This is a genomic window from Pseudoalteromonas sp. S408, assembly GCF_005886645.1.
Taxonomy (GTDB): domain Bacteria; phylum Pseudomonadota; class Gammaproteobacteria; order Enterobacterales; family Alteromonadaceae; genus Pseudoalteromonas.
Window position 1 is genome coordinate 173,015 of sequence record NZ_PNDY01000013.1, and the last position, 57,671, is coordinate 230,685.

Annotated in this window: 52 protein-coding genes (2 of these 52 running past the window's edge); 23 read left to right on the plus strand and 29 right to left on the minus strand. The window is 39.7% G+C overall.

Translation table 11 applies throughout. The features are described 5' to 3' along the window. The 5 genes from ettA to CWB62_RS12105 form a co-directional block, all read left to right on the plus strand. On the plus strand, positions 1-1,264 hold the 3' portion of the coding sequence (ettA, locus tag CWB62_RS12085; protein WP_006791482.1) for an energy-dependent translational throttle protein EttA. 410 nt of this gene lie to the left of the window's left edge; 1,264 of the gene's 1,674 nt are visible here — the last part of the coding sequence; the start codon falls outside the window, past its left edge; its stop codon occupies positions 1,262-1,264. 136 nt (positions 1,265-1,400) lie between these two features. Further along, on the plus strand, positions 1,401-1,766 hold the full coding sequence (locus CWB62_RS12090; protein ID WP_058552192.1) for a PilZ domain-containing protein: 366 nt from the start codon (positions 1,401-1,403) through the stop codon (positions 1,764-1,766). 53 nt (positions 1,767-1,819) lie between these two features. After that, complete coding sequence (locus CWB62_RS12095; protein ID WP_058405002.1) at positions 1,820-2,728, plus strand: histone deacetylase family protein; 909 nt, start codon at positions 1,820-1,822, stop codon at positions 2,726-2,728. A gap of 61 nt (positions 2,729-2,789) precedes the next feature. Next, the gene (locus tag CWB62_RS12100; protein WP_058405001.1) at positions 2,790-3,287 is read left to right on the plus strand and encodes a TlpA disulfide reductase family protein; all 498 of its coding nucleotides are present in this window, start codon (positions 2,790-2,792) and stop codon (positions 3,285-3,287) included. A gap of 91 nt (positions 3,288-3,378) precedes the next feature. Beyond that, the gene (locus CWB62_RS12105) at positions 3,379-4,044 is read left to right on the plus strand and encodes a hypothetical protein (RefSeq protein WP_058405000.1); all 666 of its coding nucleotides are present in this window, start codon (positions 3,379-3,381) and stop codon (positions 4,042-4,044) included. Here CWB62_RS12105 and pdxR read toward each other — a convergent pair. After that, on the minus strand, positions 4,037-5,506 hold the full coding sequence (pdxR, locus tag CWB62_RS12110; protein WP_058404999.1) for a MocR-like pyridoxine biosynthesis transcription factor PdxR: 1,470 nt from the start codon (positions 5,504-5,506) through the stop codon (positions 4,037-4,039). The two genes, CWB62_RS12105 and pdxR, sit on opposite strands and share 8 nt — an antisense overlap. Positions 5,507-5,610: 104 nt before the next feature. Here pdxR and CWB62_RS12115 point away from each other — a divergent pair, with 104 nt between their 5' ends. Together CWB62_RS12115 and CWB62_RS12120 are read left to right on the plus strand one after the other, a co-directional pair. Next, positions 5,611-6,186: a GNAT family N-acetyltransferase gene (locus CWB62_RS12115; RefSeq protein WP_058405101.1), complete on the plus strand. Its 576-nt coding sequence runs from the start codon at positions 5,611-5,613 to the stop codon at positions 6,184-6,186. Beyond that, positions 6,186-6,773 carry an FMN-binding negative transcriptional regulator gene (locus tag CWB62_RS12120; RefSeq protein WP_058404998.1) on the plus strand — a complete coding sequence of 196 codons (588 nt, stop codon included), beginning with the start codon at positions 6,186-6,188 and terminating at the stop codon, positions 6,771-6,773. Before CWB62_RS12115 ends, CWB62_RS12120 begins: the two co-directional genes overlap by 1 nt. Positions 6,774-7,696: 923 nt before the next feature. Here CWB62_RS12120 and nqrM read toward each other — a convergent pair. The 11 genes from nqrM to CWB62_RS12175 form a co-directional block, all read right to left on the minus strand. Beyond that, a complete protein-coding gene (gene nqrM, locus CWB62_RS12125) occupies positions 7,697-7,909 on the minus strand; it encodes a (Na+)-NQR maturation NqrM (RefSeq protein WP_058404997.1) in 213 nt (70 codons plus the stop codon). A 101-nt stretch (positions 7,910-8,010) separates the two neighbouring features. After that, a complete protein-coding gene (locus tag CWB62_RS12130; RefSeq protein WP_138527567.1) occupies positions 8,011-9,039 on the minus strand; it encodes an FAD:protein FMN transferase in 1,029 nt (342 codons plus the stop codon). 113 nt (positions 9,040-9,152) lie between these two features. Beyond that, a complete protein-coding gene (gene nqrF, locus CWB62_RS12135; protein ID WP_058552184.1) occupies positions 9,153-10,376 on the minus strand; it encodes an NADH:ubiquinone reductase (Na(+)-transporting) subunit F in 1,224 nt (407 codons plus the stop codon). Between the two features lie 17 nt (positions 10,377-10,393). Then, entirely contained in the window at positions 10,394-11,002 is a 609-nt protein-coding gene (gene nqrE, locus CWB62_RS12140) for an NADH:ubiquinone reductase (Na(+)-transporting) subunit E (protein ID WP_006791490.1), read from the minus strand. 10 nt (positions 11,003-11,012) lie between these two features. Next, positions 11,013-11,645: an NADH:ubiquinone reductase (Na(+)-transporting) subunit D gene (locus CWB62_RS12145; RefSeq protein WP_006791491.1), complete on the minus strand. Its 633-nt coding sequence runs from the start codon at positions 11,643-11,645 to the stop codon at positions 11,013-11,015. Further along, positions 11,645-12,394 carry a Na(+)-translocating NADH-quinone reductase subunit C gene (locus CWB62_RS12150; protein ID WP_010556997.1) on the minus strand — a complete coding sequence of 250 codons (750 nt, stop codon included), beginning with the start codon at positions 12,392-12,394 and terminating at the stop codon, positions 11,645-11,647. Before CWB62_RS12150 ends, CWB62_RS12145 begins: the two co-directional genes overlap by 1 nt. Next, positions 12,387-13,601: an NADH:ubiquinone reductase (Na(+)-transporting) subunit B gene (locus CWB62_RS12155; protein ID WP_006791493.1), complete on the minus strand. Its 1,215-nt coding sequence runs from the start codon at positions 13,599-13,601 to the stop codon at positions 12,387-12,389. The genes CWB62_RS12150 and CWB62_RS12155 overlap by 8 nt, the downstream gene beginning before the upstream one ends. Position 13,602: 1 nt before the next feature. Continuing rightward, the gene (locus CWB62_RS12160) at positions 13,603-14,946 is read right to left on the minus strand and encodes a Na(+)-translocating NADH-quinone reductase subunit A (RefSeq protein WP_058404995.1); all 1,344 of its coding nucleotides are present in this window, start codon (positions 14,944-14,946) and stop codon (positions 13,603-13,605) included. A gap of 509 nt (positions 14,947-15,455) precedes the next feature. Beyond that, a complete protein-coding gene (gene fabV / locus CWB62_RS12165; RefSeq protein ID WP_138527566.1) occupies positions 15,456-16,649 on the minus strand; it encodes an enoyl-ACP reductase FabV in 1,194 nt (397 codons plus the stop codon). A gap of 111 nt (positions 16,650-16,760) precedes the next feature. Continuing rightward, positions 16,761-17,072, minus strand: a complete 312-nt coding sequence (locus tag CWB62_RS12170) for a BolA family protein (RefSeq protein WP_058552181.1) — start codon at positions 17,070-17,072, stop codon at positions 16,761-16,763. A 78-nt stretch (positions 17,073-17,150) separates the two neighbouring features. Further along, on the minus strand, positions 17,151-17,744 hold the full coding sequence (locus CWB62_RS12175; protein ID WP_138527565.1) for an alpha-ketoglutarate-dependent dioxygenase AlkB family protein: 594 nt from the start codon (positions 17,742-17,744) through the stop codon (positions 17,151-17,153). 41 nt (positions 17,745-17,785) lie between these two features. On the opposite strand from CWB62_RS12175, the gene CWB62_RS12180 reads away from it, so the two are divergent. The 4 genes from CWB62_RS12180 to CWB62_RS12195 are packed head-to-tail and all read left to right on the plus strand — an operon-like array spanning position 17,786 to position 21,546. Next, entirely contained in the window at positions 17,786-18,928 is a 1,143-nt protein-coding gene (locus CWB62_RS12180) for a methyltransferase (protein ID WP_138527564.1), read from the plus strand. A 2-nt stretch (positions 18,929-18,930) separates the two neighbouring features. Next, positions 18,931-19,491: a YajG family lipoprotein gene (locus CWB62_RS12185; protein WP_138527563.1), complete on the plus strand. Its 561-nt coding sequence runs from the start codon at positions 18,931-18,933 to the stop codon at positions 19,489-19,491. Between the two features lie 2 nt (positions 19,492-19,493). Continuing rightward, entirely contained in the window at positions 19,494-20,114 is a 621-nt protein-coding gene (locus CWB62_RS12190; RefSeq protein WP_138527562.1) for a peptidylprolyl isomerase, read from the plus strand. Positions 20,115-20,160: 46 nt separating this feature from the next. Beyond that, the gene (locus CWB62_RS12195; RefSeq protein ID WP_138527561.1) at positions 20,161-21,546 is read left to right on the plus strand and encodes an AmpG family muropeptide MFS transporter; all 1,386 of its coding nucleotides are present in this window, start codon (positions 20,161-20,163) and stop codon (positions 21,544-21,546) included. A gap of 68 nt (positions 21,547-21,614) precedes the next feature. On the opposite strand, the gene CWB62_RS12200 is transcribed toward CWB62_RS12195, so the two are convergent. After that, entirely contained in the window at positions 21,615-21,854 is a 240-nt protein-coding gene (locus CWB62_RS12200; protein ID WP_006791502.1) for a helix-turn-helix domain-containing protein, read from the minus strand. Between the two features lie 450 nt (positions 21,855-22,304). Between CWB62_RS12200 and CWB62_RS18870 the strand changes: the two genes are divergently transcribed. Beyond that, positions 22,305-22,493: a hypothetical protein gene (locus tag CWB62_RS18870; RefSeq protein WP_058404988.1), complete on the plus strand. Its 189-nt coding sequence runs from the start codon at positions 22,305-22,307 to the stop codon at positions 22,491-22,493. Positions 22,494-22,539: 46 nt separating this feature from the next. Here the strand turns inward: CWB62_RS18870 and erpA are convergent, their stop codons facing one another. Continuing rightward, the gene (gene erpA / locus CWB62_RS12210; RefSeq protein WP_006791504.1) at positions 22,540-22,878 is read right to left on the minus strand and encodes an iron-sulfur cluster insertion protein ErpA; all 339 of its coding nucleotides are present in this window, start codon (positions 22,876-22,878) and stop codon (positions 22,540-22,542) included. 322 nt (positions 22,879-23,200) lie between these two features. Between erpA and CWB62_RS12215 the strand changes: the two genes are divergently transcribed. From CWB62_RS12215 to CWB62_RS12235, 5 genes are all read left to right on the plus strand, one after another. Next, on the plus strand, positions 23,201-24,883 hold the full coding sequence (locus CWB62_RS12215; protein ID WP_058404987.1) for a chloride channel protein: 1,683 nt from the start codon (positions 23,201-23,203) through the stop codon (positions 24,881-24,883). A gap of 15 nt (positions 24,884-24,898) precedes the next feature. Continuing rightward, positions 24,899-25,333, plus strand: coding sequence for a CopD family protein (locus CWB62_RS12220; RefSeq protein ID WP_058404986.1), 435 nt, complete (start codon positions 24,899-24,901; stop codon positions 25,331-25,333). A 117-nt stretch (positions 25,334-25,450) separates the two neighbouring features. Then, a complete protein-coding gene (locus CWB62_RS12225; RefSeq protein ID WP_006791507.1) occupies positions 25,451-26,467 on the plus strand; it encodes an aspartate carbamoyltransferase in 1,017 nt (338 codons plus the stop codon). A 33-nt stretch (positions 26,468-26,500) separates the two neighbouring features. Next, complete coding sequence (gene hemL, locus CWB62_RS12230) at positions 26,501-27,781, plus strand: glutamate-1-semialdehyde 2,1-aminomutase (protein ID WP_058404985.1); 1,281 nt, start codon at positions 26,501-26,503, stop codon at positions 27,779-27,781. Positions 27,782-27,960: 179 nt separating this feature from the next. Then, a complete protein-coding gene (locus CWB62_RS12235; RefSeq protein WP_138527560.1) occupies positions 27,961-29,802 on the plus strand; it encodes a methyl-accepting chemotaxis protein in 1,842 nt (613 codons plus the stop codon). Between the two features lie 56 nt (positions 29,803-29,858). On the opposite strand, the gene mrcB is transcribed toward CWB62_RS12235, so the two are convergent. From mrcB to CWB62_RS12255, 4 genes are all read right to left on the minus strand, one after another. Continuing rightward, a complete protein-coding gene (mrcB, locus tag CWB62_RS12240; protein ID WP_138527559.1) occupies positions 29,859-32,201 on the minus strand; it encodes a penicillin-binding protein 1B in 2,343 nt (780 codons plus the stop codon). Positions 32,202-32,344: 143 nt separating this feature from the next. Beyond that, positions 32,345-33,574: an ammonium transporter AmtB gene (locus tag CWB62_RS12245; RefSeq protein ID WP_138527558.1), complete on the minus strand. Its 1,230-nt coding sequence runs from the start codon at positions 33,572-33,574 to the stop codon at positions 32,345-32,347. Positions 33,575-33,583: 9 nt separating this feature from the next. Next, positions 33,584-33,922, minus strand: a complete 339-nt coding sequence (locus tag CWB62_RS12250; protein ID WP_004587162.1) for a P-II family nitrogen regulator — start codon at positions 33,920-33,922, stop codon at positions 33,584-33,586. A gap of 203 nt (positions 33,923-34,125) precedes the next feature. After that, positions 34,126-35,349, minus strand: coding sequence for a GGDEF domain-containing response regulator (locus CWB62_RS12255; RefSeq protein WP_138527557.1), 1,224 nt, complete (start codon positions 35,347-35,349; stop codon positions 34,126-34,128). Positions 35,350-35,747: 398 nt separating this feature from the next. Between CWB62_RS12255 and CWB62_RS12260 the strand changes: the two genes are divergently transcribed. After that, on the plus strand, positions 35,748-37,259 hold the full coding sequence (locus CWB62_RS12260; protein WP_138527556.1) for a S10 family peptidase: 1,512 nt from the start codon (positions 35,748-35,750) through the stop codon (positions 37,257-37,259). 74 nt (positions 37,260-37,333) lie between these two features. Here the strand turns inward: CWB62_RS12260 and CWB62_RS12265 are convergent, their stop codons facing one another. Next, entirely contained in the window at positions 37,334-38,026 is a 693-nt protein-coding gene (locus tag CWB62_RS12265; RefSeq protein WP_138527571.1) for an START domain-containing protein, read from the minus strand. After that, a complete protein-coding gene (locus CWB62_RS12270) occupies positions 38,026-39,549 on the minus strand; it encodes a CYTH and CHAD domain-containing protein (RefSeq protein ID WP_138527555.1) in 1,524 nt (507 codons plus the stop codon). The genes CWB62_RS12265 and CWB62_RS12270 overlap by 1 nt, the downstream gene beginning before the upstream one ends. A gap of 214 nt (positions 39,550-39,763) precedes the next feature. Between CWB62_RS12270 and CWB62_RS12275 the strand changes: the two genes are divergently transcribed. Further along, positions 39,764-40,372 (plus strand): TIGR04211 family SH3 domain-containing protein, encoded by a 609-nt coding sequence (locus tag CWB62_RS12275; RefSeq protein WP_058404978.1) that lies wholly within the window; start codon positions 39,764-39,766, stop codon positions 40,370-40,372. 120 nt (positions 40,373-40,492) lie between these two features. On the opposite strand, the gene CWB62_RS12280 is transcribed toward CWB62_RS12275, so the two are convergent. From CWB62_RS12280 to CWB62_RS12290, 3 genes are all read right to left on the minus strand, one after another. Beyond that, a complete protein-coding gene (locus CWB62_RS12280; protein WP_058404977.1) occupies positions 40,493-41,557 on the minus strand; it encodes a DUF21 domain-containing protein in 1,065 nt (354 codons plus the stop codon). A gap of 21 nt (positions 41,558-41,578) precedes the next feature. Then, on the minus strand, positions 41,579-42,931 hold the full coding sequence (locus CWB62_RS12285) for a magnesium transporter (protein ID WP_138527554.1): 1,353 nt from the start codon (positions 42,929-42,931) through the stop codon (positions 41,579-41,581). A gap of 258 nt (positions 42,932-43,189) precedes the next feature. Next, entirely contained in the window at positions 43,190-43,672 is a 483-nt protein-coding gene (locus CWB62_RS12290; RefSeq protein ID WP_058404975.1) for a winged helix-turn-helix transcriptional regulator, read from the minus strand. 168 nt (positions 43,673-43,840) lie between these two features. Here CWB62_RS12290 and putA point away from each other — a divergent pair, with 168 nt between their 5' ends. After that, a complete protein-coding gene (putA, locus tag CWB62_RS12295; RefSeq protein ID WP_138527553.1) occupies positions 43,841-47,644 on the plus strand; it encodes a bifunctional proline dehydrogenase/L-glutamate gamma-semialdehyde dehydrogenase PutA in 3,804 nt (1,267 codons plus the stop codon). A 118-nt stretch (positions 47,645-47,762) separates the two neighbouring features. Beyond that, entirely contained in the window at positions 47,763-48,956 is a 1,194-nt protein-coding gene (locus tag CWB62_RS12300; RefSeq protein ID WP_058404973.1) for a cyclic di-GMP phosphodiesterase, read from the plus strand. Positions 48,957-49,003: 47 nt separating this feature from the next. Here CWB62_RS12300 and CWB62_RS12305 read toward each other — a convergent pair whose 3' ends face one another. From CWB62_RS12305 to CWB62_RS12330, 6 genes are all read right to left on the minus strand, one after another. Continuing rightward, positions 49,004-50,026, minus strand: a complete 1,023-nt coding sequence (locus CWB62_RS12305) for a general secretion pathway protein GspB (protein ID WP_138527552.1) — start codon at positions 50,024-50,026, stop codon at positions 49,004-49,006. Between the two features lie 11 nt (positions 50,027-50,037). Then, positions 50,038-50,955 (minus strand): ExeA family protein, encoded by a 918-nt coding sequence (locus tag CWB62_RS12310; RefSeq protein ID WP_058404971.1) that lies wholly within the window; start codon positions 50,953-50,955, stop codon positions 50,038-50,040. 174 nt (positions 50,956-51,129) lie between these two features. Continuing rightward, positions 51,130-51,645 (minus strand): Lcl C-terminal domain-containing protein, encoded by a 516-nt coding sequence (locus CWB62_RS12315; protein ID WP_138527551.1) that lies wholly within the window; start codon positions 51,643-51,645, stop codon positions 51,130-51,132. A 9-nt stretch (positions 51,646-51,654) separates the two neighbouring features. Then, the gene (locus CWB62_RS12320) at positions 51,655-53,310 is read right to left on the minus strand and encodes an Lcl C-terminal domain-containing protein (RefSeq protein WP_138527550.1); all 1,656 of its coding nucleotides are present in this window, start codon (positions 53,308-53,310) and stop codon (positions 51,655-51,657) included. 65 nt (positions 53,311-53,375) lie between these two features. After that, positions 53,376-53,708 carry a hypothetical protein gene (locus tag CWB62_RS12325; protein WP_010556974.1) on the minus strand — a complete coding sequence of 111 codons (333 nt, stop codon included), beginning with the start codon at positions 53,706-53,708 and terminating at the stop codon, positions 53,376-53,378. A 22-nt stretch (positions 53,709-53,730) separates the two neighbouring features. Next, positions 53,731-54,438 carry a DUF2982 domain-containing protein gene (locus CWB62_RS12330; RefSeq protein ID WP_138527549.1) on the minus strand — a complete coding sequence of 236 codons (708 nt, stop codon included), beginning with the start codon at positions 54,436-54,438 and terminating at the stop codon, positions 53,731-53,733. A gap of 247 nt (positions 54,439-54,685) precedes the next feature. Here CWB62_RS12330 and CWB62_RS12335 point away from each other — a divergent pair, with 247 nt between their 5' ends. Together CWB62_RS12335 and CWB62_RS12340 are read left to right on the plus strand one after the other, a co-directional pair. Then, positions 54,686-55,738: an efflux RND transporter periplasmic adaptor subunit gene (locus CWB62_RS12335; RefSeq protein ID WP_058404968.1), complete on the plus strand. Its 1,053-nt coding sequence runs from the start codon at positions 54,686-54,688 to the stop codon at positions 55,736-55,738. 3 nt (positions 55,739-55,741) lie between these two features. Further along, a protein-coding gene (locus CWB62_RS12340; protein WP_138527548.1) for an efflux RND transporter permease subunit crosses the window boundary here: on the plus strand, positions 55,742-57,671 show its 5' portion. 1,169 nt of this gene lie beyond the right edge of the window; the window shows 1,930 of its 3,099 coding nt (coding positions 1-1,930); the start codon lies at positions 55,742-55,744; the stop codon falls past the right edge of the window.

Below are 57,671 nucleotides of genomic sequence, written 5' to 3' on the forward strand. Positions count from 1 at the left end.
TCATGATGGCCATAATATCGATAACGTACTAGAGCGCGCTGCTGATGCACTTCGTTTACCTGAGTGGGATGCTAAAATTGAGCACCTGTCAGGTGGTGAACGCCGCCGTGTTGCTATTTGTCGTTTGTTACTAGAAAAGCCAGACATGCTTATTCTTGATGAGCCAACTAACCACTTAGATGCTGAGTCGGTTGCATGGCTAGAGCGCTTCTTACATGACTACGAAGGCACTGTAGTGGCAGTAACGCATGACCGTTACTTCCTTGATAATGTTGCTGGCTGGATATTAGAGCTTGACCGTGGTGAAGGTATTCCGTGGGAAGGTAACTACTCTTCTTGGCTTGAACAAAAAGACGCGCGCTTACAGCAAGAACAAAAATCTGAAAAAGCACGTCAAAAATCAATTGCTCAAGAACTTGAATGGGTGCGTTCAAATCCTAAAGGCCGCCAAGCTAAGTCAAAAGCACGTATGGCACAGTTTAGCGAACTACAGCAATCTGATTACCAAAAACGTAACGAAACAAACGAGCTATTTATTCCACCTGGTCCACGTTTAGGTGACCAAGTATTAGAAGTGACTAACTTACGTAAAAGCTTTGGCGACCGCGTATTAATAGACGACTTAAGCTTTACCATGCCAAAAGGCGCTATTGTGGGCATTATTGGCGCCAACGGTGCAGGTAAATCGACACTATTTAAAATGTTAAGTGGCGAAGAGCAGCCAGATAGCGGTAGTGTTAACGTTGGTGAAACAGTACAACTAGCAACGGTTGATCAGTTCCGCGACGATATGGACGAAAGCAAAACAGTATTCCAAGAAATATCTGACGGACAAGACGTACTAAAAATTGGTAACTTTGAATTCCCAAGCCGTGCATACGTTAGCCGTTTTAACTTTAAAGGTAACGATCAGCAAAAGTTTGTAAAAGACTTATCGGGCGGTGAGCGTAACCGTTTACACCTTGCTAAGCTGTTAAAAGCGGGTGGCAACGTAGTGCTACTGGATGAGCCAACCAATGATTTAGACGTTGAAACATTACGTGCACTTGAGAATGCTATTTTAGAATTCCCAGGCTGTGTAATGTGTATATCGCATGACCGTTGGTTCCTTGACCGTATTGCTACGCACATTTTAGATTACCGCGACGAAGGGCAAATTAACTTTTTCGATGGTAACTATACTGAATACGAAGAGTGGCTTAAAAAAACCTATGGTGCAGAAGCAGCTCAACCAAAACGTATTAAATACAAAAAGATTGGTTAATCGCTAAATTAACTAAAATACTCTTAAAACCCTGCTTTTGCGCAGGGTTTTTTATAACTGAAAAACATCCGTTAATTTCGTGCTAGCATCTATTTAATTACAGGCTATGATTAATAAAAAACAATAAGGCAAAGTCATGCAAGAACGTCGTCAATTTTCTCGTATTTTATTTTCAACCGATGCACACATAATTTTTCAAGAAAATGAGTACCCATGTACCCTGCTTGATATTTCATTGCACGGCGCATTGATCAGCAAATGTGATGTGTTAAATGATCAAACAGAGAACGATGCAATACTGCGTTTTATTTTACCCGACAGCGAAATTGAAATAAAAATGGAGACAACTATTTGCCATATAGAAGCCAATCACATTGGTTTAAAGTGTAAGCATATTGATATTGATAGTATTTCCTACCTAAAACGACTGATAGAGCTAAACTTAGCGGACGATGAGTTACTTCATCGTGAATTAGAGATGCTTATTCACGACTCACAATAGACTCTTTAAAGTGAGTTGATTACCATAAGGCAAACTTTATAGCCTATGTGAACATGAACTTAAATCCTCATTTACCGTTAGTGTACCATCCAAACTACTCGTTTAGTTTTGATCCTAAGCATCGTTTTGCAATGAGTAAGTTTGCAAATTTATACGCACACGTTAAAAAACTAGGCTTAATTGGCAATAACCTCACACAGCCTATTTTAGGCTCTCCCGAGCCTTTAGAGCGAGTACATTGCGACAACTATATTCACGATTTATGGAACAACCGCTTAGACGATAAAGCCATGCGCCGCATAGGATTACCTTGGTCCCCCCAGTTAATGGCGCGCACTTTTACTGCACCGCAAGGTACATTACAAACCGCACGTTTAGCGCTAAAACACGGCATAGCCTGTCACCTAGCAGGGGGCACGCATCATGCGCACTTTGATTTTGGCTCTGGGTATTGCATGGTGAACGATCTTGCCTTTACCACCCAAACCTTGATTGATAGCGGTGAAGTAACTAATGTGCTTATTTTTGATTTAGACGTACATCAAGGTGATGGCACAGCCGCTATGCTTGCACATCAGCCCTATGCCTATACCTGTTCAATACACTGTGAAAAAAACTTCCCGTTTAGGAAGTCGGCCAGCGATTTGGATATTGGCTTAGCAAATCATATGCAAGATGCAGAATACTTAGCTATTGTTGACGATACCTTAAGCTACCTACTTAAAGAACTAAACCCAAGCTTAGTGCTGTACGATGCCGGTGTAGATATTTGGCAAAACGATGGCTTAGGTAAATTAGACATAAGCTGGGATGGGATTGCTAAACGTGATCATCTGGTTTTAAAACGCTGCCTTCAGCACAACATACCTGTGGCAACTGTTATTGGTGGCGGTTACGATAAAGACCACCTTCGCCTTGCGCAGCGCCATGGCATAGTGATTGAACAAGCAGCACGTTTTTAAAATGAAATAAAAACCCAATATTGTCGTTCTTATTGGCTAACAAAATAAAAGCGACACGTTTATGAAACACATTTTTGCAGCTATAACACTTATCCTTTTAAGTTTAGCAGTCTTTGCGGAGCAGCCTGCTCTCGACTCAAACCACTCTAAACTACCACCTTTAACATTAAACATGGCCGATGGTACAAATATAAAAACTCAGGAATTATTAGGCCAACCTTATGTTTTACATTTTTGGGCTACATGGTGTCCTTATTGTAAAAAGTTACAACCAGCCCTTCAAAAAATACACAACATGGGCTTAAACGTATTAGCTGTAAGTTTTAAAGAAGATGATAACGCCTTCCCCGCCAAAGCATTAACCAATAGGGGCTATACATTTAAAACCGCAATACAAGCCGATGAAATTGCGACACAACTAGGAATACGCGGCACACCAACTACATTGTTTATAAATGAAAATGGCCATGTTGTTTGGGTTACTCATTCTTCAAACCCCGATAATACAAACCTATATTTAAATGCTCGCACTTTAATAAACTCAATCAACTCAAAATAGGTGAATAATTTGGCCGGTATAATGCCTATTAAAATATGAGTTATATAAACTTTATACTACAATTTAAGCCTATAAATTAATTGGGGTTATTATGCGTTTAATATTTACTTTATTGTTGCTTGTGTTCAGTGCAACAGCGTTTGCTGAAGAAGAAAAGGTAGAACTTCCACCGCTAGACCCTAGCTACAATGCAGTTCACCCCATGGCCCTAGTTAATAGAGGGTCTTCCATCTTTGCTATTAATCTTCCATCTTATAGATCACCACACGACCTGCAAGTTGTTTACGAAGTAAAAAACTCAAATGTTGCTTTTTTAAGCTTTGTGAAAAATGCCGATATGATCACTATAAAACCGCAAAAGTTTAATATTCAACATTTAATGCGCGGGGACGAAATAACAATTACAGCCGACGTATACGAAGGTGATTATCGTCAAGGCGGTAGTTTAATTTATGAAGCCAAGCAGCTTGAGCTTGATAAGCAACTGTACGCCAGAGAACTCGATGAGCTAAGCGAATCTTCACAATGGCACGAGTACGATATGATTGAGTTAAACGGTACAGAGCGTATTTATGTACATAAAATTCAAAAAGCTCCAAGCTTTAACCACTTAATATTTGTGGACTTAGTTAATGCTTGTATGCAAAAGGTTCGCACATCAAAACGTGTTCCTCCTGAAAACGAACTCACCTACAAATTTATAAACTGTGGAACCTTAAAGCCTCTTTTTTATGATGGTGAAAGTTTACTTAAATAAGTTCGTAAACATGTTTAGCAATTAACTCAAGCCCTTCTCGCGCGGCATGAGTTGATTGCCCTGCAAATCCCAACCGTATATAACTTTGCTGTTTTGGAATTAGGCTACGCGCGGCTTCTTGATAATAAAATTCAGGCTCTGCTTGTATATAAACTCCCTGCATTTGCAAAGCGCTTTTTAAGCCATACACTGGTTTGTTTAAATTAACCCACATAGCCATACCACCATCAGGTTTTACATATTCGATTGGTAAGCCCTTTGATTGCATAAGACTTAACTCACTGTCCATTGCCTCGGCTCTTTGCTTGTAGAGCTTGGTCATTCGCTTTAAGTGCGTCTCAAAACTCCCTTCCTTCATAAAGTGCGCTACAGCTAATTGCATAACCACATCGTTTTTATGATTCATTAATTGTTTCCAGGCACTTAGCTGCGCAATAACTTCTGGCGGTGCACATATGTAGCCTATGCGGGCTGCCGAAAACATAATTTTAGAAAACGTAGAAAGGTAAATAACAATACCGGCTGGGTCATCTGCCGCCATAGGCTGTAGTGGCTGACATTTATAGTGAAACTCATGATCGTAGTCATCTTCTATGATCATCACGCCATATTTATAACACAGCTGATAAATTTGCATACGCCGTGTAGGCGATAAAGTTACGGTTGTCGGGTATTGATGTAGTGGAGTTAAGTACAGCATTTTAATTGAGTAGCGACTAAGTTGTGCTTTTAAATCGTCAACACAAAGACCATGCTCATCTTGTTTTATATCTACTAATTGTGCACCGCATGCCGCAAAAGCCTTACGAGCAGGCGGATAACCTAACGTCTCAACCGCAACAAAGTCATCTTGATTTATAAAAGCTTTTGAAATTAAAAACAACGCCTCCTGAGAGCCATTACATATAAGTAAATCAGTTACTTGAAGGTTACGTGCTTTGTGTAAATAGCTGCTTACTTGCTGCTTTAACTCACTTACTCCGCTTATATCACCATAGTGAAACTTACTGGTATCTACATGATTAAAGACATAACTTAAAGAGCGTTTAAATTGTTTATATGGGAAGCAATTAAGATCAGGAAGCCCCCCTGCAAAGTTATATTTGAAATCATTGAGGTTCATAGCAGGCGCAGGCACTGCTAACTCCTTGGCAAATTTATAGGGGTTAGGCGTTACAACAGGTACTTGCTTAGTATTAGCACTGCTTTGAATTGGTAGGGTTTGAGTCACCTTATATCCTGAGCGCTCATGAGACTCAACCCAGCCTTCAGCTACTAATAGTTGTAAAGCATTCATTATTGTATGACGGTTTAACTGGTAAGTTTGCGCCATTTCTCTGGCTGAACTGAGCTTAGTGCCTACCGCAATATCGCCTTTTATAATTGCGTTACGAAGTGCTTGCGCTAGCTGCAAATACTTTGCTTTGCGCTGCTCATTAAACTCAATATTAATCGGCTGCATACGCCCCCTTAATCTGGTATAGGTAAAAGTTACATTCTGGTTGTTTTTACCAACCCAAATAAGCGTACATTTGTTGCTCACAAATAGCAAAAATGGAGCCATTAATGTTTAATCTGCAAACACATAAAACAAACAAGGTCATTTTAGAGCCATTAAACCATAAGCACCTAAATGGATTATATAAGGCGGGCCAGCACCCTAATGTATGGCAATGGGTATTAAGCAATTACACTAAAAGCCCTGAAATACTAAAGGAATGGTTTTTAACTCAGGCGCAATTTAATAAAAACGAGCAAGTTGTTTTTGCCATTATTGATAAAAATACACAGCAAGTAGTGGGCACAACACGGTTATTTAAGTTAGATACACATAATTTAAGCGCTGAAATTGGTCATACATTTATTAGTAATGATTGGCAGCGTACTTACATAAATTCACATGCTAAATACTTATTACTTAATTACGCATTTGAAAAGCTAGGTTTAGTGCGTATTTCATTTAATACTCACGAGAATAATAAAAAATCACGTAATGCAATAACGCGTCTAGGCGCTCGTTTTGAGGGTGTGGCCCATAAAGATAGATTACTAAGTGATGGTAGCTTTAGAAGCACAGCAAAATTTAGCATAGTCGATGAGCAGTGGCCGGATATAAAATCACAACTAGAGGGGAGACTTTAATGTACCCAACGATGCATTTTCAAGAGCATAATAGTGAACGTTTGCAGGCTTTAGTTGAGCAATTTCCTCTAGCGAGTATTTTAACGTCCTGCTTGCACAGTGACTTAAATAATATATGCCAAGTACCTGTATTATATGAGCCATCACGTAATGTATTTATTGCGCACGTAGCAAAAAATAATCCGTTAACGCAATGTGATAAACGCTCTGTAAAATTACACTTTAATGGTGACAACTGTTATCTATCTCCTTCGTATAGTAATAATAAAACACTGCCAAGCTGGCTTTACTGCTCGTTAGAGGTACTAGCAAAGGTTGAAATAGTTGAGTGTAATAATCAAAAACATCATATTATGCAGAGACTAACATCGCATTTCGAAGAAAGTTTTGAGCCAAAATGGCAACTCAATAAAATACCAATCCAGTCGCGTGAACAGCTTTACCAGCGACTATGCTTTATAAATTTTAAACCTATTCATTGGAGCGGTAATTTTAAACTAAGCCAAAATAAGCCGGAGGGTATAAGAATGGAAATTAAGAAAAATTTAGTCAATGCTAATAAGCATTCTATTGCTGAGATGATTTAATTTACTTTATTATTTACACGTATTGCATCTTTTTAATGATGAAATAAGCATAAGTAAAGTAAAAATAAAAACGGCCCAAACTCAACAAAATTGAATTTAGACCGTTTACACACTAATAATATCTTCACACACAATATAAAGATTCTGGTTTTAGACTGCGTGGCAGTTGTAGGGAAATAAAAACAACCCAAGCTAAGTCACCACCGAACTTGAGTTGCCTTCCACACTGACAACATCTTCACACACAATATAAAGATTCTAGTTTTAGACTGCGTGGCAATTGTAGGGAAATAAAAACAACCCAAGTTAAGTCACCACCGAACTTGAGTTGCCTTTCACACTGACAACATCTTCACACACAATATAAAGATTTTGGTTTTACACTGCGTGGCAATTGTAGGGAAATAAAAACAACCCAAGTTAAGTCACCACCGAACTTGAGTTGCCTTTCACACTGACAACATCTTCACACACAATATAAAGATTCTTTGTGTTAGTAATACACTAACGAATTCTGGCCATTGCCTATAAACACGCTTTTACTACACTAGAGCTACTAATTAAGCCCTTAACTATGTCTATGGGTTAACTTTAGAGTTATTACTCAAATTTCACAAGCGATAAAAATAAACCTGATAGATGAAAAAAACTAAACTATAGACCTTAGTCTAATAGCCATGCTTTTTAGTAACTAAATATCTGCCTGTAAGGTACTAGATAAATCTTTATGTTATTGGGCATAAAACAACTCAACGCTTTAGCATAAAGCTAATTAAGTTATTGTTTTATAATTGTAATTTATAAATAAGCAAGTCTGTTTCTTATTAAATAAAATGAACTTTTCAAATTGAACTTGTATTAGCCCTCTAATAAACAGGCACAAAAAAAGCGCTATAAAAGCGCTTTTTGTTCTAAAAAAATATTTAAATTATTTGGTTTTCTTTCCAAGCTTGTTCCTTGGCTAGGCGTTTTTTACGCTTGTCACAAGGATCATCGCAATCACAGGCTTTGTCTATACCCACCGAACCTAATCCACCACAGCTACTCGCCATTGATTTTTTTTGCACGATCATACCTACAGCCATTGCTGTAACAATTAAAATTAGTAAGCCAAAAGTAAGAAAAAAAAGTGACATTGCTTAGCCCCTATTGATCAGCAATAAATTAAGCTCAAACTATTTTTGAGCAGTTGATATTATATACTCAACCTCTATGGAAATAAACCAGCTTTAAACACTTACAAGTAGGGTTCAAATGCAGGACTTGAATACGTAACTAAGCCATCAGGCGATTTAGCAATCAAATACACAGCCAAATTATTATCTTGTGCATAAGCTTGCGCTTTTTCCATCCCCATAACGGTTAATGCAGTTGCTAAGCCATCTGCGGTCATTGCACTTGGGTGTAATACCGTTACAGAAACTAGGTCGTGCTTTATTGGCATTCCCGTAAGCGGATCAATCAAGTGCGTGTAAGTTTCGCCATCCATAATATAAAAGATGCGGTAATCACCAGAGGTTGCAATTCCCATGCTGCCTGGTAACAAAATACGGTGCACTTCACGCTTACCAGGCTCTGCATCAGGTTGCTCTATTGCTATTACCCATCCTTGTCCATTCGGCTTTTCACCAGATATACGAAGCTCACCACCAATTTCAACCATGTAGCTAGTAATACCGCGGCTTTCTAATAATTGCGCAACTTTATCTATGCCGTATCCTTTTGCTGTTGCAGAAAATGACAATTCAAGCCCATCAACTGTTTTTGCTAAGCCTTGTTCATTTAAAACAAGCTTATCTACACCAATGTTTGCAATCATTGCCTGAAGCTCACTATCGGTTGGTCGGTTGGTCGGCTTTTTATCAGGGCCAAATCCCCATAAATCAATTAATGGTCCCATTGTTACATCAAGTGTATTGGTAGATTCACCGATCCGAATTGATTCGCTTATAACAGCCCTGAAGTCTTCACTTATTGGCATAAATTGATTTGCTGGCAAGCGATTAAATGTATTTATCTCCGAGTCTTTAATGTATGTAGACATAGACTGGTTTACGTTGACTAATACAGCATCTATTTGTTCTTGTATTTGAAGAGCAGATATTTCCTCTTGCTCGTCATAGTATTTAATATGATAGGTAGTCCCCATGGTTTTACCTTCTAAATAGGTTTCCTTTGGAACCGATTCTGCGCATCCAGATAACAGTAAAGTCAGCGTAATAATAAATAAGGCGATTATGCCCTGGGGAGTATTTACTTTGTTCATAACAACCCTACTTAATAGGTTAAAAATTAATAAATAATAATAAAAAAGCCTCGTAACACACAGTGCTACGAGGCTGATATTTTAACCAAAACTAATCTGTTTTGATATGCGTGTTAGCCACCGAAATCATCTAATAAGATATTTTCGTCTTCAACACCTAAATCTTTAAGCATATTGATAACTGCCGCGTTCATCATTGGAGGACCACACATGTAGAACTCACAATCTTCCGGCGCTTCGTGCTCTTTAAGATAGTTCTCAAATAACACGTTATGGATAAAGCCAGTATAGCCTTCCCAGTTATCTTCAGGTTGTGGATCTGAAAGCGCTGTGTGCCAAACGAAGTTATCGTTTTCAGCAGCTAGGCCGTCAAAATCTTCAACGTAGAACATTTCACGCTTAGAACGCGCACCATACCAAAAACTCATCTTACGCTTAGAATTTAAACGTTTAAGTTGGTCAAAGATATGTGAACGCATTGGTGCCATACCTGCACCACCACCTACAAACACCATTTCAGCGTCAGTTTCTTTAGCGAAGAACTCACCAAATGGACCTGAAATAGTAACTTTATCACCTTCTTTAAGTGACCAAATGTACGATGACATTTTACCACAAGGTAGGCTTAGGTTTCTTGGCGGCGGCGTAGCAATACGCACGTTAAGCATGATGATGCCTTCTTCTTCTGGGTAGTTAGCCATTGAGTAAGCACGAATTGTTTCTTCGTCTACTTTTGACTCCAGGTCAAAGAAACCAAAATGATTCCAGTCGCCACGATACTCTTCAGGAACATCGAAATCTGCGTATTTAACATGGTGAGCTGGTGCTTCTATTTGGATGTAACCACCCGCACGGAAAGGCACTGATTCGCCATCTGGAATTTGTAGCTTCAGTTCTTTAATGAACGTTGCTTTGTTATCGTTAGAGATAACTTCACAATCCCATTTTTTAACACCGAAAATTGACTCTTCAAGTTCAATTTCCATGTCATTTTTAACATTTACCTGACACGCTAAACGACAACCTTCGCGGGCTTCACCTTTAGAAATGTGATCAAGTTCAGTTGGTAGAATATCGCCGCCACCTTCTTTTATGTGAACACGACACTGGCCACAAGAGCCACCGCCACCACAAGCAGAAGATACGAAAATACCCGACTCAGATAGTGCACCTAATAGCTTACTACCTGCTGATGTTTTAATGGCTTTATCTGCATCGCCATTAATACCGATGATGATATCACCGCTTGCAACTAGTTTAGACTTAGCACCAATGATGATTAAAACTAGTATTACAACGATAGCGATAAAAACACCAACGCCTAAGAAAATATCCATGATTGACCTCGCTATTATTACAGTGAAATACCAGAGAATGACATAAAGCCAAGACCCATTAAGCCAACAGTGATAAAGGTAATACCTAAACCACGTAAACCATCTGGTACGTCTGAATACTTCATTTTCTCACGGATACCTGCAAGTAATGTAATTGCAAGCGCCCAGCCCACACCAGCGCCAATACCATATACAACAGACTCGCCGAAGTTATAGTTACGCTCAACCATGAAAGCTACCGCACCAAAGATTGCACAGTTAACTGTGATCAATGGTAAGAAAATACCTAATGCGTTGTATAGTGGCGGGAAGAACTTATCTAATGCCATTTCAAGAATTTGCACTAGTGCTGCAATAACACCAATGAAAGTTAAGAAACGTAAAAAGCTAAGATCTGCTTCTGGGTAACCAAGCCACTCAAGTGAACCTGGTGCTAATACCGCATGGTAAACCAAGTTGTTAACTGGTACAGAAATACCTAAAACAACAATAACCGCTACACCTAGGCCAATTGATGTAGTTACTTTTTTAGACACGGCTAAGAAAGTACACATACCTAGGAAGAACGCTAAAGCTAAGTTTTCAATAAAAACGGCTTTTACAAATAAACTAATATAATGTTCCACTTATCGCCCCTTACGCTTTAGCTTCTACTTGGTCTTTCTTATAAGTACGAAGTACCCAAATGAATAAACCAATGATGAAGAATGCACTCGGTGGTAAGATCAATAGACCCATAGGTTGGTACCAACCACCATTTTGTACTAATGGAATAATATCAACACCGAATAGTGAACCCTTACCAAATAGCTCACGAATGAAACCAACAGTAAGAAGTACTACAGAGTAACCTAATCCGTTACCAATACCATCAAGGAAAGACATTAATGGTGGCGACTTCATCGCATAAGCTTCAGCACGACCCATCACGATACAGTTAGTAATAATTAGACCAACAAATACAGACAGCTCTTTTGCCGTAGCGTAAGAGAAAGCCTGCAGTACTTGGTCAACTACGATTACTAATGACGCAATAATTGTCATTTGTACGATAATACGTACTGACGATGGGATGTGGTTACGAATAGTCGAGATAAAAAGGCTTGAAAACGCGGTTACCAATGTCAAAGCTATTGACATGATTAATGCATTTTTTAAACTAGACGTTACAGCCAGCGCAGAACAAATACCGAGTACTTGAAGTGCAATTGGGTTGTTAGCGAAAACTGGCCCAAACAGGACCGCCTTCATTTCTTTAGTATCAGCCATTATTTCAATGCTCCATTACGTACTTTAGCAAGGAAAGGGCCAAAGCCGTTTTCGCCGGTCCAAAAATCAACCGCGTGATCAACACCGTTAGATGTTAATGTAGCACCTGAAAGACCATCGATTTTATGCTCATCACCGCCCGCAGTTCCTTTAACGATCTGGATTGGTAACTCTTTACCTTCCCACGTTGCAGTCCACTGTGGGTTTTGAATTTCACCACCTAAACCAGGTGTTTCATTATGCTTGTAGAAGATGATGTCCTTAATTGTTTCGCCATCGCTTTCAAGCGAGATAAAACCGTACATCAAACCCCATAAACCATAACCCTGGATAGGAAGGATAATTGCATCAGTAGAGCCATCGTCTTTTTTAGAGATATAAACAGGCGCACGTTTGGTAATACGTTGAATACCAGCGATGTCCTTAATACCATTCTCTTTTAAAGATTTGCTTAGCTCTGCATCATATTTACTTTTTTCAAAGTCAAAGTCTTCTACAGGGTCTGCAAAATCACCGCTTTGCATATCTATAAAGCGTGTTTCGATTTTAGCTTCAAACGTTTCAGCAACGTTATCAACTTTGCTAATGCCTGCAGCAGCTAAAATATTGCTTTGAATATCTTTTGCCTTATTTGCTTTTTGCAAAGGACGAAGTTGTACAGATGTTAGCGATACAATGACTGCACACACCAAACATAATGAGACAACAACAGCTAGCGTTTTGCCAATTGATTCGTTATTACTAGACATTACGTGCCAACCTCCGCTTGATATTAGCTTGCACTACAAAGTGATCGAATAATGGTGCAAACAAGTTAGCAAACAAGATTGCCAGCATGATGCCTTCAGGGTATGCAGGGTTAACAACACGGATCATGATAACCATAAAGCCAATAAGCGCGCCGTATGCCAATTTACCTTTATCAGTAAATGCAGCAGATACAGGGTCTGTAGCCATAAAGAACATACCAAATGCAAAACCACCTAGCACCATGTGCCAGTACCAAGGCATAGCAAACATTGCGTTAGTTTCTGAGCCAATTGTATTTAGTATTGATGAAGTGATCACCATACCTAGGAATACACCTAGTACAATACGCCACGAAGCTATACGAACGTAGATTAAGAACAAACCACCAATAAGCACAGCAAGCGTTGACGTTTCACCCATAGAACCTTGGATAAAGCCGTAGAACGCATTCCACCACATTTGCATGTTAGCGTAACCTAAGTCACCACCTAACGTACCTGCAAATGCTTGACCTAGCATAGTTGCACCAGAGAATGAATCTACTGCTGTCCATACGGTGTCACCTGAAATTTGCGCTGGGTATGCGAAGAATAAAAACGCACGACCTGCAAGTGCAGGGTTTAAGAAGTTACGACCAGTACCACCAAATATTTCTTTTGCGATTACAACACCGAAAGTAATACCTAGTGCAACTTGCCATAAAGGAATTGTTGCAGGCAAAATTAGTGCAAATAGCACTGATGTTACGAAGAAACCTTCATTTACTTCATGCTTACGCACAGAAGCAAACAACACTTCCCAAAAACCACCAACAACAAACGTTGTTGCATAGATAGGTAGGAAGAAACAGGCTCCGTAGAACATTTTTGCGCCCCAACCGGCATCAGCAGTTAAATCACCGCCTAGTAGCTGGAATAAACCTACTTGCCAAATGTTAGCTAGTTCAAAGCCATTACCAAGTGCCATAGCCGCTTGATGACCAATATTGAACATACCAAAAAACATGGCAGGGAACGTCGCCATCCACACTAAAATCATCATACGTTTTAGGTCGATGTTATCGCGAACGTGAGTTGAGCCTTTATTTACATAACCCGGAGTGTAAAAAATAGTCGCTGCTGCTTCATACAGTGCGTACCATTTTTCGTGTTTTCCACCTGGTTCAAAATGCGGCTCGATATCTTCTAAGAAAGTTTTTAAACCCATTTTAGCCTTCCTTCTCGATCGTAGTTAAGCAATCGCGTAGGGCTGCGCCGTACTCGTATTTGCCAGGACAAACGAAGGTGCATAACGCTAAATCTTCTTCATCTAATTCAAGCGCACCTAATGAAATTGCACTGTCTAAATCACGAGACAGTAAGTCACGTAATAATAGTGTTGGCAAAATATCTAGTGGCATAACACGCTCATAACTTCCAAGTGGAACCATGGCACGTTTTGAACCACCCGTAGACGTTGTCATTTTAAATAAACGACTCGGTGTAAGGTGAGACAAGAATGTACGCGTTACAGAGAATTTATCACTACCTGGTGCAATCCAGCCAAACAATTCCTTTTCGCGACCTTCAAGTAAAACAGATACTTGAACATGGTAACGACCTAAGAATGCATGAACACCAGACGACGTAGCACCGGCAAGTACAGAACCAGAAATAACACGGTTATCACCGTCTTCTAATTCACCTGCCACTAAGTCATCTAATGAAGCACCTAATTGTGTTTTCACTAAACGTGGATTTTTAACGCGCGGACCTGCAAGAGAAACAACACGATCTGTGTAAATTTCACCAGTAAGGAAAAGGTGACCATACGCAATAACGTCTTGGTAACCGATATGCCAAACTTGCTTGCTAGCAGATACAGGGTCAAGGTTGTGAATATGAGTGCCTACAAGGCCAGCCGGATGCACACCACCAAACTCATGTACTTCTACTTGAGCAATAGATGAGCTAGGAATTTGGCTACCAGCTTGCTTACAAACAAATACTTTTCCGTCGGTCAAACGCGATACAACAGCTAAACCCGCTTCAAACGCTTGCGCATTTTCAGCAATAATCACTGCAGGATCTGCAGCAAGAGGGTTAGTGTCTATAGCGGTTACAAATATAGAGCTAGGATTTGAATCCACAGCCGCTACTTTGCTGAATGGGCGAGCACGTAGAGCTGTCCATTGACCTGACTGAATTAGTACTTCTTTGGCTTTTTCACGGTCTAAGCTTGTAAGCTCAGCCTCAGAGAAAGAGTCAAAGGTGATTTGCTCACTGCCGTTTACTTCAATAACAACAGATTGCAGCACACGTTTAGCACCACGATTTATTTCTTTTACAACACCAGAAGCTGGTGCGGTAAATAGGACGCCTGGGTTCTTTTTATCTTCAAAAAGTACCTGGCCTTTTTTAACTTGGTCATCCATACGAATATGCATGGTTGGACGCATACCTATAAACTCTTCACCTAGCACGGCTACTCTTTTGACGGGTGAACCGTCGTGAATAACTTGCTGAGGTGCGCCATCTAATGGTAAATCCAGACCTTTTTTTATGTTGATCATACGCACTTGCACTACATTAACGGAAAGAAACTGAAAAATCGTACCAACCACGTCGCCATTTAAGCTACCCCAAGTTATTTCAATGTATAAAAGAAAAACTCGCTTTGGTTATTAAACAGGCAACGCGGTAAAAACTCTTCACATATTGCCTTAATTTTAACACCATTGTGGGTGACTATGCGAGTGTATTTATGAAAATTATACGACTGAAACGCTTATTTGGTTTTGTTAGCTAGATTTAATAAAATTTAAGTTAGACCAAAGTGGTAGCTTAAGCAAAGAATGAGGTTTTTTAATTGAAAAAAGTCGCATGATGCGACTTTTAAATTAGGGTATGATGACTTTATAGGATTAAAGCTTGCTGAATCTTAAGGCGGTACCTGTTTAGCAATAATACTTATTTATGGGCAATTACCACAAAACATCTGCTCTGCATTACCGAAATGCCAAACTGGTTACTCAACATTTTACCAAGAAAGACAACAAGCCCTGACTATTCAATTAATTGACTAATCAATCAGATTTGCAATTGTTTGAACTGGCTCTACGTCTTGCTCGTAATCAACTGACTCAATGCCAAAACCAAATAAGCGTAAAAATTCATTATGGTAACCAGCGTAATCTGTCAGTTCATCAATCGTGATGGTATCTACTTTATCCCATACAGCTTGGATACGTGCTTGAACATCGTCTTCAAGTTCTTTGTAGTTTTGAAATAAGTGTCCGCCATCATCAAAACGCGGCGTTTCACCGTACAGGTTTTCGGTAAATAAGCCATGAATTTGCTCAATGGTGCCTTCGTATGTTCCGTCCGCTTTCATAACTTTAAATAAAGCAGAAATATACAATGGCATAATTGGTATAGCAGAACTTGCTTGTGTTACAACCGCATTAAGTGACGAAACATACGCTTGACCGTTTAACGCTTTAGTTGACTCTTTTATCGCAGCCGTTGCGCGGTCTAAGTCTTCTTTTGCTTTGCCAATAGTCGCGTGCCCGTAAATTGGCCACGTTAACTCTTTACCGATGTAAGTATAAGCAGTCGTTTTAAAGTTATCAGCAAGTACGTCGGCTTCTTTTAAAGCGTCAATCCACATTTCCCAATCTTCACCACCCATTACTTTAATCGTGTTATCTATATCGTCTTGTGTGGCAGCTTCTACAGTAATTTCGTCAATTTCACGCTTTGACGTATTTAGATTTTTTGTTGTAACTGCATTGCCAATTGGCTTTAACGTTGAAGAGTAAACTTCACCAGTATTTGGATCGGTACGACGAGGCGACGCTAAACTGTAAATAACCAGATCAACCTTGCCTAAATCTGCTTTAATCGTATCAATTGCTTTTTGTTTTATTTCGTTTGAAAAGGCATCACCGTTGATATTTTTAGACCACAAACCGGCTTCGTCTGCTGCATTTTGAAAAGCAGCTGTATTATACCAACCCGCCGATCCTGTTTTACGCTCGGTGCCTTCTTTTTCAAAGAAGATACCCAATGTTTTAGCACCGCCACCAAATGCTGCCGTAATACGCGATGCCAAGCCGTAGCCTGTAGATGCACCAATAACTAACACATTTTTTGGGGCATTTTTTAATGCGCCTTGTTGTTTTACATAGTTAATTTGCTCTTGCACATGTTCGCTACAACCTACTGGGTGAGCGTTTGTACAAATAAATCCACGAATTTTTGGCTTAATGACCATTGATGATCCTATATCTTTACTAAAAAATTAGCGCTAGTTTAAAGGCTAATACTTAAAACACTGATCTGATCAGTTAAATACCGGGGTAAATAGCTGTCAAACCTCAATTAATCAATCTAATTTAGACCCACCTAAACAGTTTGGCGACGCAGGTGCTTCACTATCATGCTCAGCGTATTCGTCCGGAGTGTAAGTATGAATAGCCAATGCATGTATGTCGTTTGCAAGCTCTTCTTTTAAAATTTCATTAATTTGACGATGACGTTGCAGAAGGCGTTTACCTAAAAACTCTTCGCTAACCACAATAACCTTAAAGTGCGAGTCAGTGCCTTTGCTGTGCATATGACTTTCGTTAATTACATTTAAATGCTTACACGCTATAGCATTGCTGATTTTTTCTTGGATTTGTTGCTGCATTGACATATCAAACCATTATTTATAGCTAATTTATGAACTTATCATAGCAAGCCGCCCTGCCCGTTGGCTAACTAAATTACGCAACTAACCTTGTTTTATATACCTAAAGGTTAAACTTATGCGTGGATGGGCTAAGGTTGTTTGCTTTAAAATAGCATGCTGAAAATCTCGCTGACTATTGCCGCTCATAACCAAACAACTACCACTGTGTAATTTTAGATCCGTTACTTTATTACTGGCCTTATCTTTAAGCTTTAATACTCGCTCTGCCCCAAGTGATATGCACACAATTGTGGGTTGCTGACCCAACTCTATCTCATCATCACTGTGCCACCCCATGGTGTCGTTGCCATCACGATAATAATTAACTAACAACGAATTAAACGGCTGGTTTAAATGTGCCTCTAATCGTTTTCGCATTGCCATTAATATACTTGGCCAAGGTTCAGTTATTAACTTACTATTTGAATAGCCGTATTCAATTTCATGGTCGCTAATAAAACATTGTAGTCGTGGGATAGGCCCTGTTTTAGAGTAAACAGTGACTTCTGGCTGCTGCCAGTTAAGGTTTTTTTGTAGATAGTAAAATAAATCGAGGCTTTTTTGCGCGCTAAGCGCCTTTGTTTGATAAGAAAAGCCATTTGGTAACTGTTGGGGGTTGGCGTTTTGCCGTTGCATGTTAGAATTTACCTACATTAGTTTACTGATACAAAACCACTATGACGACCCAAGCCCAGCTAGGCGATAAAACTTTTACTCTTGAACGCTTCCCTTTGGATCAAAAAAACCGCAGCTTACAAGCGTGGGATTCGGGCGATGAGTACCTTATCAATTATGTTAACGAACATCACCCTGATTGTCGCTCATTGCTTATTTTAAATGATAGCTTTGGTGCTCTTGCCTGTAGTTTTAGTCAGTTAACGGTTTGTTCAGTTAACGACTCTTATATTAGCCATCAAGCTGCGGCGTATAACCTACAAGAAAACAAGCTATCTACAACTCAATTTACGCAATTGGATAGCTTATCAGCGTTACCGGAGGGTATTGATTTAGTATTAATAAAAATACCTCGTAATGTTGGCTTTTTACAGTTTCAACTAAGTGAGTTAAGCGAAGTTCTTGCACCAGGCACACCCGTTATTGCTGCAGGTAAAACTAAAGATATTCATAACTCGACAATTAAGGCTTTTGAACAGTTTATTGGTGAAACTAAAACAAGCTTAGCTGTGAAAAAGTCACGTCTCATATTGAGCAGTGCAAAAGGCGGTTATAAAGCCGCTGATTATCCTGTTTCGTGGCAGCTTGAAGGCACCGAGTTTACTATTACAAACCATGCAAATGTGTTTTCACGTGATTCATTAGATATTGGTGCTCGCTTCTTTTTTAACTACTTGCCGCAAACACCAAAAGCTAAACACATTGTTGATTTGGGTTGTGGTAATGGCGTGGTAGGTGTTATGACCTTGGCGCGCTGCCCTAAAGCCTCAGTAACGTTTGTTGATGAGTCATACATGGCGGTTGAATCTGCACGACTTAACGTAGAGCAAAACATGGCAGAACGATTTGATGATTGCGAATTTATCGAAAATGATTGCCTAACCGGCTTTGAAAAAAACAGTGTAGATATGGTGCTATGTAATCCCCCTTTTCACCAAGCACAAGCGGTTACCGATCACATTGCTTGGCAAATGTTTAAACAAGCAAAAGATACATTAAAAGAAGGTGGCGAGCTGCGTATTATTGGTAATCGCCATCTTGACTATCATGACAAGTTAAACCGTATGTTTGGTAACTGTAAGCTATTAGGTTCAAACAAAAAGTTTGTGGTTTTAAGTTCAACTAAAAATAGTGGGGTGTTATAACAATGACAGTAATAAACCGTATATTTGGCTGTGCTGCATTTTTTATTTTAGCAGGCTGTGCAAACCAACCTAGCCAAGTAATACTTAACCCAGTTTACCAAAATGGCCAAGTGAGCACTATAAATAGCAGCCTGAGCACGAGTGTTATTGATGTACGTGGCGATACATCGACCCTCACTCTAGTTGAATCAGACAAAACAAAAACATTTGCCAGCCAAGGTATTACTGAGTCAATTAAAAGTGCTCTAGACAGTGCTCTTAGCCGCAATGGTGCAAGTATTTCAAATTTAGCAACTACTCGATTTGAGCTAGATATAAATGCCTTACAAGCAATGGTTACTGAAACCTTAGTGAGCCATAAAAGTGAAGCTAAAATTGAACTGAGTGTTCGTGTAGTTCGTGCTACAAGTAATTTTACTAAACAGTATAGCGGTAATGCAGCGCTAGAAGGCCCGCTTGGACATGACAGAGCAAAAATAGAAGGTCAACTCAATAAGTTGACTGAACAAATGATAACCCGCATTGTGTCTGACCCTGAATTAATACAGTTTTTAGAAGGTTAACCATGAAACGATTTTTTATACTTTGTTTAGCCCTGTGTTTGAGCGCCGCAAGCCTAGCAGCTCAAGAGGGCAGATTTGTACAAAAAGACAATATGTTTCCACGTGTTGAAATAGTAACGTCACTAGGCAGTATCATTGTTGAGCTAGACCGTTCTCGGGCCCCTATTACAGTCAATAACTTTTTAACTTATGTTTCAGATAAAAGTTATCAGGGTAGTATTTTTCATCGCGTGGAACGCGACGAAGAAAACGAACGCGACTTTGTTATTCAAGGTGGTGGATATGACAAAGACATGGAAGGTTTACATCAAAACGACCCTATTTTTAATGAAAGCGGGAACGGCCTGAAGAATGATATGTACAGCATTGCCATGGCATACCAAGACAGACAACCGCATTCAGGTACTCGCCAGTTTTTCTTTAACATGGATAACAATGACCATTTAAACCCAGGAAGAGACTGGGGATTTGCGGTATTTGGAACTGTAATGGAAGGATACGAAACCCTAGATAAAATTATGACTGTTAAAACAGTTTATAATGAAAAAATTGGTTATGACTTTGTGCCAGAAACACCGGTGGTTATTTTAAATATTAAAATGATTGAACCAACACCATTATAATTAATGAGGTGCAGTAAAGCTGCGCCCACTCGCCAATGAAGGCCCTATGAGCAATACTCTCTCTTTCAGCGAATACTTTTCGTATTTTAAAGATAAACGTTTAATTAATGTGTTTATTTTCGGTATTAGCAGTGGTTTTCCGTGGGTATTGATTGGCTCTGTAATGTCGGCATGGCTAAAAGATGAAGGCCTGAGCCGAAGCATGATTGGCTTATTTGGTATTGTTTTTGGCGCTTACAGCATCAACTTTTTGTGGTCGCCCTTAATCGACCGTACAAAACTGCCTATTTTATATAAGTGGCTTGGCCAACGCCGTAGCTGGATTCTTTTTTGCCAAAGCTTTATATTTATTGGTGTATTATTACTTGCAGGGCTTGATTTAAAAGAAAATTTAGCATTAGTAGCTGCAATTTGCTTACTAATAGCGGTAGCCTCTGCAACACAAGACATTGCAATAGACGCCTTTAGAATAGACACACTAAGTGAGAATGAATCTCACAAAGCCACAGCAGCAGCGGCAATGGCTACTTCCGGGTGGTGGACTGGATACGCGTTACTAGGCGCAATTCCATTTTATATGGCGGATATTCCCTCGCTCGATTGGCCGCAAATTTATTACTTTTTAGCCGCAGTAATGTTGCTACTCATGAGTGGAGCTCTATTTGCCAAAGAGCCGGCCTCTAACCGAGAAGCCGTTCACGAAGAACTAGAACATATATATATCGCAAAACTTGCCACTATTAATAAAACCCCAATTAATAAAGTAGTTGCCTGGTTGGTTGTCACTATTATTGATCCTTTTAGAACTTTTTTTGCAAAAAACGGCGTTAAAACAGCGCTCGCGTTACTTGCTTTTATATTTTTATTTAAAATTGGTGAGGCATTTTTAGGCCGAATGTCGATTGTCTTTTATAAAGAAATTGGCTTCAGTAACAGTGATATTGCAACCTTTTCAAAAGTAGGCACCGCAGTACTTACCATTGCCTTTACCTTTGTAGGCAGCTTGTTTAACCAAAAGTATGGCATTGTAAAAGGGTTGTTTGTTAGTGGTGTAGCCATGGCAGCTTCTAATTTAGCATTCTCTGCTATTGCATTAGTAGGTCCTAACTTAGGTTTATATGCGTTTGCTATCGTAATTGATGGCTTTACTCAGGCGTGGTCTTTAGTTGCTATGGTGGCATTTATATCTATGCTATGTGACAGAGCGTTTAGCGCAACACATTATGCGTTATTGGCATCGCTGGGGAACTTGGGTAGAACATTGCTTTCGAGCTACAGCGGTGTAGTGATTGATGATTGGCTGATGGGAAATTGGTCGTTATTTTTTGTTTTAACCGCTTTAATGGTGATCCCTTCTTTACTGTTTTTGTATGCGATAAGACATAAACTGTATGAGCTTGAGAAAAACTACCATAGTAATTATCAGGCTTAATGCATCCATGCATTAATATTTTGCTTAGCACATTTAATATGCCCCTAAATGAACTAAGCAATACACTATTAATCTACTTTAAGCAGGCTTAGTGCTTCATGTGGGTCAACTTCAAGCGCAGTACAATAACGAACAAACTCAACCACATCTAAACGGCGTTCTTGATTTTCAATTTTGCCGATAAATGAGTGAGGTGTTCCAAGCACTTGTGCAAGGCTTCTCATTGTGTGGCCTTTTTCATGGCGTTTACTTTTAAGCCATGTTGTTAACTTAGCGTTCTCTTCTGAAGAAACAGTTTTCCCCATCATTTTACATCTCCTACTAGACGATTAGACAACCCCACAAAAGCAGCAGTCGTTATCATAGCTGTAGGCAAGTAAGCAGTAACTTATGTTTTAAATAGCAATCTATCGCTTCTTAAAGCACTTGTTGCTACTCACTCCCACCCACATAGCTAAAAAATGACGCTTAAAATGTGGTAAAAGATTTTTGTTATTAGAATGAAATTTTGCCCGTCTCATTCTTGGATACATTATATACTATTAACACTTTGGTTAAATAGTTAATTGTCTTTTCAACTCAAAATCAACCTAGGCAAACATTTACAAACACTGAATATTTCAGCTAAGTTATCAAAATCATTAAAAATAAATTTAATATTCTTAAAATATTAGCACACAATTTTTATAACAAATTTATTTCATATTAACGTTTTATGTTTAATATTAGACAATAATCAACGCAGAAAAGGTTACATAATGTTCAGGCTTCTTTTTTTATTACCTATTATTTTATGCGCAGGGTGGTACTTTTTCTTGCGTCACAATGGGGTTCCTATTAAGCAAGGTAAGAAAGGCTTTCTATATATTTTAGCGCTGTCGGCATTTGTATTAGGTTTTTTTGTATTAATAATGCAAATAACAGAGTACGCTCCCACTAATTTATAGGCATTAAAAAAGCCGCTAATGCGGCTTTTTATATATTGTTCTGTATTTATACACTGAAGCTTGCGCCACACCCACACGTCGTGGTTGCGTTCGGGTTAGATACAAAAAAGCGCGCGCCTTCTAAGCCCTCAGTATAGTCAACCACACCATCAACTAAATATTGAATGCTCATGGGATCAACCACTAAAGTTACGCCATTTTTAACAATTTCTAAATCGCCTGGGTTTGCTTTTTCATCAAAAGTAAAACCGTACTGAAAGCCAGAACACCCACCACCTGTTACGTAAACACGCAGTTTCAGTTCCGGGTTTTCTTCTTCGTCAATTAATTGTTTAACACGAACAGCTGCGGCATCGCTAAACTGAATTGGTAATTCTTCTGACATTTTAAAACCCTCAATATCGTAATGGTGTGATTATCCAATACCCGAGTATTTTAATCAAGTATAGTCAATTAACGCTTTGCTCTAAGTTATACCCATAAATACATTAAAAAATGGCTAAATATCAGTTGTGTGTATTAAAAAATACAGTACTTTAATATGCAACGAGTGGCATATTAAATGAGTAATTATTTTAACTAAAAAGCCTTAGTTTTACTATTTGCCCTAAATAGTTAATTTAAGCTAATAATTTTATAAAATCACAAGGACTTAGTGGTTGGCTTTTGCTAAAATACAGCTGAAAAATGCACTGAGGAAATAATGCATGTGGCTGGAGCAGCTCAGGCGTCGACTCGCACAACCTAAAACATCTGTACAATTATGCCTATTAGGCGTAGTTGCTGGGTTAATTGCTGCATTTTTTATTATTTTATTCCGCCTAACAATTCTTTTTTTTCAAAGCTTATTTTTAGAAACGCCAGACGACTTTACAACCTTACCTACACTTGAACGCGTTTTAATGCCTTTAATTGCCGCATTTTTAATTGCTTCATTTGCAGCTTTTACTGGTTTCAAACATTACCGGTTAGGTATCCCATTCGTAATTCATCGCATTAAACGTCACTACGGGCAAATGCCTTTATACAATACGCTCAACCAATTTGTTGGGGGGGCTCTGGCATTAATCAGTGGCTTTTCGGTTGGACGTGAAGGTCCATCTGTTCATATGGGAGCGACTGGAGCCAGTATTTTAGCCGATAAACTCCACCTGCCTCACAATGCCATGCGTACATTAAGCGGCTGTGGTGTTGCTGCGGGTATTGCAGCATCCTTTAATACACCTCTTGCCGCCGTTATTTTTGTTATGGAAGTGGTGTTAAGAGAATATAAAGTTCATATTTTTGTGCCTATTATGCTTGCAGCAGTAACAGGCGCGCTTGCTACTCAGTTCGTCTTTGGCGAAGGGTCAGAGCTTGCACTCATAACAATTGCTCCTTTAAGTGGCTGGCACTATCCATATTTAATTTTATGCGGCATGGCACTGGGTGCAATAGCATACAGTTTTAATCAAAACTTAATGTTAATTATTAAAACCTTTAAACCTTTAAGCATGTTCCCTCGTTTACTCATTGCAGGTTGTATTGCAAGTTTGATTGCTTATGCCGTACCTCAAGCTATGGGCTCAGGTATGAGTGCAATCGCTATAGCGGTAGAGTCTCCTGATAACGTTCAGCTACTTACCACTATCTTGATTGCAAAATTACTTGCCACGCTATTTGCGATAGGTTTAGGTATTCCGGGTGGTTTAATTGGTCCCGTTATTGGTCTAGGCGTTTTAGTAGGAACGATGATGGCATTTTTTGCCCAGTTTATTAGCCCAGGTACTGATATCGCTGGTACCTACGGTGTATTGGGCATGGCAGGATTAATGGCCGCGACATTACATGCTCCACTTGCCGCGTTAACAACAGTGATGGAGCTTACATCGTCGCCTGAAATAATAGTACCGGCTATGCTTGTTATAACAACGGCGTATGTAACCGCATTACAAGTATTTGGTAATCGCTCTATATTTTTGCAGCAACTAGATTTTCAGGGCCTTCCCTATCATGTTTCGCCCGCCACTGAGGCACTACAAAAGGTGGGGATAATGGATGATATGGATGAAAACTTTAAATTGCTTTTTTCAAACGACAAAGAGCAAATCAAAAATACGCTCGACGCTATGGATAGCCAAACACCGCTCATTGTGTTTGACGAAGAAAACGGTTATCGCCTCGCGGAATACGATTTAAGCTTAATGTCTGACCAAGCAATAAATCTTAACTATGTAAATTTACAAGGTATAAGCAGTCAAGCAACGTTAGCTGATGCCTTTGATATGCTAAAAGACAAGCGAAGTGGCGCTTTGTACGTGCATAATCTACTAGATAATCAACAAATAATGGGCTTATTACGTTGGGATCAAATTCATCATATTTTGACCATTCGTAACAGCTTACTATAAATAATAAGGGTTACTATGAGCGCATTACTGATTTATAAAACGCTGCATATATTTTTTATGATTGCATGGTTTGCAGGCATTTTTTACTTACCACGATTATTTGTTTACCACGCAATGAGCCAAGAGCGTGCATGTAACTCTATGCTAAAAGTAATGGAACGCAGGCTCCTTTATTTTGTAACGCCATTTGCTATTTTAACGGCCCTTTTTGGTGTACTGACAATTGTTGAATATGGTCGTGAATGGTTTAAATACAGCATGTGGCTGCACTACAAGCTTGTACTGGTCATTATTTTATATTTGTATCATGCGTACTGTTTTAAATTATTAGCCGACTTTAAACACGACAGAAATACTAAAACAGATCGTTTTTACCGAATTTTTAATGAATTACCTGTTATCGCGCTGCTTATTATAGTTGCACTGGCAGTAATTAAACCGAGCCTTTAAGCGCTTTGGTACAACCAAATACCATATTAATTACATACTATTTAAAATCTAATATGCGCGATTGCGTGCCCCATTTTATGGATTATCGCGCCCTTTTGAAAAACTAGGAATAACCCCATGTTAAGTTTCCAAGGTGAACATATTCTGTCTGTTAATCAGTTAGACAGAGACTGCATTGAACGTATTTTTGCAGTAGCAAAAAAGATGGAGCCTTACGCTAAAAAGCAAAAGCAAACAACGGTACTTGAAGGCGCTATTTTAGCTAATTTGTTTTTTGAACCTAGCACACGTACACGTGTTAGCTTTGGTACTGCGTTTAACCTGCTTGGTGGAGGCGTGCGTGAAACAACCGGCATGCAAAGTTCAGCCCTTGCTAAAGGTGAGTCTTTGTACGATACAGCGCGTGTTATATCAGCTTATGCAGATGCAGTGGCAATGCGCCATCCAGACGCAGGTTCGGTTAGTGAATTTGCCGAAGGCTGTACCGTCCCTGTTATCAATGGCGGTGACGGCCCAAATGAACACCCTACTCAAGCACTGCTCGATCTACTAACGATTGAACGTGAGTTGCATCGCTTTGATCAAAACATTGATGGCATGCACATCGCTTTGGTTGGCGATTTGAAATATGGCCGTACTGTTCATTCGTTATCAAAACTATTGTGTCATTACAAAAACGTTAAATTTTCAATGGTGGCACCCGATGGCTTGCAAATGCCAACCAGTATTTTAGATGCAGTAGAAAACGCTGGCCATAAAATTGAACTAGTTAACAAAATGGAAGGGAACTTAGCGGCCGATATTGTGTATCAAACACGTATTCAAGAAGAACGCTTTCCATCTCAAGAAGAAGCAAACAAATACCGTGGCGGATTTAGAATTAGCCAGTCAATTTATAACGCACACTGTAAGCCTAATTCGGTGCTAATGCATCCGCTTCCTCGTGATAGTCGTACTGAAGCTAACGAGCTTGATAACGACTTAAACAGCAACGACAATTTAGCTATATTTCGCCAAGTACAAAACGGCGTATTAATTCGTATGGCATTGTTTGCTTTAACGCTCGGCGTAGAAAATAAAGTTGAGCAATATGAAGTAGACGTGCCTTGGTTTAGCCGCAAACGCGACAGCTAACCTTTTTTTAAGTGACAATTTATAGGATTTTTCATGACAATTAGCCAAGACTTATTTGAACGCGCTCAAACCTCTATTCCTGGTGGCGTAAACTCACCAGTGCGCGCTTTTAATGGCGTAGGTGGCACACCACTATTTATTACAAAAGCAGAAGGTGCATTCACGTTTGATGCCGATGGTAATCGTTATATTGATTACGTAGGTTCGTGGGGGCCTATGATCATGGGGCACAATCACCCTGCTATAAAACAAGCGGTTCATGAAGCAGTTGAAAACGGCCTTAGCTATGGCGCGCCAACTGAAGCTGAAATTTTGATGGCTGAGAAAGTAAAAGCACTTGTACCGTCAATTGAAAAAGTACGCATGGTTAGCTCTGGTACCGAAGCAACAATGAGCGCAATTCGCTTAGCACGTGGATTTACAAACCGCGATAAAATCCTAAAATTTGAAGGCTGTTACCACGGCCATGCCGATTCGCTTTTGGTTAAAGCGGGCTCGGGTGCTCTAACTATGGGCGTGCCTAATTCACCAGGTATTCCTGAAGATTTTGCTAAACATACATTAACGGTATCGTTTAATAATATTGAAGAAGTAAAAGCAATTTTTGAAAAATACGCAGACGAAATTGCCTGTATTATTGTTGAACCTGTAGCGGGTAACATGAACTGCATTCCACCTGTTGAAGGCTTTTTAGAAGGCCTACGTGCAGTATGTGATGAATACAAGTCGGTACTTATTTTTGATGAAGTAATGACAGGTTTTCGCGTAGCATTAGGTGGCGCGCAAGCATATTACAACATAAAGCCAGACTTAACCTGTTTAGGTAAAGTAATTGGCGGCGGCATGCCGGTCGGCGCATTTGGCGGTAAAACCGAGATTATGGATTACATTGCGCCTGTTGGCCCAGTATATCAAGCAGGCACATTGTCGGGTAATCCAATTGCCATGGCTGCAGGTTTAAAATCATTAGAGCTATTAAGTGAACCGGGTTTACACGATAAGCTGGAAGCGATTTCAAAAGCCATATGCGAAGGCTTTGAAGCAGGCGCTAAAAAAGCGGGTATCGCTCTTACAACAAACTACGCGGGCGGCATGTATGGATTTTTCTTTACTGACGCAGAAAAAGTAACCACTTACAAACAAGCGACTGAGTGTGACCTAGAGCGTTTTAAACGCTTTTTCCATCTTATGCTTGAAGAAGGTGTATACCTTGCACCGTCAGCATTTGAGGCTGGATTTGTATGTGCTGCACACACAGAGCAGGAAGTACAAAATACTATTGCCGCAGCTGAGCGTTGTTTTGCTAAACTTTAATCGTTAACGCTGCCAAAAATATTTTATTTATTCATATTTAAAATTGGTTGTTCAAGCTAAAGATTTAAAAAAGCCCACTAAGGGCTTTTTTTATTTGTAAAGTAACATAATTGAATGATAATTAAGCGTAACAAGGTCTAGTTGTCTTCACCCTACTTTATTAATTACAAGAGAATCTTATGTCTGGATTACGGCAGTTTGCTGCGCCTGCAACGCGATTAATGGCGAACCTAAAATACAAATCAAAAATAAGTATTACATTTGGTATTCTCTTGATCCCACTTGCACTGAGCATGTTTTTTCTAGTGTCTTTGTTGAGCAAAAGTATTCATGTATCAAAAATGGAACAACAAGGCTTAAAAGGCTATCAGGCAATACTCACTAACCAAATAAAGGGTGAAACGGACAAAAACATCAATATAGCAAGAGCACTAGGCTTCAAAATAAATGACAATGAAGCCGAAGATGTTCTTGAGCTTGTGTCAATTCAATCTAATTTAGCGCTTGATAGTGAACTGGCCAGTGCCTATTTAAATCGCGCGTTGGTAACCCGTGTCCCTGCTTTTATCACTCAAATAAACCTAACCGCCGCGAGCGCAAATACAGTACTGAACAATAACCAATTTACCCCAGATACCTTTATTGCACTTTCAAACCTAAGTAAATCGTTACCCCAATTTGAGCAGCAACTTTTGAAAACACTCGCTATTGCAACGTCAGCGGATAAATCGGTAAATAAAGTGCTTTCTCCCACTTTGAATGAACTACAAAAATCAGTCTCAGCATTTAAGAACGCGATAGATAAAAAACTACTTGAACCCGACGACATAGAGTTAACTCAGCGTGAATTTTCAGCACTCACTGACAATGTTCAAAAAAATATTAGCGCTTTAATCAACACAAGTATCCCAACTTTAGAGTCGTTAATTAGCAATAAAATAAAAGGTCAGCAGTGGACCCGAAACACCGTATTAGTTGCCTCAATAATGAGTTTATTATTTGCACTTTATTTAATGGTTGGATTTTATTTTGCAGTCGTTGATACCATCAGTCGATTCTCTAAAGCAGCCACTAAGGCCGCTAACGGTGATCTAAATGCAACTCTTAACTTACATGGTAATGACGAAATGAGTGTTATTGCTGAGCAGTACAACGCCCTACTTAGTGCCTTTTCACATTTACTTTCAGATGTTAAAACCAGCACAAAAGCACTCTGCGATGCCACTAAGTCTCTTTCGCATGCCAGTAGCCAAACCAGCGACGACGTAATAAAACAGCAAACGCGGGTAAATGCAATTAGCCATGCATTAAGCGATATGGCGCAAACTGCACATACAATTGAAGAATCGGCTCATCAAGCAACCCTCACCGCTCAAAATGCCGCAGAGCATGTAAAACAAGGATCGAGTAATACTATGGAGCTTGCTCAATATATGCAAGATTTAAAAATGGAGTTTACCGAAAGCCAACAAGCACTCGACCGACTAGCCCAAGATAGCCAAGAAATAAGCAAAGTCAGTAAAGGGATCAGTGAAATTGCCGACCAAACAAACTTATTAGCGCTAAATGCAGCAATTGAAGCGGCCAGAGCCGGTGAACACGGACGTGGTTTTGCGGTAGTCGCAGATGAGGTAAGAACACTTGCGTTACGTACTCAAACACAAACACAAGAAATTCACCAAATTATTAGCTCACTGCAAAAAGCATCTGACGATACACAAGTGAAAATGCGTTCAAGCGTTGAAAAAATGGAGTTATCTGTTGAAGCCGCAAACCAAACAAATACGGTACTGCAAAGTGCGGAAAGTAGTATGGGTGATATAAAGCATCAAGGCGAGGTAATCGCTGAACGAGTTAAACAACAAGCCAATGCGACAACTCAGGCTCTAAATGACTCGCAAGAAGTAAATAATTTGGCTGACCATACACTCGTCTCAGCACAATCAACGCTGCAAGACGCGGAGCAGCTCTCACGCTTATCGAACGACTTAACAACGTCAATGCGCTTTTTTAAATCTTAGTTATTAATATCTATAAACAACACAGCCGCTAAATAGCGGCTGTGTTGTTTAGGTTATCATTTTATACAGCGCGGCCTTGGCTCAAATTCACTCACTCTTAATGGAAGTTGGATCACTTTGCCACATCCTGGCGGAGCTTGTTTACCTGTGTGCTCGTTTACAAAAGCCCAACGAATTGAAGGTGGGCGAGTATCAGCAATAGCTTGTGGGTTAAGTGGTTTTAAATAACGAATATAAGCCTCAAGCGCCCCTACGCTGCCAGTTAAACCTGTGCTTTTATTATCATCGCGGCCAAGCCATGCAACAGTTACCGTATTTTGATCAAATCCAGCAAACCAGCTGTCGCGCAAATCGTTGCTGGTGCCTGTTTTGCCAGCTAATTGAATAGACGGAAAGTGTAAATTTAAACGCTTGGCTGTGCCGTCTTTTGTTACGCGTTTCATTGCATACTTAGTCATATATACAGACGCTTTATCAACGCGAGGCTCTGCACTCACTTGATGTTTATATAGCACGTTACCTACAGAGTCGGTTAGTGCTGAAATAGACGTCAACTTCTTATACTCACCGTCATTTGCGATAGTGGTGTAAAGCTGAGCTACATCAAAACTTGATAACTCTAAAGCTCCTAAGAGTAAAGATGGGTATTCATCTATTTGATCATCCACTCCGAGTAATTTAAGTGTATTTGCAACTTTATCCACCCCTATATCTAAGCCTAAATTAACTGCAGGTATATTAATACTATTACTAAATGCTTGATAAAGCGGTATTGCACCACGGTATTGACGATCAAAATTTTCAGGCTGCCATACATTACCTTCTTCATTGGTTACCTGTAACGGCGAATCATCAAGTAATGTGGCCAAATTATAATTTGGTGATTGCAGCGCTGTTAAATAAACGGCGGGCTTAACTAAAGATCCTATATTCCTCTTTGTATCAAGCACTCTATTAAAGCCTGAGTATCGAATGTCGCGCCCTGCTACAAGGGCCGATACACCACCCTTATCTGAATTTACAGATATCATAGCCACTTCAAGTTTATCTGTTTTAGGGCGTCTCTCTAAATACGGTAAGCTTTTCTCAACCGAATTTTCCATTGCTGTTTGTTTTTGTAAATCAAAGTAAGTAAAAACCCTAACACCAGCATCTAACGTTTGCTGATCGGGTAGTAATTTATTTAATTCACGGTTCACCAATTCTAAATACCCAGGGTATGATTTTTGTAAACTTTCTTTCATTGGCGCAATGTCTATTGAGCGCTTAAGCGATGCTCGGTATTCTTTTGTACTTATTAATTTGTTTTCTACCATAAGGCGAAGCACTAAATCGCGACGCTCCATAGTGCGCTCTTTATAGCGGCGAGGATTGTAATAAGACGGGCCCTTTACCATCGCCACTAGCAGCGCTATTTGGTCGTATTCAAGCTCATCAACGGGTTTTGAAAAATAAAACTCAGACGCCAAGCCCATGCCATGCACGCCTTGGTTATAAGATTGTCCTAAATAAACCTCGTTTAAGTAGGCCTCTAATATTTGGTCTTTTGAGTAACGATAATCCAGAATAAGCGCTATAAACGCCTCATTTATTTTTCGCAATAGCGAACGTTCACGGGTTAAATATATATTTTTAGCGAGTTGCTGCGTTAATGTACTACCGCCTTGTACTGTTCGCCCTGCTCTAATATTGGTATACAAAGCGCGTAAAATAGAAAAAACAGATACACCGTGGTGCTCATAAAAATTACGGTCTTCCACCACTAGCAAAGTGTCTTTTAACATAGCAGGAAACTTATCAAGGGGCACAAATTCCCTATCTTGCTTAGAATCGTTACCAATGCGGGCTATTTGAACAGGCTCTAAGCGAGCATTATTCAAGCGCCTACCAAATTTATCTTTTACAGAGGCTACCTTTTGTCCTGCAAAACGCAGCTCAACAATCCTAGACTCCTCCAGCCCATCATAAAACTCAAACTCACGTCGATAAATTTTAATGCTATCGGCCGTTTTAACGTATTGGCCGGTGCGGCTAAGTCGATTAACCGACGAGTAATTTAGACGTTCAAGTTCAAATTCCACCTCTTGACTTGATAAAAATTGCCCTGGGTAAAACTGCATTGCACGCGCATACACTTGTGCTGGTAGTTGCCATTTATTGCCCTCAAATACACGTGTTGTTTTTGAGTCTAAATAAATAAGGTACATGGCCATAGCAATAAAAACCGCCAAGCTTAGCTTCCAAAAAACTGACCATGTTTTTCTCATAAATGAGCGTTTAACCACAGTTTTTGCCGCTTTTTTTGTTGATTTGGGTTTAGTTTTACGTGGCGAACTGCTTGCTTTCGATGCACGCTTAGAAGGGGGTTTACTACTGGGTGTTTTTTTATTATCAGCCATGTAAGTGTAATGTGTTCCAACGGTTTATTTACAAAGGAGAGCTTAGCATATTGGTCATAACCCTAACACCTGAAAAATTAACCTTCCCTGAAACGAAAAAAGCTCTACCTAAAGTAGAGCTTTGATGAACACACTATATAAATTTAGTTATTACGAACAGATACAAACTCAGGGTAAGCTTCTACACCACAGTCGTGTTGATCCATACCGTTTAGCTCTTCTTCTTCTGTAACACGTATACCCATTGTGTATTTTAATATAGCCCACACAATGAACGATGCTACAAAAACAAATGCCAAGATAGTTACTAAACCGATTAACTGGTTAACAATGCTCGCATCACCGTTTGAAAGCGGAACTAGCATTATACCTAATGCACCACACACACCGTGTACAGAAATAGCACCTACTGGATCATCAATCTTAATCTTGTCTAAAGCTATAATGCTAAATACAACTAATGAACCGCCTAATAAACCAAGTAAACAAGCCATTAATGGAGAAGGTGAAAGAGGGTCTGCAGTAATAACAACCAAGCCCGCTAACGCACCGTTAAGTACCATTGTTAAATCTGCTTTGCCCCATAATACTTTACATACAAATAGTGCTGCAATTGCACCCATTGCCGCAGCCGCGTTAGTGTTAAGTAAGATTTGACCTACAGCCGTTGCGTTTTCTTTATCTGATAGTAATAACTGCGAACCACCGTTAAAACCAAACCAGCCCATCCACAAAATAAATGTGCCTAAAGTTGCAAGTGGCAAGTTAGAACCTGGAATTGGGTAAACTTCACCGTTTTTACCGTATTTACCTTTACGAGCGCCTAACAAAATAACACCTGCTAGTGCTGCTGCTGCACCTGCACCATGAACAATGGCAGAACCTGCAAAATCAACAAATCCCATTTCAGACAAGAAACCACCGCCCCATGTCCAGTAACCTTCCATTGGGTAGATAAAGCCAGTTAAAACAACAGTAAATGCTAAGAAAGCCCATAGCTTCATTCGCTCAGCAACCGCACCCGATACAATTGACATAGCTGTTGCAACGAAAACCACTTGGAAGAAAAAGTCAGACTCTAAAGAGTGATCGGCATCAGCAGCTTGCGTACCAATTAACGCACCCAGTGATGGCATGATTCCGCCCTCAGCGTTGTCTACATACATGATGTTGTAGCCAACTAACAAAAACATGGTACATGCGATTGAATAAAGCGCGATGTTTTTAGTTAAAATTTCAGTGGTGTTTTTAGAGCGAACTAAGCCTGCTTCTAACATGGCAAAACCTGCTGCCATCCACATTACCAATATACCCGATATCAAAAAGTAAAATGTATCGAGTGAAAATTTAAGTTCTACAATTGTATTTTCCATAAGCCCCTCTTAAATTGCTTCTTCGTCAAGTTCGCCAGTACGGATACGAACAATTTGATCTAAGTCGTACACAAAAATTTTGCCGTCACCAATTTTGCCTGTTGATGCAATTTTAGTGATAGCTTCAACTACGCGTTGGCAATTTTCTGTACGAGTTGCAATTTCAAGTTTGATCTTTGGAATAAAATCGACTTGGTACTCTGCACCACGGTATAACTCTGTATGACCTCGTTGACGTCCAAAACCTTTAACGTCAACTACAGTCATCCCCTCAATTCCTAAATCAGCGAGCGCTTCACGCACATCGTCTAATTTAAATGGTTTTATGATTGCACTAATCATTTTCATAGTGGCCCCCTCGGACTCTTTATTGTTATCCTGTTGAGTTACATAATCCAACCTTTGTGCCACTATTTAATCTAATTTAAAAACAATAACTTAATTAAAATACTTTGCTTTACCACAAAAAAAACGCACCATTTAGGTGCGCTTTTTTAACAACTTAGCTACATTGGTGCACATGTAACACTGCACCAAAACTTAACACGTTTTTATCCTATGCAATTTCTACCTTTACTTTTTGCTTCATACAACGCTTTATCGGCAACGCGCATCGCATCTTTTAAATTCGTATTTTGAAACTCTGCAAGCCCAATGCTCGCCGTTATCGTGCATGGCTTGTCACTAATAGAAAAATCGTAACTAGCCATTTTTTTTCTAAATGCTTCAAGGTACTCGCGAGCTCTCGCTAAATCTATGTCTGGTAACACAATGGCAAACTCCTCTCCACCGACTCTTGCTACCGTAAATTTTGCAAAGGTTGAGCGAATAAGTGAGCCAACCTGTTTAAGCGCCTGATCGCCGCCTTCGTGACCAAATGTATCGTTTATATTTTTGAAAAAATCCACATCAAGTAACGCAAGCGTATTGTTTTGATCTTTGTTTTTTAATAGCTTTTCAGCATATTGATAAAAGTAACGTCGATTATATAAACCCGTTAAATGATCTCTAAATGCACTTTCTTTTATATCTGCAATCAGTGATAGCTGTTCCATTGTTTGCAGTACACGACAGTGAAACTCCTCATTCATAAACGGTTTGGTTAAAAAATCGTTTGCACCATATTTTATAAAGCGTGCTGATAAACCATGCTTACCTGCGCCAGACAATCCAATGACGGCTAAATCGTCTCGCCCTCTAAAATTACGAACGGCTTTAACTAGCTCAAAGCCATCCATTGTAGGCATAGCGTAATCAGTCATAAGTAACTTTATATCTGCATCAGCTTTTAGTATTTCAAGTGCCTGCTGTCCATCATTCGCGGTTGTCACATCAAATAATTGCTTTTCGAGCATTTGTTTCATTAATGAACGGCTCAACATAGAATCATCGGCAATTAACGCTTTACAGCCTTGGTTTCTGAGAAGTTGTGATACTAACTTAACAGCATAATGATAAGAATCACGGTTATCTTTTATAACGTAATCAACCACACCATCTTCTAGCATTTGCTGGCGTTTGTACTCGTCTATCTTTGATGTAAGCACAACCGTTGGAATTGCTTTAGAAAGTGTGTATTTGGCAACTTCGCCACTTGGGGCATCTGGAAGTGTTAAGTCAACAAGCGCTAGGGAATAGTCGTACTTTTCTACGTAAGCCTTGCACTCAGCTAAAGACCAAGCAAAATCAACGGCAACATCTAAATACTGGGCGGTTAAGTGGCGTAAAACCTGCTGCACTACTTTGCTGTCTTCAACCACTAATACTCTTTGCATAGATCTTCTCTTTGTTCTCATTATTTTTGCAACATTTGCTGCAAATGCAAAATAATAAAACTTACCGGTACTACGCTTTACGCAGCAAAAATAAGTAAAAATAAGTAAAAAACATCCAGAGTCATTGTTATTGAACGCTTTAAATATTAAAGCACATTCCATTAAGTAGCTTGTAAATCGACAGATATAATAAAAAAACAAACCTACAAGCAAATATACCTGATTTTAATTATTAGCTAAATAATTAAACAAATATTTAAACCAATAATAATCGTTTTATCTACTTACCAGCTAATTTTAATTAACTTAACCACTTATATCGGCAGCTAGTCTCATTACCTTTGTTATTTCACTCATTTTTATCTTTAATGAGTTATTAAATATAATAAGGATACCTCATGAAGCTTAGTCGTATTTTACCAATCACGGTTTTTGCATTAATGCTCAGTACCCATGCTAATGCTGATAATCAACGCCGTATTGATGTAGATAGTAAAGTTATCACCCAACACAAAGCTAAAATTAATGGTCAACGCTTTAATTATACGGTTGCAACAGGCACTCAACCCGTATGGGACGACAAAGGCGATGCCGTTGCTACACTGCAATACACCTATTACACACGCGATAAAGTTGATGATAGAACCAAACGTCCATTGCTCATTTCTTTTAATGGTGGCCCTGGCTCAGCCTCAGTTTGGATGCACTTAGCCTACACCGGCCCACGTGTATTAAAAATTGATGATGAAGGCTACCCTATTCAACCCTATGGTGTTAAAGACAACCCATACTCTGTACTTGATGTTGCCGACATTGTTTATGTAAACCCTGTGAATACAGGTTATTCGCGAGTTATTGAAAACGAAAAAGGCGAAATGCTTTCTAAAGCTCAACAAAAAGAGATGTTTTTTGGCGTTAACGCCGACATTAAATACCTTGGCGAGTGGCTAAATACCTTTGTAAATAGAACAGAGCGTTGGCGCTCTCCAAAGTTTTTAATTGGCGAAAGCTATGGCACAACACGCGTATCGGGCCTTGCACATGAGCTACAAAATAGCCAATGGATGTATATTAACGGTGTTGTATTAGTGTCACCAACAGACATTGGAATTAAACGCGAAGGCCCAGTTAAAGCGGCAAATCGTTTGCCATACTTTGCAGCCACCGCGTGGTATCACAAAGCACTAAATGCCGATTTACAAGCAAAAGATTTAGACGAACTCCTTCCTGAAGTTGAGCAATTTACTTTAAACGAATTAATACCAGCTTTAGCAAAAGGTGGCTTTTTAGCGCAAGACGAAAAGCGTCGTATCATTAAAAAAATGGCTGCGTATGCTGGCCTTTCAGACACGTTTGTCGATCAAAACAACCTTGATATCCCTACGCAATACTTCTGGAAAGAATTATTACGTGATAGAGGCCAAACAGTCGGCCGTTTAGACTCTCGCTACCTAGGCATAGACAAACGCGATGCAGGAGATTCACCTGACTACTGGGCAGAGCTGACTTCATGGTTACACTCGTTTACACCTGCAATCAATTACTACCTGCGCGAAGAGTTAAACTATAAAACCGACATAAAATATAACTTATTTGGTAACGTTCATCCTTGGGATAGAAGTGGCAATAATACCGGTGAAAACCTTCGCTTAGCAATGGCTCAAAACCCTTACTTAAATGTAATGGTACAGGCGGGTTATTTCGATGGTGCAACCAATTACTTTGATGCCAAGTACACAATGTGGCAATTAGATCCAAGTGGAAAAATGAAAGATCGTTTGAGTTTTAAAGGCTACAGAAGTGGGCACATGATGTACCTTCGCCATGCTGACTTAGAAAGTTCAAATAACGACTTAAGAGAGTTTATTCAAAACTCACTACCTAAAGATTCTAAATCAGCCAAATATTAAAATACTGAGCAATCACCTATAAATGGCTTAACTGAGTCATTTATAGGTGTAATCCCTTGCTGTTTTGTAATGACTTATTTAGCTGTCATTTCGCGTAAATTACAAGCGCCAGCTTTAATAACCGGTTCGCGTGCGGTGTAGCTTTTAGTTTCTAGCATTGTCCGTAAATTCACCAGCGTTTTAAAGGTACTTTTAAGTCCCACCTTATTGTATAGCCAGGTTGGAATATTTCCTCCAGGTAAGGCGTAAACCTGATATTCAATATTTAAATCTTCGTCTTTTTGTGTCAGTAACCAATGTGCATTAAGCGTTTTAATTCTTACTACACGCTTAGTTAATGGCAATTCTTCTGGACGCGATTCAATAGAAAGCTTAGTTTGCTGCGGAGATAATCTTGAATAACACGAATAGGTAACAGCATCTCGGTTTGCAACAGGCCAAGGAGAGTCGATATAGCTATAAACGAGGTTTTCTGAAGGGCTAAGTGCTTTAATTAAACGTACTTTAGACGTGTTTTCAAGCCAACTTGACGCAATACGCGTATCACTTAATAAATCTAAGAAGTCATTTGCTGTTACATCTTCAATATTAAGCTGACCTTTTACAACAAACGTATCATCAGAAAATTGCTGATACTCAATGCTTACTCCTTGCTCGTTTTTGTATAATAGCCAACGAGGCTCAGAGTAAACGTTAAAGCTTAACAAAATAATTAGGAAGCAAATGCACTTTTGCATTGGGATTAAATTGCAAAAGTGCTTGATCATCATTTTTGCCAATAAGGCGCTATGTCAAACGAAGCAAGCCGACTTTGCTCCATTGCACTGACTAAGTATTCCGATTTTTGCTCTAACCAAGATTGAATTTTGGCTAGTTGCTCATCTTCTTGGCCAGCACATAATTGCTTTAAATACTCAAGGGTACTGAGTTCATAAACACCATGCGAAATATCTAACCACGGCAATCTAAACTCAAGACGCTCTTCTTTATCGAACATCGATCCTAAGCAATTACCGCTTAGCAAACTGTTTTCAAGCTGCATTCGTAAATTAAGGTAGTCAGCTACGCCTAGCGTTTGCTCTTTTGGCAATAACTGGTGCAGGTTTTTCCAGTCTTTATTAAACAATCTTTCAGCAATTGAAGACACTGGATTTTCTGCAGCTTGGAGCTCTACCTGCCCCCAATCTTTTCGCCATTGCTTGTCAATCAACCACGTTGTTAACGAGAGCAACAAACGATTATACCGGGCACTATGAAACAGCGCATTAATGTCATCAATACTTGGCTGCAGCTCTTTTAAGTCGTTAATAACTTGCGCCAAAGCGGGCGCTGCATTTATTTTTTTATAAAAGGCATGACGTTTAGACGTATAAGTTTTTAACTGAATTGCATTTTCTACCCATGCTAACTCGCTCAAAAGCCACTTAAGCTCGGTGCGTAATTGTTCGGTGCTGTCTTTAGAGACTATATCGTCAAACAACCAAAAGGTATGACGAATTAAACTAATACCGTCAGTCACCCTTTTTAAGGTTTTTAAACTCGGTTTATCGAAGTAACACTGCTCATGCTTTTGCACAAACCGAATACCAAAGTTCATTGCTTCTTTTAAAGCGTTTTCTTGGGTTGCAGAGCGAGGAAGCTTAACAAATCCAATCGACTTACTAGGCTTAAGTGGATTATCGTCGGCTAAACGATAGCCACGCGCTGCTTTTGAATACAAACCAAGTCGAATACAGTTTTGGCTAACTAAAATATCGGCCAAAGCAAACAGTTCATTGCGGCTGCCTTCGATTAATTCTATTTCCAGCTCGCTGATCATCTCAACTTGCCCAGAAGCAGCAATCTCGCCCTTATCAAGCACGACCTCTATTTTTGCACCGCCTTGCGTTTCAATTAACCACGTACGGCGAATAAAATTAGTACTAAAAATAGGAAATAAATTTTGTGAAATCGCATCTACCTGCATTCCATGAGGCCAAATGTCAGCACTAAACGCCATCAAGTTTGGGCGGCTGGAATCAATAGGTAAGTTATATTCTGGGCGCTGATGAAGGCCACCTACCACTTCGCCAGCAAGCTTAATAGTTTGTTCGCACTGATTGTCATAACAACGGGTTCTAAAACCAATATCAAGGGCTCTTAATTCACGGCTAGGCGTATCGTAATAAGCATTTTGCAAACTACGTGAAGGCTTATTAATAACCGTTTTTGCAAATTGAGTAATTAATGAGGGGATCAGTGGGACAACGGCATCTGATACCAAAAATTTCAGTTCTATCTCAGTATCCATTCGGTTTGCGGATTACCTTTAAAATAAATAAGTGGTCAAAATAAACAAAGCGCTCTAACAATGCAAATTTTTTAGCTTTTTTGAGTGGTTTAATCATGGCAGGGTTACAATATCAGCCTTGCTTTTAAAAGGCTAAATCCCTACTATCTTGCTTTATATGTGAATTAAAAAACCATGTTCATAACGGACTCAGTAAGAACAACAAGGTAGATAAATGCTAAAATATTGTTTATTCGGGCTACTTTTAACAGCCACTACGTTTATAAGCTACGCACAAGATGAAGCAACAACAGCGAGTTCATCAGATGCAAATACCGCTTATATCATCGACAATTTATATACATTTATGCGTTCAGGGGCGAGTAAAAATTATCGACTACTAGGCTCTGTAGACGCAGGAACAAAAATAACCGTACTGTCTGGCGAAGAAAACGGCTTTATTAAAATAAAGGACGACAAAGACCGCGAAGGTTGGATTGAAACTAAATTTATTTCTACTACGCCTGGGTTACATCAACAATACCAAACCTTAAGCAGCGAAATGAGCACCATGCAGGAAAATTTACGCCTTGCTCAAATAGAACTACCGCAGCTACAAAAGCAAAATCAAACCTTAACCGATCAAAACCTGCAATTATCAGCGCAAATTACAAGCCTGCAAACAACACTCGCGCAAGAGCGCACGCAAAAAGAAGCCGCTAGTTCAAAAGAAAAACGACAACTACTTACCTACGGCGGTGCGATTGCATTTTTAGGGTTATTTTTGGGAATTATTTTAACCATTGTTTTGTCGCGCCGTAAGCGTTACGAAGGTTGGGCATAAATTAATTGAATGAATGTTGTTCAATAAAAAAGCCGCTATTAGCGGCTTTTTTATTCGCATATCAAATATTGAGCCATGCATATATAGCACTGGCTTAACTATAAAAAATAGATTAACTTACTATTTTGCCAGCGGCTGTACTTCTTTATTTTCGTTCATCTCTAACTTTGGCGCATTCATTCCCTTTAATAAACGACCGAATATATCAGCACCAGTAATAATGCGCTTCTCATCACCCCATACCAACACAACGTCGTGATCAATAGCACCATCAAACGATTTATCGAGCGAATGATTTGCGCGTATTTTTAAAATAACTTCACTTAAACGCAGTGTTTCATCCGTTACAATAATAGGTCTGTGGCAAAAATGGTAAGGGTCAAAAGTATCTGGCTCAAATAATGCTGCTCGTAAAAAACCATCGGCATCAACCACTAATAACGGCCACCCATCGTTGTTAGTCAAAATTACCCAGTTATAGCCCGATTTGTGTAATTTACGTAAAAAGTCATTATCGGCTGATAATGTCAGTTCAGGAAAAATAGGTAAATCAAGTTTAGTAGGTAAAGAGATTATAGAATCTGGATCAATTATTTCCCCTTCTTTAGTTACACTGATTTCGTCTAAGCTAAAAAAGTTAAGTGCACCAATACCTTCAACATGTTGCACATCAGCTTCTTCCGCCTCAATGTGTTTTCGTATTATTCCTCTAAGCTCGCTTTCAGCAAAATAGGTAATACCTTCTTTGCCCAGCCATGCATCAAGTACCAAGGCCGTTGGTTTAGCAACAACATAAAACAAAACTTGATAAAACTTTATTAATGGTGAAAGCATACTCGCCATTTTTAATGCATTACGAGAAAAATAAGCTTGAGGTGTTATCTCACCGATTATCGTAATCGCAATCGTTGAGAATAAAAACGAGCTAGCGCCCATTAACACAGAATCAGAGAGCAACGTGAGTAAAACGTTAATACCCACGTTACCCCACAAAATGGTTGCTAGTAAAAAGTTAGAGTCGTTACGAAGTGCCATAACCTTAATTGCCGCTTCGTTTCTTTTTGAACTTTCCATTTCAAGCTGTAATCGGCTTAACGAAAAGAACGCCAAATTCAAGCCCGAAAATATTGCCGATTGCGAAATACACAGAGCAATAGCACACCAAATCATGACATCAAACGTCATTTTATTTTCCTATTAAAAAGTTTATAGCAGCAACAAACTGCCTAAACCTAAAAAGGTCACAAACCCAACAATGTCGGTAACCGTTGTTAAAATAACAGAGCCAGATAACGCTGGATCTATTTTCATTTTGTCTAAAATCGATGGTATTACAACGCCCGCGAGCGAGGCCGCTACTAAGTTTAATAAAATAGCGACTGTAATCGTTACACTTAACATCAAATCGTTAAACCATAAGTAGGTGAGTAAACCAATTACAAATGCCCACACTAAACCGTTAACAGCCCCGACTCTTAGTTCTTTTTTAAGTAACGCATTGCGGTTTGAATCAGTCACCTGCCCCAAAGCCAAACCACGCACGATAACGGTTAATGTTTGGCTACCCGCAATTCCTCCCATTGAGGCTACAACCGGCATAAGTACAGCTAAAGCAACCACTTGTTCTATAGTAGCGCCAAATAAACCAATAAACCACGATGCTAAAAATGCCGTTGCCAAGTTTATACCTAGCCAAATACCACGGTTTTTAGCACTTTTTCGTACACTGGCAAATAAATCTTCGTCTTCTCGTAAACCACCGGCCTTTGCGGTAGCTTCATCGGTTATTTCTTGGCGAAGTTCGTAAGCAGAGGCAATTGTTAATCGCCCTAATAATTTATTATCTGAATTTACAACCGGCATAGCCATTTGCTCAGAGTGAATTACGACTTCAGCAGCTTCATATAAATCATCGTCTGCATGCAACGATGAAAAATCATGATTTGCTAGTGTCATTAAATTATCGTTATTGTGTGCTTTAATAACATCGTTAATGGCCACTTCACCAATTAAACTGCCTTTTCGGGTCACTAAATAAATAACTTCGCTGTATTGCGGTACACCTTTGAATAAAAGCTTTTTTGCACCACCAGCTGTTAACTTGTCTGACACTTTTAAAATATCAAAACCTAGCCAGTGACCGAGTTGTTCTGGTGGGTATTGCTGTGCTAGCTCGTACTGCTTGGTTTGCGCTTCATCTAATTGCTTTTTTGCATAGTCGACAAACCGCTCTGGTATAACTTCTTCTAACTCGAGTAGCTCTTCTACATTTACTTCATCAAGTAATTTAAATGCATCACTGTCATCAAGTGTTTGCAGTAACCATAAACAACTATCAGGGCTTAAATTTACAAAAATTTCATGCTGTGTATCTTCGTCAAGTAATTGCCAAATTTCGAGCCGCTGCTCTTTGGGTATTGCTTCAAACAATAACGATAGATGCTCTGTAGAAAGTGTGCTTTGTGCGTCGATCAACAGTTTATTCTTACGTTCTGTGGTGTCGCATTGCAGTAAGTCGTTTATGAGTTGTGGGAGTTGATCTACCGGATACTCAATCATTAAAAAAACCTTAAAATTAAAAAGCACATTATTGACAGTTTACCTTCTCAATTAAAAATTGCAGAAAAAACGGTATTTTATTAAAGATGTGCATGCTATTTTTCGCATTGTATGGGCAAAACAAAGGCAGTACTAATTATTTCTTTATAAATTAAAAATATGAAATTAAGGTATTAGAAAACAATAAGGGAAGGAAGCTGGGCAACTATGAATACTAAAGCATACAAGCATTATTATGTATGCTTTAAATGTGTGGGATTAAATTTCGATTAATAACCCTTTATCTTTTTTTACTTTTTCAATAACCATATAAGTATGATGTGTGCCTACACCGGGGATATCAACTAAGTCTCCCAACACTTGCCTGTACTCTTCCATGTTAGATACACGTATTTTTAATAAGTAGTCGTAACCGCCTGCAACCATGTCACATTCTACAACTTGTTCCATTCTTAATATGTGTTCTTTAAATACTTTAAATACAGCAGTATTTGAAGTGACCAACGACACTTGAACATGAGCCACTAAGCTTTGGTTTAACTTAGCTTCGCTTAATTTAGCATAATAACCCTCAATATAGCCTTCTTGCTCTAATCGCTTTACGCGATCAAGGCATGGGCTTGGGCTTAAATTAACTTGTTTTGCTAAGTTAACGTTAGAAATTCTGCCGTTTTTTTGCAAAACGTCTAAAATTGCTAAATCAATGCGATCTAGCATGCGTAATCTATTTGGATTTGTCATACAGAATTTTATGCGGATAAGTTAAATTTATGCCCTGTAAATTATCGTAAATCGACAAATTTAACCAGCATATTCTGCTGAATTTTATTTAGAATGCACTCTCAATATCACTGGTATTTTATTGGTAATTAAATTTACTTTAAATCTTAACACTGCTAAGGGTTGCTTATGTTATTCAACGGCGATTTAACAACTGACTGTCCTATAAGACAAAAAATCCGTGACTTTTACCGCATAGACGAAAATGCGGTTATCGATCATATTTTACCGCTTGCAGAAGTAGGCGTTAAAGCACGAAGCCGTGCCTGGGAAAGAGCCCGCCAGATTGTTTTAAACATCCGTAAAGAACAAGATGGTCAAGGCGGTGTAGATGCGCTACTCAATGAGTTTTCGCTTTCAAGTGAAGAAGGCGTAGTGTTAATGTGTTTAGCCGAAGCGCTGCTTCGTGTACCAGACAAAGAAACCCAAGAAGCCCTTATTCGCGACAAGTTAGCAAAAGGTGATTGGAGCTCTCATTTAGGCAGTAGCGACTCTTTATTTGTAAATGCATCATCTTGGGGCTTATTAGTAACCGGTAAAATGGTTAACTACACAGATAAAACCAAAGACCAACAGTTTGGTATGCTTAAAAAGACCATTGGTCGTTTAGGTGAGCCAGTTATTCGCAAGTCTGTAAACTTTGCAATGAAAATTATGGGCAAGCAATTCGTTATGGGTCGTACCATAAACGAAGCAATTGAACGTGCTGCCGACACAGAGCAAAAAGGCTATGTATATTCTTACGATATGCTTGGTGAAGGCGCGCGTACAAGTAAAGATGCTAAACGCTACTTTGACAGCTACATGAATGCCATCCACTCAATTGGTAAAGCGGCAAATGGCCGTGGTCCGATTAAAAGCCCGGGTATCTCTGTAAAGCTTTCTGCTATTCATCCGCGTTATGAGTTCACTCATAAAGATCGAGTAATGGCAGAAATTGTACCTAAGCTAAAAGAGCTTGCTCTAGCTGCAAAACAGTATGATATTGGTTTTACGGTAGATGCTGAAGAAGCTGACCGTTTAGATATTTCACTGGATATTATCGAAGCCGTATTTAGCGATAAAGAGTTGGATGGCTGGCAAGGGTTTGGCTTAGCTGTTCAAGCGTATCAAAAACGTGCGATTTTTGTTATCGAATGGCTAACAGAGCTTGCTACGCGTGTAGGTCGTAAACTAATGGTGCGCTTAGTTAAAGGCGCTTATTGGGATACTGAAATTAAAACTACACAGCAAGATGGTTTAGATCACTATCCTGTATTTACCCGCAAAGCCACAACAGACGTATCATACAAAGCCTGTGCAATTAAAATGCTAGAAGTACGTGATGTGCTATACCCACAATTTGCAACGCACAATGCATACACTGCAGCAACTATTTTAGAAGTGGCTAAAGGCGATAACACAGGGTTTGAATTCCAACGTTTACATGGTATGGGTGAGTCGCTATTTGACCAAATTGTAACTGAAGAAAAAATTCAATGTCGCGTGTATGCCCCGGTTGGCCAACACGAAGACCTACTAGCGTATCTTGTTAGACGTTTGCTAGAAAATGGTGCAAATTCGTCGTTTGTAAATGCCATAGTTGATACCTCTAAACCGGTAGAAACATTGCTGCCAGATCCGGTAGAAACGCTGCAAGGACTTCGTAACAAATACAATACGCAAATTAAAATGCCAATTGATTTATACGGCGAAGAACGCGCCAACTCTAAAGGCATGGACTTAACCGATATAAACGTTATTACCCCGTTTAAAGAAAACCTAGACAACTGGTTTAACGAACATCGAATAGATCAAAGCCAAGTCCCTGATGGATCACTTGCTGTTAAAAATCCAGCAAACCATAAAGAAATCATCGGCCATGTAAAACTACAAAGTGGCGATGAAATGAAAACACTACTTGCTAATGCAGAAGCAGCGTTTGAATCATGGTCGCAAACCCCTGTAAAAGACCGCGCTAATTTATTACGCCGCATTGCTGATATTTTAGAACGTCATCACGACGAACTCGTTGCTATTTGTATCAAAGAAGCGGGTAAAGTAGCGCAAGATGGCATAGATGAAGTACGTGAAGCAGTCGACTTTTGTCGTTACTACGCTGCACGAGCCGAAGAGCTTTCAGAAGATGAGCGCTTTGAAGCACGGGGTGTAATTCTGTGTATTAGCCCATGGAATTTCCCACTCGCTATATTTTTAGGCCAAGTGGCTGCTGCCATTGTGACAGGTAACACTGTTATTGCAAAACCGGCAGAGCAAACAAGCTTAATTGCACTGCGTACCATTGAACTAATGCTATCTGTGGGTTTACCTGAGCACGTTGTACAGCCTGTTATTGCACGCGGTAGTGAAGTGGGTAAAACAATTGTTCCTGATGAACGTATTCAAGCAGTTATGTTTACAGGTTCAACTGAAACCGGCACATTAATTTCTCAAACGCTTGCAGCACGAAACGATATACAAGTGCCATTAATCGCCGAAACAGGTGGCCAAAACTGTATGATTGTTGACTCAACAGCACTGCCTGAACAGGTCGTTGATGATGTTATAAGTTCTGGTTTCCAAAGCGCTGGTCAACGCTGTTCAGCTCTACGTGTATTGTTTATTCAAGAAGACGTGGCCGACGGCATCATTGAAATGCTTAAAGGTGCTTTGGCTGAATTACATATTGGTGATCCGTCATTGTTATCTACCGATGTAGGGCCTGTAATCGATGAAAAAGCACTTAAAAACTTAACTGAACATGTTGAGTATTTAAAAGGCAATGCAACACTTCATTATGAATGTAAGATTCCGGACAACAGTGAAAATGGTGCGTACTTCTTTGCTCCTCGTTTATACGAAATAAAAGATCTTTCTGTACTTAAGCGCGAAGTATTTGGCCCATGTGTTCATATTGTTCGGTTTAAAGCGAATCAACTTGATGACGTAATCGATCAGATAAACAATACAGGCTACGGCTTAACAATGGGTGTCCATTCACGTATTGAAGAGCGTTGCGAGTACCTTGCTAAAATGTCTCGTGCTGGCAATGTATACGTAAACCGCAATATGATTGGCGCAATTGTTGGTGTGCAACCATTTGGTGGCCGAGGTTTATCTGGCACGGGCCCTAAAGCCGGTGGTCCAAACTACCTACAGCGTTTGGTGAAAGAAAAAGCATCACCAGAAAACGTGCAAATGACGAACCTAACGCCTGATGAGCTTGATTTACACCACTACAGCGGTGCAAATGCCCAAGTAGAAAAGCTAATGGCTAACTCAATGCGCGATGAAAAAATTTGGCGAGCAACCCCGCTTAATGACCGTGTATCTGCTGTTCGCCAGCTTCTTGCCAAAATTGCTACGGTAGAGATTATTGATGACTTAGCTGACGATTTAGCATTAACGCTAGCCGATGCGCGTGCGCAGCTAAACCGCCTTGAGAAGCACATGCGTAAATTTACAACGCTGCCTGGGCCAACGGGTGAGTCTAATACTCTTCATTTAGAAGCACGCGGCTGTGTTGTTTGTTATGCCGATAAGAGCACGTCTTTTAACTTTTGGGCGTTATCTATCATTACTGCCTTGGCCGCGGGTAATACAGTAATTACAGTTGCCTCTGAAATGTTTTACGAAGAAGCCGAAGCATTCAGAGAGAAGTTTATTGCTACAGGTGTTGCCGAAGGGGTATTCCAAGTAGCTAAACCTAATCAGTTACAAGCGATTTTGGGGCATCCTCATTTAGCCGGCGCAGTTGTTGCAGCGCGTTCGTCTCGTTTAGGTTACTTCAGCCAACAACTTGCGCAGCGTAAAGGCGCTATATTACCGGTGATCAGTTCTGAGTATTACGACACATTAATCAAACGTCTTATCACTGAAAAAACAATTAGTGTAGATACAACGGCATCGGGTGGAAATACATCATTGATGACGTTAGTTGAAGATGATGATTAATTGAGCTAATACTAATTACTTAATAAATATATAAAAGGCACTGTTAAGTGCCTTTTTTCTATTTAAAACGCGTAAAGTTTGTTACATTTAATACAGATTTATTAGTTAAGCAGTGAAATTGAAAAAGCTCCCAGTTTCTAAATTACTCCCTGGAATGTTTGTGCAAAGCGTTACAAAACAAACGGGCAGAGTAAAAATTAAAAGCCAAGGTTGGGTAAAAACCCAAACCAGTATTGATAAGCTAATTAAAGCGGGGATTTTAGAAATTGAAATCGACCCAGACAAAACACTGACCCAAGAAGTCCCTAAAAAAGAACCAATCAAAGCTCCTTCTGCAAAAATAGAACGCGACCCCTGGCAAAAAACGCATAGCGCAGCACAAGAAATGAATAAAGCTAAAAAGCTTTATGACGAAGCTAAAACACTGCAAGTAAAAGCATTTAAAGATATAAAGTCAGGCTTGAATATCGATATAGCCCCATTTAGAGAGCTTGCTAGTGGGTTTATGGATTCAGTTTTTAGAAACCAAGATGCCCTAGCCTGCCTGACGCAAATGCGCCAAAAAGATGCCTACTTGCTAGAGCATTCTATAAACGTATCTATTTTAATGGGTATTTTTGCAAAACACCTTAATATTGAAAAAGACATTATTGTAGAGCTTACTACCGGTGCGCTACTGCATGATATTGGTAAAATAAAAACGCCAGATGAAGTCCTCAATAAACCTGGGCGTTTAACCGAAGCAGAATTTGAAATAATGAAGCAGCATGCGGTTTACTCAAAACAAATTTTAGAAGAGTCAGGTTTAACGGGTATTGCAGTAGATATTGCGGGTATGCACCATGAACGTATAGACGGTACTGGTTACCCTTTTGGTAAAAAAGGAAATGAAATAAGCCAGTATGTTCGCATGGCCTCTATTGTTGATGTATATGACGCCCTTACTGCAGAGCGAGTTTATAAATCGGGCATGGAACCCATCAAGGCATTTAAAATATTAAAAGATGGCTGCCCAGATAGCTTTGACGGCGCTTTACTAACTAAGTTTATTCAGTGTATTGGAATTCACCCAGTGGGCACATTAGTAAAGCTTTCAAGCCAAAAAGTTGGGCTTGTGACAGAAAGTAATCCAGCGATGCCATTAAAGCCGATTGTTAAAACGTTTTATAGTGCAAAACACAGCCGTTACACCGAAGTGCTTGATATTGATTTATCAAACAAAAAAATTGTGGACTCACTCGAATCAACCGTAAAGGCCGGCGATTTCAATATTGATTTAGAGCGCTTTTACAAAAACTCTGTATTACCTTAAATTGTCAGTATAAGCCCAGTATTACTCACTGAGCTTATACTTGTTTGTTACTCCGGCCAGTCTTGCAGGGCTTTTAAGCTAAACTCGTAACCGTCAAAATCAATCACGCTTTGCTCTGGTGTAATTTCTTTAACCATTAATGCACCTATGCTATCACCTTCGTGAAGCTCTCGCCCATTTAGCTTTATCCAGCGTTTATCTGCACTTGATGAATAAATATGTGCTTGGTATTTAATACTTGGTAGCATTGCTTGAAGGCCGTCTGGTAACAATTCGATAGGCTCTACCCGAGATGACGATTTTGAGGCTTGAGTTACCTCATAATCTTGGTTTTTATCGACATCTTGCACTGCCTGCGCAAACGCATTTTTAAGTGTAGTTGGCACAGCATCAAGCTCAGGATCGCTTTTAGGTTCAGCTCGCGCTGCACCACTAATTGGCTTACCCAACACTTTATACTTACTCATATCAATACTTGTCGAAGACGTATTTTGAGTTTGCTTAACATTGCCTTGGTTATACGTAAACTGTGGGGGTGGATTCGGTTGACCTTGGTTTAGCTGATTATAATTTTGCGTATTTAAAAGCTGAGGCTGATTATAAACTTGTTGAATGCCGTTAGCTGCACCTGTTGATGGCATCGGAATATACTGCCCCGTAGGCGTTAATAGCATTTGCTGAATACCCGTGGGTGTTTGCACGTGCACTAATTGCCCTTCAATAGTTGCGGTGTTGCTTGGTAGCTGTTCAGGTTTAGGCTTTTCATTCACTTTAGCTTGTTGAGTGACGGGTAATGCTTCTGTTTCTAATTGGGTCGTTACTTGTTCATTACTTTGACTGCTAACTACATTAGAGGGTTCAACAGAGCCTGATGATTGCATCCACTTACCAAAAGTAAATCCGGCTGTTATCGTAACAAAGGCTGCTAAGCTGCCTCCCAAAATAAAAGCGATACGGCGGTAACGAGCCAGTGCTTGTTGCTGTTTTAACTGCTCTGACTGTAAATCGTACTGCTCGGCACTCATATCAGCTTGTTGAGATTGCTTTAATGCATCTAGTAAATAAGACATAAATCACCTAACTATAAAATAAAAGAAAGCCCAATACCTGAGGCAAATAGAGCGCAAAAGGCAAAGCAATAGATTAAAATGGATGACGATTTTTCAGGCTTATTCGTTGTCGCAACAAAGTCGGTAGGTAATGACTCTTGTGCAGATTGTTTTACTATATCGGCATTTACAACGAGTTGCTGCTTAGAGAACGTTCCCACTAAAGCACGTTCACATACTAAATTCATTAACCGTGGTACACCGCCTGTCATTTTATGAACCATCTGCATTGCGTCCATTGAAAATAAACCTTTGTCACACCCCGCAATGTGTAACCGGTGCTTGATATACGCGACTGTTTGGCCTTGTGTTAAAGGTAATAAGTGATAACGTGCTGTGATCCTCTGAGCAAGCTGTCTCAATTCATTACGCTTTAGTAAATCTTGAAGTTCAGGCTGACCCACTAGCACGATTTGCAACAGTTTTTTATGGTCGGTTTCTATATTAGTTAATAAACGAAGTTGCTCTAGCACATTGGGGGCAAGTAGCTGCGCCTCGTCAATAATTAAAATAGTATGGCCACCCGCTTTGTTATTACTCTCTAAATGCTTTTTTATTATGTCTGTTAAACTTTTAAGTGTCGCATTTTGTGCGTCATAACTAATCTTCAATTCATCACAAATACTAGCTAACAGCTCTAGTTCTGATAGCGCAGGATTATGAATCATCGCTACTTGTGTATTTTCAGGTAATTGCTCTAGCATGCTGCGGGTGATTGTTGTTTTCCCGGTGCCTACTTCACCCGTCAGTAATACAAAACCACCATCTTCTCCCAATCCATAGGTTAAGTGTGCTAAGGCTTCTTTATGGCGCTCGCTTAAAAATAAATAATGAGGGTTAGGCGAAATCGAAAAAGGTTTTTCGTTAAGGCCAAAATAGCTTAAATACACCGCGATGTTCCTTCGAAATTAAATCACCGTCTATAATGGCAAAAAAACGCGCACAGTAACATCGTTGTGAGCGCTTTATTGTTGAAATAAAGTAAATTTATGTAAAAACAAAAAAAGCGCAGATTCGGAATTTACTTCCAATAACGGCGCTTTTTAATCAAACTTATTTAGTATTTATTTTTCGTAGCGAACGAGGCGCAAATAAACATCACTGGTTTTAGGGCGTAAACTATTTAGCCCACTGTCAAACTGATAAACCCAGGCCGAACTCTTACTACTAACACCCGATGTGCTAGACCAATAGTTTTGAGATTTAGTGCCTAAAAAAACAACCTCATTTATACTTGGCTCTGTACAACTGTGCTCTAGAATACTGGCTAGCTCTTTAATATTAGGCACCTGCCAATCATCATAGTTTGCAGTTGTATCGTTAGTCGCTCCTCGTAAAGCTTCCTGCCACGTCACTGCAGGTGTGGATCCTTCACACTGAAGTGTTTCTGTATTATAGGTTTGAGAATAACTACAACGCTGCCACATTAAGCCGGTTTCAGTGTCAGATACTGTCCCATCGGTATTAACAGTAAACCTATCAGTTGGGGTTGTTGTGTCGGCACCGCCGTAACATGTTTGCGCCGCCACATTAAAACTAAAGCCAAAAACTATAAACGTATTTAATAATTTTAATTTCATAACACTCTCCTATCGGCTTCTGACTAAACGAACATACGCGTTGTTCTCTTTTGGATAGGCAAGATCATTACCGTTACTCATATCAATAATATAAGCCTGCGATAAACTGGTGCCATCCGCAGCAGTTTGAGATGTCCAATAAGGTAAATTAACATTATCAATAGCACCCGCTTCTGGCATATTTGGGAAAAAAGCCGTGTCAATTAATACGCTTTGCCCTTGCTTACCATAATCAATTAAACCAAGAAGCTCTGTATAAGTAGGGACTCGCCAATTTGTTCCCCCACAAAAATCGATGGCATTAACTGCATTTACATAGGTTTGTAGGCCACAACTTGTGTCGTTAGGGCATGTTGTATTTGCTGTACTATCTGCATCGGTAGTTGTGTCGCCAATGTCCCAATAATAGCTGTTTTGCGCATCCCGTAACGTTGTATTTGGTAAAGTACCAGAGGAAGGGGATTTAACTTCCCAAACAAGCCCAGTTACATTGTCACGAATACAGCTAAATACTTCACTGGAGTCATCAACCTCGTCGGCAAACTGATTAAGCTTGGTATAATCAAATGCGAGATTCCCTATGCCTGCTTTATCTATGCGGTTAGCAAAGCTGTCACGACCGAGTTCTGCATCCTGCTCAGGAAAATCATCACTGTCGCAATTTATACGCTGCGTATTGTTGTAGCATTCTCCCATACCACTGTCGTTTATCAGGCCAAGCGCTTTTGGCGTTATATCAATAAACACCGTATCGGTATCGGTGCGTCCTTTCGAATCGGTAACGGTTACTTCAAAGCTAAGCGTAGTGTTGGTGTCTACATCGGAGGCAAAAAAGGTAGATACACACTGTTGGCTATCGCTCAGTGTTTCGGCATTCCCGGTTAATTGTTGCCAATCGCACTGATATGTATCCGAGACTGTTTCGCTATTGCTTGCGTCTAGTGTTACCTGGTCAAATTCTTCAACATTTTGATCATCCCCTGCATTTGCGGCAACTAATTCATTGGTTTTATTAAGGCTCATTGTGAATTGAGTACTGGCTTCACCACCCTCATCGTCAGTAACTGTTAAGCGCCAAAGTAATGTTGTGTTTGCTTCTAACAAAGGATGAGTAAAGCTTAATGTCGAATCATCAAAGCCAGAAATATCTAAGTCAGGGCCTGATATAAGTTCCCAAAAATAGCCATTTACTATTCCATTTTCATCAGGATCACTTGAGTCTAGAGCACTTAATATAATGGTATCTTGGTATACAGAAGGAAGCGTAGCTGGCGCTGTTTGGGTTATTACAGCTAGAGGCAGTTGATTGTTAGAACTAACCGAAATTAAAACGTCGTCACTTACTGCGCTATTGCCAGTGCTTTGATAACTGACCCTTAATACAATTTCGCTATCTGCTTTTACATCAGGTGCAGTCAGTGTTTGCTCAGCGCCTTCAAGTGGAAAACCATCTATACTTGGTCCGCTAACTTGTTGCCAAGTAAAAGTTCCATCCGCTGGAGAGCCTTGTGCAGTGATTGTAAAATCAATTTTTTCAATAACTTGTATATCTGAACCCGCATTCACTGAGGCTTCAATATTTGTGGTGCTGTCACTACCGCCACCACCGCCGCAGGCCGTGATAAAAATGCAGGAAAAAAGAGGGATTAACGCTAACGCTTTCATTCGTAGCACCTTGTGTCAAATAATTACTATAACGCAATCGTAAGCAATAAAGGTGCCACTAAGCTTTACATATAAGCATCTTGATGAATACGAACAAACAATTTAGTGCCAATTTTACTGTAATCAACTTTATATTCACGCCCATCTAACGACTGAATAAAAAGTAACTGCTTTTCTTCACCAAATACTTCGGCACTACTTATATATACCATTTCTAGGTAACGGTCTTTTGCATCGCGTCTATTTTTTGGTAACTCTTCTTTAAAGGGCTCTAAGCCGTTTTGAGTTACTTTAATTCGTGGGTGTATGTCAGAGTTAACAACCACTAAATCAAGTTTTTTGTCTTTATGTATTATGGTATTTCGACCACTTTTTAAAAAGGCTCTTTCTTGGCTCATTGTCTTTTCCTACAACCGCAGTTTAATCTTTAAGCTGCGACGCTATAAACTGATGTGGCTCGCGCTTCCATTTATTTAAATTAGCGCTAAAAGCCCAAATATCGGTGTCTAGTACACTGGCAGGTAGTAATAAATCATACCCCGTTAGCAACTTAAGGTGCTTGGTTCTGTTTGCAAACATAGCTATTAAACCATTATAGCTAATTCCGCGCGCAGATCGATGCTGTGTATCTTCTACTAACCATTCTGATGGGCAATTGCCATTTTTGCAATGATTTTGAACAACCTGCATAAAAAAATGTCGTTGTTCTATAAGTAATTTACCCGCAATTCTAGGGGTTATACTCATTAAAAACTCATCAATATCATTTAGTTTTAGCCCAACCGCGTTTAGCTCTAAATGCTTTAAGCCTTTTTCTACTTTTGGAACACCGCAAGAATGAAAGTTTTTATGAGATAGGCACCAACGGCCATATTTATGCCTATACTCTATAGCAGATTCGCTCAAAATTAAGCTGTAATAAGGTTCTTGAGTTTTTAAAAAACCCACAAAAATAGCCCCAAGGCAGGCACTGACTAAAAAAATTTCAACAATGCTAATAGTGCCTGATCTTAGTAAATTAAATGCCATAATAAAGACTAAACCAATAGCGCCCACAATGAGGATTTCAATTCCATTTCGTGAACCTTGCGCACGGTATTTAATGCGTTTTTTAGTGTGTTTATCCATACTGATAAAAAACCATATAAAATATAAACACAATAATAGCCCATAAAATTACTTTTCTGGCTGTCATGCAGGCCTTACAAGATGTTTTAAAATTCATATATTTATCGCTTTAATTAAACAAAAACCGGTACACACCTTTAATATTACTTACTTTTACGCCTAACGCACAAAATTATGAGACACATAACAGACTTTATCCGGTCTTATTTCGTACAATACTTATAATTAATTTTCAGGTATGAAAACGATGTACTCTAGACAATCAGGTAAAGCTCTTTTTCCATTCATTATTACACTACTTTTAATATTTAGTGTTTACTTATATTTACCCTCAAGCCATGGCGAACAGGCTAATTTCTCTAACATGTCTACACAGGTTTCTGCACATACAGTAACTTCGCAAGAAAACGCTGTAATGATAGAAGCAATTGGTAGCGCACGCGCAAATCAAGCTATTTACATTAAAAGCGCACAAAACGACTATGTTACCGACATATTTTTTAAAGATGGTGATTTAGTGAGTAAGGGCCAAAAACTTGTGCAATTGCAAAGCAGACAAGAAGAGTTAGCCGTTGAAGAACTCAGCATTAATTTACAAGAAGAAAAGCGTCAGCTTAACCGCCTTACAGAACTTTCACGTACACAGTCTACAGCTAAATCGTTGCTCGAAGAGCAATTATCTGTCGTAGACGCGACCAAGTCACAATTAGAAAGTGCTAAAACAACGTTAAGCGAAATGACCATTCGTGCACCTTTTTCTGGCTTATTAGGAAAACGCGAAATATCTACAGGCGCTTATGTTAATAATGCAACCATACTCACCACCCTTGATGATATTAGTATTATAAAAGTAGACTTTAAAGTCCCTGAAAAATATTTAGCGCAACTGGCCATTGGCATGAAAGTATTAACGCAAAATGACGCTTACCCTGGCCAAACATTTACAGGCAAAGTCACTCATATTAGCTCACGTATTGACGCCGTTACACGCAGCATTGAAGTAACCGCTAGTTTTGCCAACAAATCTGGCTTATTACGTCCAGGCATGCTGCTAAATACCGCACTTGAGTTAAGTACAAGCCAAGCACTTATGGTGCCAGAAAAGGCCGTTATACCACTGCAAGATAAACACTACGTGTTTAAAATTACAGATGGCGTAGCAAATAAAATAGAAGTACACGTTGCAAGCAGAAATAACGGTTGGGTAGCTATTGATGAGGGCTTAACTGATGGCCAGCAAATTATTACTGAAGGGCTGATTAAAATTCGCTCGGGCAGTAAAGTTAGCGTTAAGGGGTAATACGTGAAAATTACCGACACTAGCGTTAAACGCCCCGTTTTTGCGATTGTAATTAACTTATTGCTACTAACCTTTGGTTTAGTGGCATTTAGCATGTTACCACTTCGCGAATACCCCGATATAGAGACACCGATTGTAAATATTAGCACCACATATACCGGGGCATCAGCGGAGATAATCGAAACTAAAATAACCCAAGTTATCGAAAACCGTATATCGGGTATTGAAGGTATTAAAAGCATTAATTCGTCGAGCCGTAATGGCCGCTCAAACATTACTATTGAGTTTAATATAAGTCGCGATATAGATGCAGCATCTAACGATGTACGTGAACGTGTTGCACGTGCACTCGACAGCTTACCTGAACAAGTTCGTCCGCCTGAGGTATCTAAGTCGAACAGTGATGAAAGCCCTATTGCATGGTTTGTACTTAATAGCGAAACCATGGACTCGTTACAGCTTTCTGATTATGCACAGCGTTTTATTGTTGATCGCTTAGCAGTTGTAGATGGGGTCTCTAATGTTCGAATTGGCGGAGAGCGCCAATACGCGATGAAAATTTGGCTCAACCGCCAAGCAATGGCTGCACGCGGAATTACCTCAAGCGATATAGAAAACACCCTGCGTACAGAAAATGTTGAGTTACCTGCCGGTGAAATTGAATCAATTGATCGCGACTTTACGGTACGCACAGCTCGAAGCTACAAAGATCAGCGCGACTTTAAAAATTTAGTTATTAAACGTGGCGAAGATGGCTATTTAGTTCGCCTTGGCGAAGTAGCCGACGTTCAACTAGAGGCCGCCGACGACGAAAGTTTATTCCGTGGTAACGGCCGCAACATGATTGGCTTGGGTATTGTAAAACAAGCCAAGGCAAATACTTTAACCGTGGTAGATAACGCACGTAGTGAGCTTGAAAAAATCAAACGTAACCTACCAGAAGGCACAACAATTCAAGACAGTTACGACTCGTCTGTATTCATTAAAGAGTCGATTAGCGAAGTATACAGTACGCTTGCCATTTCTATGGGCTTAGTTGTTTTAGTTATATTTTTGTTTTTAGGCAATATTCGTGCAACGCTTATTCCTGCTGTTACCGTACCCGTAGCCTTGGTAGGTAGCTTTATGTTTTTGCTCGCTATGGGGTATTCAATCAACTTATTAACCCTACTTGCGTTAGTACTTGCCATTGGCTTGGTTGTTGATGACGCCATAGTAATGCTTGAAAACATTCACCGCCGCATAGAGCTTGGCGAGCCACCATTACTGGCAGCGTACAGAGGCGCACGAGAAGTAGGCTTTGCAATTGTTGCAACAACATTGGTGCTTATTTCGGTGTTTGTTCCTTTAGTATTTATGGATGGCCGAATAGGCGCGTTATTCACCGAATTTGCGATGGCTGTCAGCGCCGCTGTATTTTTCTCAAGTGTTACCGCGCTTACGCTTGCACCTGCATTGTGTTCAAAAGTTCTAAAAAGTGCCGACAAACCTAATAAATTTAGCCAATGGATGGACCGCCAGTTTACTAAATTAGAGCGCAGTTACCGTAATTCACTTTCAACCAACATGACAAAAAAGTGGGGCTTGTTAGTCAGCTTAGTATTAGCGGGTTTTGTGAGTTATTCATTATTACTGCAAGTACCTTCAGAGCTAACACCTAAAGAAGATCGCGGCACCTTTTTTATTATGATGAGCGGGCCTGAAGGAGCTAGCTACGAAAATAATGCCGCCAATATGGCAAAAATTGAAGAACGCCTTATGCCTTACTCTGAGTCTGGCGAGCTAAGCCGCGTGCTTGTTCGTGTTCCAGGCTGGGGCGGAAGCGGCGGTGTTGCTATTGTTGGTATGGCTGATTGGGATAAACGCAAGCGCTCTACGTGGGAAGTGATGGATGAAATTAGCGGTAAAATGCGCGAAGTCACCGATGTACGTG

Bases quoted from the DNA above. Each gene is read 5' to 3' on its own strand.
- CWB62_RS12270 (WP_138527555.1), bottom strand. From the start codon at position 39,549: ATGGATACTGAGATAGAACTGAAATTTTTGGTATCAGATGCCGTTGTC.
- CWB62_RS12315 (WP_138527551.1), bottom strand. From the start codon at position 51,645: ATGAAATTAAAATTATTAAATACGTTTATAGTTTTTGGCTTTAGTTTT.
- CWB62_RS12275 (WP_058404978.1), top strand. From the start codon at position 39,764: ATGCTAAAATATTGTTTATTCGGGCTACTTTTAACAGCCACTACGTTT.
- CWB62_RS12115 (WP_058405101.1), top strand. From the start codon at position 5,611: ATGTTTAATCTGCAAACACATAAAACAAACAAGGTCATTTTAGAGCCA.
- CWB62_RS12090 (WP_058552192.1), top strand. From the start codon at position 1,401: ATGCAAGAACGTCGTCAATTTTCTCGTATTTTATTTTCAACCGATGCA.
- CWB62_RS12260 (WP_138527556.1), top strand. From the start codon at position 35,748: ATGAAGCTTAGTCGTATTTTACCAATCACGGTTTTTGCATTAATGCTC.
- CWB62_RS12100 (WP_058405001.1), top strand. From the start codon at position 2,790: ATGAAACACATTTTTGCAGCTATAACACTTATCCTTTTAAGTTTAGCA.
- putA (WP_138527553.1), top strand. From the start codon at position 43,841: ATGTTATTCAACGGCGATTTAACAACTGACTGTCCTATAAGACAAAAA.
- CWB62_RS12180 (WP_138527564.1), top strand. From the start codon at position 17,786: ATGACGACCCAAGCCCAGCTAGGCGATAAAACTTTTACTCTTGAACGC.
- CWB62_RS12305 (WP_138527552.1), bottom strand. From the start codon at position 50,026: ATGTCTTATTTACTAGATGCATTAAAGCAATCTCAACAAGCTGATATG.
- CWB62_RS12325 (WP_010556974.1), bottom strand. From the start codon at position 53,708: ATGAGCCAAGAAAGAGCCTTTTTAAAAAGTGGTCGAAATACCATAATA.
- erpA (WP_006791504.1), bottom strand. From the start codon at position 22,878: ATGTCAGAAGAATTACCAATTCAGTTTAGCGATGCCGCAGCTGTTCGT.
- CWB62_RS12245 (WP_138527558.1), bottom strand. From the start codon at position 33,574: ATGGAAAATACAATTGTAGAACTTAAATTTTCACTCGATACATTTTAC.
- CWB62_RS12225 (WP_006791507.1), top strand. From the start codon at position 25,451: ATGTTAAGTTTCCAAGGTGAACATATTCTGTCTGTTAATCAGTTAGAC.
- CWB62_RS12265 (WP_138527571.1), bottom strand. From the start codon at position 38,026: ATGATCAAGCACTTTTGCAATTTAATCCCAATGCAAAAGTGCATTTGC.
- CWB62_RS12095 (WP_058405002.1), top strand. From the start codon at position 1,820: ATGAACTTAAATCCTCATTTACCGTTAGTGTACCATCCAAACTACTCG.
- CWB62_RS12250 (WP_004587162.1), bottom strand. From the start codon at position 33,922: ATGAAAATGATTAGTGCAATCATAAAACCATTTAAATTAGACGATGTG.
- CWB62_RS12120 (WP_058404998.1), top strand. From the start codon at position 6,186: ATGTACCCAACGATGCATTTTCAAGAGCATAATAGTGAACGTTTGCAG.
- CWB62_RS12195 (WP_138527561.1), top strand. From the start codon at position 20,161: ATGAGCAATACTCTCTCTTTCAGCGAATACTTTTCGTATTTTAAAGAT.
- CWB62_RS12185 (WP_138527563.1), top strand. From the start codon at position 18,931: ATGACAGTAATAAACCGTATATTTGGCTGTGCTGCATTTTTTATTTTA.
- CWB62_RS18870 (WP_058404988.1), top strand. From the start codon at position 22,305: ATGTTCAGGCTTCTTTTTTTATTACCTATTATTTTATGCGCAGGGTGG.
- CWB62_RS12280 (WP_058404977.1), bottom strand. From the start codon at position 41,557: ATGACGTTTGATGTCATGATTTGGTGTGCTATTGCTCTGTGTATTTCG.
- CWB62_RS12150 (WP_010556997.1), bottom strand. From the start codon at position 12,394: ATGTCTAGTAATAACGAATCAATTGGCAAAACGCTAGCTGTTGTTGTC.
- nqrM (WP_058404997.1), bottom strand. From the start codon at position 7,909: ATGTCACTTTTTTTTCTTACTTTTGGCTTACTAATTTTAATTGTTACA.
- fabV (WP_138527566.1), bottom strand. From the start codon at position 16,649: ATGGTCATTAAGCCAAAAATTCGTGGATTTATTTGTACAAACGCTCAC.
- CWB62_RS12130 (WP_138527567.1), bottom strand. From the start codon at position 9,039: ATGAACAAAGTAAATACTCCCCAGGGCATAATCGCCTTATTTATTATT.
- mrcB (WP_138527559.1), bottom strand. From the start codon at position 32,201: ATGGCTGATAATAAAAAAACACCCAGTAGTAAACCCCCTTCTAAGCGT.
- CWB62_RS12285 (WP_138527554.1), bottom strand. From the start codon at position 42,931: ATGATTGAGTATCCGGTAGATCAACTCCCACAACTCATAAACGACTTA.
- CWB62_RS12155 (WP_006791493.1), bottom strand. From the start codon at position 13,601: ATGGGTTTAAAAACTTTCTTAGAAGATATCGAGCCGCATTTTGAACCA.
- hemL (WP_058404985.1), top strand. From the start codon at position 26,501: ATGACAATTAGCCAAGACTTATTTGAACGCGCTCAAACCTCTATTCCT.
- CWB62_RS12200 (WP_006791502.1), bottom strand. From the start codon at position 21,854: ATGATGGGGAAAACTGTTTCTTCAGAAGAGAACGCTAAGTTAACAACA.
- CWB62_RS12145 (WP_006791491.1), bottom strand. From the start codon at position 11,645: ATGGCTGATACTAAAGAAATGAAGGCGGTCCTGTTTGGGCCAGTTTTC.
- CWB62_RS12235 (WP_138527560.1), top strand. From the start codon at position 27,961: ATGTCTGGATTACGGCAGTTTGCTGCGCCTGCAACGCGATTAATGGCG.
- CWB62_RS12335 (WP_058404968.1), top strand. From the start codon at position 54,686: ATGTACTCTAGACAATCAGGTAAAGCTCTTTTTCCATTCATTATTACA.
- CWB62_RS12320 (WP_138527550.1), bottom strand. From the start codon at position 53,310: ATGAAAGCGTTAGCGTTAATCCCTCTTTTTTCCTGCATTTTTATCACG.
- CWB62_RS12170 (WP_058552181.1), bottom strand. From the start codon at position 17,072: ATGTCAATGCAGCAACAAATCCAAGAAAAAATCAGCAATGCTATAGCG.
- CWB62_RS12215 (WP_058404987.1), top strand. From the start codon at position 23,201: ATGTGGCTGGAGCAGCTCAGGCGTCGACTCGCACAACCTAAAACATCT.
- CWB62_RS12175 (WP_138527565.1), bottom strand. From the start codon at position 17,744: ATGCAACGGCAAAACGCCAACCCCCAACAGTTACCAAATGGCTTTTCT.
- CWB62_RS12105 (WP_058405000.1), top strand. From the start codon at position 3,379: ATGCGTTTAATATTTACTTTATTGTTGCTTGTGTTCAGTGCAACAGCG.
- CWB62_RS12160 (WP_058404995.1), bottom strand. From the start codon at position 14,946: ATGATCAACATAAAAAAAGGTCTGGATTTACCATTAGATGGCGCACCT.
- nqrF (WP_058552184.1), bottom strand. From the start codon at position 10,376: ATGGATATTTTCTTAGGCGTTGGTGTTTTTATCGCTATCGTTGTAATA.
- CWB62_RS12330 (WP_138527549.1), bottom strand. From the start codon at position 54,438: ATGGATAAACACACTAAAAAACGCATTAAATACCGTGCGCAAGGTTCA.
- pdxR (WP_058404999.1), bottom strand. From the start codon at position 5,506: ATGCAGCCGATTAATATTGAGTTTAATGAGCAGCGCAAAGCAAAGTAT.
- CWB62_RS12290 (WP_058404975.1), bottom strand. From the start codon at position 43,672: ATGACAAATCCAAATAGATTACGCATGCTAGATCGCATTGATTTAGCA.
- CWB62_RS12190 (WP_138527562.1), top strand. From the start codon at position 19,494: ATGAAACGATTTTTTATACTTTGTTTAGCCCTGTGTTTGAGCGCCGCA.
- CWB62_RS12255 (WP_138527557.1), bottom strand. From the start codon at position 35,349: ATGCAAAGAGTATTAGTGGTTGAAGACAGCAAAGTAGTGCAGCAGGTT.
- CWB62_RS12220 (WP_058404986.1), top strand. From the start codon at position 24,899: ATGAGCGCATTACTGATTTATAAAACGCTGCATATATTTTTTATGATT.